The 55,465-nt window shown below is 69.0% G+C and carries 60 protein-coding genes (2 of these 60 running past the window's edge); 32 read left to right on the plus strand and 28 right to left on the minus strand.

All coding sequences use genetic code 11. The features are described 5' to 3' along the window. The 12 genes from ACWD3I_RS25510 to ACWD3I_RS25565 form a co-directional block, all read right to left on the minus strand. Positions 1–71 carry the 5' portion of an aminoglycoside phosphotransferase family protein gene (locus ACWD3I_RS25510; protein ID WP_365394984.1) on the minus strand. 826 nt of this gene lie to the left of the window's left edge, so 71 of the gene's 897 nt are visible here — the first part of the coding sequence; it begins with the start codon at positions 69–71; its stop codon lies beyond the left edge, outside the window. After that, positions 68–622: an AAA family ATPase gene (locus tag ACWD3I_RS25515; RefSeq protein ID WP_365394982.1), complete on the minus strand. Its 555-nt coding sequence runs from the start codon at positions 620–622 to the stop codon at positions 68–70. The genes ACWD3I_RS25510 and ACWD3I_RS25515 overlap by 4 nt, the downstream gene beginning before the upstream one ends. 57 nt (positions 623–679) lie before the next feature. Next, on the minus strand, positions 680–2,578 hold the full coding sequence (locus ACWD3I_RS25520; protein WP_365394980.1) for a hypothetical protein: 1,899 nt from the start codon (positions 2,576–2,578) through the stop codon (positions 680–682). Beyond that, positions 2,578–4,749 carry an HAD-IA family hydrolase gene (locus ACWD3I_RS25525; RefSeq protein ID WP_365394978.1) on the minus strand — a complete coding sequence of 724 codons (2,172 nt, stop codon included), beginning with the start codon at positions 4,747–4,749 and terminating at the stop codon, positions 2,578–2,580. The genes ACWD3I_RS25520 and ACWD3I_RS25525 overlap by 1 nt, the downstream gene beginning before the upstream one ends. Further along, positions 4,746–6,488, minus strand: a complete 1,743-nt coding sequence (locus ACWD3I_RS25530) for a non-ribosomal peptide synthetase (protein ID WP_365394976.1) — start codon at positions 6,486–6,488, stop codon at positions 4,746–4,748. The genes ACWD3I_RS25525 and ACWD3I_RS25530 overlap by 4 nt, the downstream gene beginning before the upstream one ends. Then, entirely contained in the window at positions 6,489–7,820 is a 1,332-nt protein-coding gene (locus tag ACWD3I_RS25535; protein ID WP_365394974.1) for a PLP-dependent aminotransferase family protein, read from the minus strand. After that, positions 7,817–9,139, minus strand: a complete 1,323-nt coding sequence (locus ACWD3I_RS25540) for a PLP-dependent aminotransferase family protein (protein ID WP_365394972.1) — start codon at positions 9,137–9,139, stop codon at positions 7,817–7,819. Before ACWD3I_RS25540 ends, ACWD3I_RS25535 begins: the two co-directional genes overlap by 4 nt. A gap of 44 nt (positions 9,140–9,183) precedes the next feature. Then, positions 9,184–10,041 carry a TauD/TfdA family dioxygenase gene (locus ACWD3I_RS25545; protein WP_365394970.1) on the minus strand — a complete coding sequence of 286 codons (858 nt, stop codon included), beginning with the start codon at positions 10,039–10,041 and terminating at the stop codon, positions 9,184–9,186. 18 nt (positions 10,042–10,059) lie between these two features. After that, entirely contained in the window at positions 10,060–11,292 is a 1,233-nt protein-coding gene (locus tag ACWD3I_RS25550; protein WP_365394968.1) for a hypothetical protein, read from the minus strand. Further along, on the minus strand, positions 11,289–12,032 hold the full coding sequence (locus tag ACWD3I_RS25555) for a hypothetical protein (protein ID WP_365394966.1): 744 nt from the start codon (positions 12,030–12,032) through the stop codon (positions 11,289–11,291). Before ACWD3I_RS25555 ends, ACWD3I_RS25550 begins: the two co-directional genes overlap by 4 nt. Further along, the gene (locus tag ACWD3I_RS25560; protein ID WP_365394964.1) at positions 12,029–13,426 is read right to left on the minus strand and encodes an aminotransferase family protein; all 1,398 of its coding nucleotides are present in this window, start codon (positions 13,424–13,426) and stop codon (positions 12,029–12,031) included. The genes ACWD3I_RS25555 and ACWD3I_RS25560 overlap by 4 nt, the downstream gene beginning before the upstream one ends. A gap of 91 nt (positions 13,427–13,517) precedes the next feature. Then, positions 13,518–13,685, minus strand: coding sequence for a hypothetical protein (locus ACWD3I_RS25565; RefSeq protein ID WP_365394962.1), 168 nt, complete (start codon positions 13,683–13,685; stop codon positions 13,518–13,520). Between the two features lie 303 nt (positions 13,686–13,988). Between ACWD3I_RS25565 and ACWD3I_RS25570 the strand changes: the two genes are divergently transcribed. Beyond that, on the plus strand, positions 13,989–15,413 hold the full coding sequence (locus ACWD3I_RS25570) for a Twin-arginine translocation pathway signal (protein ID WP_365394960.1): 1,425 nt from the start codon (positions 13,989–13,991) through the stop codon (positions 15,411–15,413). 471 nt (positions 15,414–15,884) lie between these two features. Here the strand turns inward: ACWD3I_RS25570 and ACWD3I_RS25575 are convergent, their stop codons facing one another. From ACWD3I_RS25575 to ACWD3I_RS25600, 6 genes are all read right to left on the minus strand, one after another. Next, a complete protein-coding gene (locus tag ACWD3I_RS25575; RefSeq protein WP_365394958.1) occupies positions 15,885–16,034 on the minus strand; it encodes a hypothetical protein in 150 nt (49 codons plus the stop codon). Next, positions 16,031–16,630: an AAA family ATPase gene (locus ACWD3I_RS25580; protein WP_365394956.1), complete on the minus strand. Its 600-nt coding sequence runs from the start codon at positions 16,628–16,630 to the stop codon at positions 16,031–16,033. The genes ACWD3I_RS25575 and ACWD3I_RS25580 overlap by 4 nt, the downstream gene beginning before the upstream one ends. Positions 16,631–16,788: 158 nt before the next feature. After that, positions 16,789–17,499 (minus strand): hypothetical protein, encoded by a 711-nt coding sequence (locus ACWD3I_RS25585; protein ID WP_365394954.1) that lies wholly within the window; start codon positions 17,497–17,499, stop codon positions 16,789–16,791. Beyond that, positions 17,496–17,846, minus strand: a complete 351-nt coding sequence (locus tag ACWD3I_RS25590; protein ID WP_365394952.1) for a hypothetical protein — start codon at positions 17,844–17,846, stop codon at positions 17,496–17,498. Before ACWD3I_RS25590 ends, ACWD3I_RS25585 begins: the two co-directional genes overlap by 4 nt. Further along, positions 17,843–18,322 (minus strand): ATP-binding protein, encoded by a 480-nt coding sequence (locus ACWD3I_RS25595; RefSeq protein ID WP_365394950.1) that lies wholly within the window; start codon positions 18,320–18,322, stop codon positions 17,843–17,845. The genes ACWD3I_RS25590 and ACWD3I_RS25595 overlap by 4 nt, the downstream gene beginning before the upstream one ends. Further along, positions 18,322–18,903, minus strand: coding sequence for a hypothetical protein (locus tag ACWD3I_RS25600; RefSeq protein ID WP_365394948.1), 582 nt, complete (start codon positions 18,901–18,903; stop codon positions 18,322–18,324). Before ACWD3I_RS25600 ends, ACWD3I_RS25595 begins: the two co-directional genes overlap by 1 nt. 235 nt (positions 18,904–19,138) lie before the next feature. Here ACWD3I_RS25600 and ACWD3I_RS25605 point away from each other — a divergent pair, with 235 nt between their 5' ends. From ACWD3I_RS25605 to ACWD3I_RS25615, 3 genes are all read left to right on the plus strand, one after another. Beyond that, positions 19,139–20,458: a hypothetical protein gene (locus ACWD3I_RS25605; protein WP_365394946.1), complete on the plus strand. Its 1,320-nt coding sequence runs from the start codon at positions 19,139–19,141 to the stop codon at positions 20,456–20,458. 12 nt (positions 20,459–20,470) lie between these two features. Next, positions 20,471–21,025, plus strand: a complete 555-nt coding sequence (locus ACWD3I_RS25610; protein WP_365394944.1) for a GNAT family N-acetyltransferase — start codon at positions 20,471–20,473, stop codon at positions 21,023–21,025. 91 nt (positions 21,026–21,116) lie between these two features. Then, complete coding sequence (locus tag ACWD3I_RS25615; RefSeq protein ID WP_365394942.1) at positions 21,117–21,533, plus strand: gamma-glutamylcyclotransferase family protein; 417 nt, start codon at positions 21,117–21,119, stop codon at positions 21,531–21,533. A 72-nt stretch (positions 21,534–21,605) separates the two neighbouring features. Here the strand turns inward: ACWD3I_RS25615 and ACWD3I_RS25620 are convergent, their stop codons facing one another. The 6 genes from ACWD3I_RS25620 to ACWD3I_RS25645 form a co-directional block, all read right to left on the minus strand. Continuing rightward, complete coding sequence (locus ACWD3I_RS25620; RefSeq protein ID WP_365394940.1) at positions 21,606–21,992, minus strand: toxin Doc; 387 nt, start codon at positions 21,990–21,992, stop codon at positions 21,606–21,608. Positions 21,993–21,995: 3 nt separating this feature from the next. Beyond that, positions 21,996–22,244: an antitoxin MazE7 gene (locus tag ACWD3I_RS25625; protein ID WP_365394938.1), complete on the minus strand. Its 249-nt coding sequence runs from the start codon at positions 22,242–22,244 to the stop codon at positions 21,996–21,998. 343 nt (positions 22,245–22,587) lie between these two features. Next, positions 22,588–23,517, minus strand: coding sequence for an NAD(P)/FAD-dependent oxidoreductase (locus ACWD3I_RS25630; RefSeq protein WP_365394936.1), 930 nt, complete (start codon positions 23,515–23,517; stop codon positions 22,588–22,590). Next, on the minus strand, positions 23,514–24,080 hold the full coding sequence (locus ACWD3I_RS25635; protein WP_365394934.1) for an isochorismatase family cysteine hydrolase: 567 nt from the start codon (positions 24,078–24,080) through the stop codon (positions 23,514–23,516). The genes ACWD3I_RS25630 and ACWD3I_RS25635 overlap by 4 nt, the downstream gene beginning before the upstream one ends. A 21-nt stretch (positions 24,081–24,101) precedes the next feature. Then, positions 24,102–25,253, minus strand: coding sequence for an XRE family transcriptional regulator (locus tag ACWD3I_RS25640; protein ID WP_365394932.1), 1,152 nt, complete (start codon positions 25,251–25,253; stop codon positions 24,102–24,104). 313 nt (positions 25,254–25,566) lie between these two features. Then, positions 25,567–26,322, minus strand: coding sequence for a GntR family transcriptional regulator (locus ACWD3I_RS25645; protein WP_365394930.1), 756 nt, complete (start codon positions 26,320–26,322; stop codon positions 25,567–25,569). A 779-nt stretch (positions 26,323–27,101) separates the two neighbouring features. Between ACWD3I_RS25645 and ACWD3I_RS25650 the strand changes: the two genes are divergently transcribed. From ACWD3I_RS25650 to ACWD3I_RS25760, 23 genes are all read left to right on the plus strand, one after another. After that, entirely contained in the window at positions 27,102–27,224 is a 123-nt protein-coding gene (locus ACWD3I_RS25650; RefSeq protein ID WP_365394928.1) for a hypothetical protein, read from the plus strand. 29 nt (positions 27,225–27,253) lie between these two features. Continuing rightward, on the plus strand, positions 27,254–27,706 hold the full coding sequence (locus tag ACWD3I_RS25655) for an ATP-binding protein (RefSeq protein ID WP_365394926.1): 453 nt from the start codon (positions 27,254–27,256) through the stop codon (positions 27,704–27,706). A gap of 149 nt (positions 27,707–27,855) precedes the next feature. Further along, positions 27,856–28,119: a WhiB family transcriptional regulator gene (locus tag ACWD3I_RS25660; RefSeq protein WP_365394924.1), complete on the plus strand. Its 264-nt coding sequence runs from the start codon at positions 27,856–27,858 to the stop codon at positions 28,117–28,119. A 48-nt stretch (positions 28,120–28,167) separates the two neighbouring features. Beyond that, the gene (locus ACWD3I_RS25665; protein ID WP_365394922.1) at positions 28,168–28,377 is read left to right on the plus strand and encodes a hypothetical protein; all 210 of its coding nucleotides are present in this window, start codon (positions 28,168–28,170) and stop codon (positions 28,375–28,377) included. Positions 28,378–28,526: 149 nt separating this feature from the next. Next, on the plus strand, positions 28,527–28,799 hold the full coding sequence (locus ACWD3I_RS25670; RefSeq protein WP_365394921.1) for a hypothetical protein: 273 nt from the start codon (positions 28,527–28,529) through the stop codon (positions 28,797–28,799). Then, positions 28,796–30,532, plus strand: coding sequence for a DUF2637 domain-containing protein (locus ACWD3I_RS25675; protein ID WP_365394919.1), 1,737 nt, complete (start codon positions 28,796–28,798; stop codon positions 30,530–30,532). The genes ACWD3I_RS25670 and ACWD3I_RS25675 overlap by 4 nt, the downstream gene beginning before the upstream one ends. Before the next feature lie 1,209 nt (positions 30,533–31,741). Further along, complete coding sequence (locus tag ACWD3I_RS25680) at positions 31,742–32,896, plus strand: hypothetical protein (RefSeq protein ID WP_365394917.1); 1,155 nt, start codon at positions 31,742–31,744, stop codon at positions 32,894–32,896. Positions 32,897–33,017: 121 nt separating this feature from the next. Then, positions 33,018–35,486 carry a DNA translocase FtsK gene (locus tag ACWD3I_RS25685; protein ID WP_365401188.1) on the plus strand — a complete coding sequence of 823 codons (2,469 nt, stop codon included), beginning with the start codon at positions 33,018–33,020 and terminating at the stop codon, positions 35,484–35,486. Between the two features lie 7 nt (positions 35,487–35,493). Continuing rightward, entirely contained in the window at positions 35,494–35,796 is a 303-nt protein-coding gene (locus ACWD3I_RS25690) for a hypothetical protein (RefSeq protein WP_365401191.1), read from the plus strand. A gap of 95 nt (positions 35,797–35,891) precedes the next feature. After that, positions 35,892–36,515 (plus strand): hypothetical protein, encoded by a 624-nt coding sequence (locus ACWD3I_RS25695; RefSeq protein ID WP_365401194.1) that lies wholly within the window; start codon positions 35,892–35,894, stop codon positions 36,513–36,515. A gap of 272 nt (positions 36,516–36,787) precedes the next feature. After that, the gene (locus ACWD3I_RS25700; RefSeq protein WP_365401197.1) at positions 36,788–37,351 is read left to right on the plus strand and encodes a hypothetical protein; all 564 of its coding nucleotides are present in this window, start codon (positions 36,788–36,790) and stop codon (positions 37,349–37,351) included. Between the two features lie 115 nt (positions 37,352–37,466). Beyond that, positions 37,467–38,000, plus strand: coding sequence for a Pycsar system effector family protein (locus ACWD3I_RS25705; protein WP_365401200.1), 534 nt, complete (start codon positions 37,467–37,469; stop codon positions 37,998–38,000). Positions 38,001–38,046: 46 nt separating this feature from the next. After that, positions 38,047–38,415: a hypothetical protein gene (locus tag ACWD3I_RS25710; RefSeq protein ID WP_365401203.1), complete on the plus strand. Its 369-nt coding sequence runs from the start codon at positions 38,047–38,049 to the stop codon at positions 38,413–38,415. A 74-nt stretch (positions 38,416–38,489) separates the two neighbouring features. After that, positions 38,490–38,816, plus strand: a complete 327-nt coding sequence (locus ACWD3I_RS25715; protein WP_365401206.1) for a hypothetical protein — start codon at positions 38,490–38,492, stop codon at positions 38,814–38,816. 63 nt (positions 38,817–38,879) lie between these two features. Then, entirely contained in the window at positions 38,880–39,914 is a 1,035-nt protein-coding gene (locus ACWD3I_RS25720; RefSeq protein ID WP_365401209.1) for a DUF4097 family beta strand repeat-containing protein, read from the plus strand. A 189-nt stretch (positions 39,915–40,103) separates the two neighbouring features. After that, positions 40,104–40,613, plus strand: a complete 510-nt coding sequence (locus tag ACWD3I_RS25725; RefSeq protein ID WP_365401212.1) for an AAA family ATPase — start codon at positions 40,104–40,106, stop codon at positions 40,611–40,613. After that, positions 40,613–41,527 (plus strand): hypothetical protein, encoded by a 915-nt coding sequence (locus ACWD3I_RS25730; RefSeq protein ID WP_365401215.1) that lies wholly within the window; start codon positions 40,613–40,615, stop codon positions 41,525–41,527. The genes ACWD3I_RS25725 and ACWD3I_RS25730 overlap by 1 nt, the downstream gene beginning before the upstream one ends. A 14-nt stretch (positions 41,528–41,541) precedes the next feature. Then, on the plus strand, positions 41,542–42,123 hold the full coding sequence (locus tag ACWD3I_RS25735) for a hypothetical protein (RefSeq protein WP_365401218.1): 582 nt from the start codon (positions 41,542–41,544) through the stop codon (positions 42,121–42,123). Between the two features lie 18 nt (positions 42,124–42,141). Continuing rightward, positions 42,142–42,417, plus strand: a complete 276-nt coding sequence (locus ACWD3I_RS25740; protein ID WP_365401221.1) for a hypothetical protein — start codon at positions 42,142–42,144, stop codon at positions 42,415–42,417. A gap of 2 nt (positions 42,418–42,419) precedes the next feature. After that, on the plus strand, positions 42,420–42,845 hold the full coding sequence (locus tag ACWD3I_RS25745) for a hypothetical protein (RefSeq protein ID WP_365401224.1): 426 nt from the start codon (positions 42,420–42,422) through the stop codon (positions 42,843–42,845). Between the two features lie 90 nt (positions 42,846–42,935). Then, positions 42,936–43,589 (plus strand): hypothetical protein, encoded by a 654-nt coding sequence (locus tag ACWD3I_RS25750; RefSeq protein WP_365401227.1) that lies wholly within the window; start codon positions 42,936–42,938, stop codon positions 43,587–43,589. Continuing rightward, positions 43,586–44,002 carry a hypothetical protein gene (locus tag ACWD3I_RS25755; protein WP_365401230.1) on the plus strand — a complete coding sequence of 139 codons (417 nt, stop codon included), beginning with the start codon at positions 43,586–43,588 and terminating at the stop codon, positions 44,000–44,002. Before ACWD3I_RS25750 ends, ACWD3I_RS25755 begins: the two co-directional genes overlap by 4 nt. After that, entirely contained in the window at positions 43,999–45,009 is a 1,011-nt protein-coding gene (locus ACWD3I_RS25760) for a hypothetical protein (RefSeq protein ID WP_365401233.1), read from the plus strand. The genes ACWD3I_RS25755 and ACWD3I_RS25760 overlap by 4 nt, the downstream gene beginning before the upstream one ends. Positions 45,010–45,255: 246 nt before the next feature. Here the strand turns inward: ACWD3I_RS25760 and ACWD3I_RS25765 are convergent, their stop codons facing one another. The 3 genes from ACWD3I_RS25765 to ACWD3I_RS25775 form a co-directional block, all read right to left on the minus strand. Next, entirely contained in the window at positions 45,256–46,026 is a 771-nt protein-coding gene (locus ACWD3I_RS25765) for an enoyl-CoA hydratase/isomerase family protein (protein ID WP_365401236.1), read from the minus strand. Between the two features lie 34 nt (positions 46,027–46,060). Further along, entirely contained in the window at positions 46,061–46,930 is an 870-nt protein-coding gene (locus tag ACWD3I_RS25770) for a cytochrome P450 (protein WP_365401238.1), read from the minus strand. Between the two features lie 704 nt (positions 46,931–47,634). Then, on the minus strand, positions 47,635–48,336 hold the full coding sequence (locus tag ACWD3I_RS25775) for a TetR/AcrR family transcriptional regulator (RefSeq protein ID WP_365401241.1): 702 nt from the start codon (positions 48,334–48,336) through the stop codon (positions 47,635–47,637). A 1,493-nt stretch (positions 48,337–49,829) separates the two neighbouring features. Between ACWD3I_RS25775 and ACWD3I_RS25780 the strand changes: the two genes are divergently transcribed. From ACWD3I_RS25780 to ACWD3I_RS25790, 3 genes are read left to right on the plus strand one after another with little or no spacing between them, the layout of a single operon-like run. Continuing rightward, positions 49,830–50,312, plus strand: coding sequence for a hypothetical protein (locus ACWD3I_RS25780; protein WP_365401244.1), 483 nt, complete (start codon positions 49,830–49,832; stop codon positions 50,310–50,312). Positions 50,313–50,320: 8 nt separating this feature from the next. Beyond that, complete coding sequence (locus ACWD3I_RS25785; RefSeq protein WP_365401247.1) at positions 50,321–51,607, plus strand: MAB_1171c family putative transporter; 1,287 nt, start codon at positions 50,321–50,323, stop codon at positions 51,605–51,607. 33 nt (positions 51,608–51,640) lie between these two features. Beyond that, entirely contained in the window at positions 51,641–52,165 is a 525-nt protein-coding gene (locus tag ACWD3I_RS25790; protein WP_365401250.1) for an NUDIX hydrolase, read from the plus strand. A 33-nt stretch (positions 52,166–52,198) separates the two neighbouring features. On the opposite strand, the gene ACWD3I_RS25795 is transcribed toward ACWD3I_RS25790, so the two are convergent. Continuing rightward, on the minus strand, positions 52,199–53,068 hold the full coding sequence (locus tag ACWD3I_RS25795) for a helix-turn-helix transcriptional regulator (RefSeq protein WP_365401253.1): 870 nt from the start codon (positions 53,066–53,068) through the stop codon (positions 52,199–52,201). A 916-nt stretch (positions 53,069–53,984) separates the two neighbouring features. Between ACWD3I_RS25795 and ACWD3I_RS25800 the strand changes: the two genes are divergently transcribed. After that, entirely contained in the window at positions 53,985–54,416 is a 432-nt protein-coding gene (locus tag ACWD3I_RS25800; protein ID WP_365401256.1) for a hypothetical protein, read from the plus strand. Positions 54,417–54,520: 104 nt separating this feature from the next. Next, positions 54,521–55,465 carry the 5' portion of a helix-turn-helix domain-containing protein gene (locus ACWD3I_RS25805; RefSeq protein WP_365401259.1) on the plus strand. The gene runs 447 nt beyond the window's last position, so the window shows 945 of its 1,392 coding nt (coding positions 1–945); its start codon is at positions 54,521–54,523; its stop codon lies off the right edge, out of view.

Here is a 55,465-nt window from a genome sequence, read left to right on the forward strand (position 1 = left end):
CAACTGTGGTCTGTGACCACGGTCGCCGGCCCGGCAAGGCGGAGTGCCGCGATCGCCTGGGCACTCTTCATGGCTGTCGCAACAGGTCCAGGGCCCGGTCGGTGACCTGCTCGGGGGCGAGCGCGGAGGTGTCGATCACCTCGGCCCGCGCACCGAGCCAACTCGCATACGCCTTCTCGTAGTCGGAGAGCTTGCGGCGCCGGAAGGCCCGGACCTTCTCGCTCCGCTCCTCGTCGCCGGGGAATTCCATGCTCGTGTCGATGCGAGCTCGGATGATCTCGGGTTCGGCGTGCAGCAGGATGTGGCGTACCTCGGTGCCCGCCTTGCCCAGCCCGTCGAAGATCTCGTCGGCGTATTCGCGACGCAGTAGCGTCATGGGGGCGATGACCGGACCGCCGTCTGTGTGGTGGTCGAGCTCGGCACACACGGCAGCGACCAGGGTGCGCCACATCGGGTAGTCCTGGAAGTCGCGTTGACGGCTGGGGTGGTCGCCGAGGCTGCCGCGCAGCAGGAACCCGACTTCCTCGGGGTCGGTGATGATGCTGCCCGTCAACTGCTGGTGGAGCAGCGCGGCTGTAGTGGTCTTGCCGCCCCCGAAGGGGCCGTTGATCCAGACAAGCATGTGGTTCCTCAGGGGCGTGGTCGTGGTGGTCGGCGAACCGTCAGGCCCGCTCCGGGGTTACGCGTTGGAGTGGTACGAGGCGCTTGGGGGCAGGACGGGAAGGCGCTGCTGGTAGTAGCCGATGTGGAAGCGGTGAGCGTGGACCACCCACAGCCGGTCCAGTTCAGGGATCGAATCCTCGGGCATGGTCAGCGTGACCGTGTACGGGCCGGGACGAACGGCGATGACCTGGTGATCGTAGGAGCCGCGCCGGGTTGAGCGTGGTCGCAAGTGGACCGCGACCAGACCGTCGGCTGCTAGGGGCAGGTACAGCGCGATGTCGGCTGGCCTGCCGGCGTGAAGAGCGTCCGGCGGATTGACCTGGAGCTGGGGGAGAGGGGCGGGCAGGCTCAGGGCGGGCCCGCACTTGGGACAGCGGATGGTGCGGCGATCGCTCAGACCGAGAGGGCTGGCGAGGTGCTCGGTGTCGCGCGGGGTGTGGCAGTACGGGCAGGGGCTGGCGAAGGACCAGCGCACGGTCCGGTGATGGACGCGGGACGCGGCAAGCTGCCGGGCGAAGGCACCACCGCGTGTCCGGTTGAGAATCGAAAGGGCTGCGTGAGCCCACTTGGTGCTCTTGGCGTCGAGGTCAAGCCCCCACACCTCGACGGGGGAGCGGTCGCGTACGGCGGCCAGCAGCAGTTCGCCTGCGGCCGCCCGGTGGGTCGCCATCTCCTCCAGACAGGCGGCGAGGTCCGGGTCGGGGCGGCGCTGCAACGAGTCGTGCAGGCCGCGCTCGAGGGCGTGGGCGTCGGTCAGGCGGTGCTGCCACATGCTGACTAGCTGGTCGTCCGTGATGCGTGGACCGGTCTGGGGACGTGGACGTGGCGAAGGAGTGGCGCCCGGGGCGTGGAGGCGCTGTTCGGGGTCGCCGAGCAGGACCGCGGAGGGACCTCGGATTCCCCGCCGGACACCGTCGGTATTGAGGAGCATGACGCACTCGCCGAGCCGATCGCCGGCGTGCAGGCTCTCGGCGGCAAGGCGGGGTTCGTGTCCGCTGGTGTCCAGATCCCCGCGGATGAGTCCGAAGACGGCCTGGGGAAATCCCTCCAGGGCGTCGAGCGCGAGGCAGAGGTCGGACGGATACTGCTCCGCGGACGCAAGGGTGATGCCGTTGCAGACGAAGACCCCCAGCGCGCGGGTCTTGAGGCGGTGCAGAGCGAAGGGGCGGATCCGGCCGGACGGGTCGGTCTTGCAGGTGGTGGGCGTACACCCACCGGGCAGAACGGCTCCGTCGAGAGTGTGCTCGGACGCGCCGGTGAGTCCGCACAAGGTGAGTGCGCCGAGCGGGGCGTGCGCGGAGGATCCGTCGGCGTCGACGATGAGGCTGGTCCACTGCCGGCCCAGGACGTCGGCAACGGTGGTGCGTTCGTCGGTCTCCCCAGCGGTCAGGACATGGGCGAGGCCGGTGGTGCCGTCGATGAGGCCGCTGCGGGCTGGGCCCGGGGCCGGCGCGGGGGAGGCGAGGAGCTTGGCCAGAGCGAAGGTGACGGCAGCCGCGTCGCGGCCGGTGAGGAATCCGGTCTCGGTGTCCTGTTCGGCGAAGGCGGTCACGATCGCCGTCAGGACGCGAAGCGGCAGCGCGTCGGCCGGGGCGACTACCAGGACACTGCCGCCCCGGTCACCGACGGCGAGCGGCCGGTGAAGGTCGAGAACGTGGTGGGCGCGGCCAAGGGCTTGCGCGACCAGCTGCCCGAGTTGTTCGTGGCCGGGCAGGCTTGCCACTCGCGCGCCGGCTCGGACGGGCGGGCGGCTCTCGGCGGAGGCGTAGCTGTGCAGGACGTCCGCCCACCGCAGGGCGCGGTCCGCCTCGGTGGGATGCAGGATGGGAACTGCGTGGCCCCGCGCCAGCAGTGCGTCGTCCTCGACGGTCTCAACCCACCGGTATCGGCGCGGCAGTTGCGGGAGCGGGGCCATCAGGGCACCTCAGGGCGGTAGGACGAGATGAGCGCCCGCAGGACGTATTCGACCGGGACGGTCTCCGCGGCGTGAGCGGCAGCCGCGCGGGCGGCACTCATGCCGCGCTCGTGTGCGCTGTCGGAAAGCTGGTGCTGATACGGCCAGGCCCGGTCGGCCAGCGCCTCCACGCTCTCCGCGGGCGTGCGGTGGCGGGTGAAGACGACGAGTGTGTGCGTGTCGGTGTCCAGGCCGCGGTCGGCGAGATGGGCAGTGACACGCTGGTCGGTGCCCTTGCCCTGGAAGAGAGGGAGCGGGCCGTCGGCGAAGGCGGCGGTGCCGTAGGCCGCGTCGATGCCGGTGAGCGGGTCGGGACCGGTGGGGTGCAGCAGCAGGCGGATCAGCCGGCCGCCGGGGCGCAGGATCCGCACCGCCTCGTCCGCGGCGAGCAGGGGATCGGCGGTGAACTGCAGGACCTCGTGCTCGATGACGACGTCTGTGCTGTTGACGACGAAGGGGAGCATCAGCGCGTCCGCGGACACTACATCCACGCCCGGCAGGTGGAGCTGAGTCAGGCCGGCGGCCATCGCGGCTGACGGTTCGACGCCGCGGTAGGTCGCCGGGTTCCCGCTGGCGAGGTGTCGGGTGATGCGTCCGGTGCCGGCGCCCAGCTCGACCACATCACGGCCAGCGAGGTGTGCGGCGGCGAAGGACCGCAAGGCCTCGGTCATGGCTTCGTCCAGGGGACGGTGGCGGTCGTACACGTCAGCCAGGGCCGGGGTGTAGAGCGGGTCGTCGGCCGGGTGCGGGCTCAGGTCGGGGGCAGCGCCGAGCAGGTCGGTGAGTGCGGCCGTGGTGTGCTGCCAGGGCCAGGAGCTGTTGGTGTCCAGGACGACTTGGGCGCCGTGGCGCAGCTGGCGCAGCAGGGCGAGCAACGGGGCGAGGCTGTCGATCAGCCCCTCCGGGGTCGTGGCTCCGACGCCGTGTGATGCCGCGAGAGCGCTCCGCGCAGTGGGCGGCAGATACCGGGAGGCCGTCGCACCGGGCCATGGCGCCTGCTGATGGCGTGCCAAGAGGGAGGCCAGTGCGGTGAGTTGGTGACGGGCGAGGTCCAGATGCGTGACGGCCGCCAAGAGGTCGCCCGTGTGTGCGGCGGCGGCAATCTGGTGCAGAGCCCAGCCGATGTCGTGGAGGAGCGCTTCGGCACGCGGCGCGGCCGCAGCGCGGACCTTGGGGAGCCAAGGCGGAAGGTGCTCGGCCTCCACGTCGCACGTCGCGCTCGTCCATGCGGGCAACTGTCCTGCCGCGGCTGCGGTGTCCGCGCCGTGGGGCAGCAGGCGCCAGGTCGTCAGACGGCCGGTCGACGTGATCGACGCGACGGCGTCGGGCCCCAGTGGGACGGCGGTCAGGGTCGTGTCGTGCGCGGTCAGCCGCGCGGCCAGGTCCGCAGAAGTAAGGGACGTACTCAGGTATCGGACGGCTTGGGGGGAGCCAGTATCGGCTTCGGCATGGCCGTCGGGCGGTGCGACGCCGAGGAAGGCCTCGGCTCGCGCCGGGAACACGACGTCCGTGGCGGCGGGGAGGGCGACCCCGAGGCTGACCAGGAACTTCTCGAAGGACTCGGCGCTCGTGTAGTGGGTGGCGCGTAGTCCCACGTGGAGGGCCGCGGCCACGTTGGTTGCGTTGTCGTCTGTGAAGGCCACCATCTCGGCCGGCAGGTCCATGAGCGCGAGGGCCAGGTGGTATGCGGCGGGCGAGGGTTTGGTCACGCCGAGGTCGGCGCTGTTGGCCACATGGTCGAAGAGACCGTTCAGTTCGTGCAGGCACAGGTCCGCGGCGACCGCGGTGGTGTTGTTGGTCAGGACGCCGGTGGCCAGACCTGCGCTGCGGGCGCGTCGGAGCAGCGCAACCATCTGTGCGTCGGGCGCGCCCCGGTCGGCAGCCCACTGATCGGTGGCGCGCCCGCCGTCGGGTCCGAACTGCGTGATCAGGTCGGCGCGTACGGCTGCGACCCATTCCTCGTGCGTCAGGATCCCGTGGTGGGCGAGGTCGAAGGCGCCGCCGTACGCGGCGCGGCGGACGGCCTGTTCAGGGAGACCACAGGCGAGCGCCGCCGTGACGGCGCTGCGATTCCCCCACAGACGTACGACGCCGTCCAGGTCGACGAGTACCCCGCGGATCGGTTGGTTCATGAGGAGCTCCTGGGGGACAGGGCAGCGGACAGGAATGCGGTGGTGGGATCGGCGTGGAAGTCGCTGATGGTGATCTCGGTGCCGTACGTCTCGTTGATCTTCTGCACCAGGAGCAGCGCGGACAGCGAATCACCGCCGCATGTGAAGAAATCGGCGCTGCCGTCAGCTGGCGTACCGGTGGTCTCCTGCCACCACTGGGCGACATCTGCCGGCAGGCTCGCTGACGGCGCCGCCGACGGGGCGGCGTGGTCGGCTTGGCTGTCCGTGGGCACCAGGGCGAGCCGGTCGATCTTGCCGGACACGGTGCGGGGCAGGTGCGCCCGGACGATGACCAGCGCGGGTACCGCTGACGGAGGCAGGACGCTCGCCAGATGCCGGCGCAGGCGCGGTGCCAGGTCGACATCATCCGCCTCCACATGCAGGACGAGACGCTGCCGGGCAACCCCGTCCTCTTGTTCGGCGTGCAGCACGGCGGCCCGCACGCCCGGCATCCGGCATGCCGCGGTCTCGACCTCTCCGGGTTCGAGTCGGACGCCGCCGATGTTGAGCTGGTCGTCGACGCGGCCGGCGAAGACGTACTGGCCGTCCGTTCTCTGCCGCACGCGGTCGCCCGTCCGGTAGACACGGACACGTCCCACGCCCCCGTCCGCGAGCGGGAGTTCAAGGAGCGGGAAGGCCCGCTGGGTCTCGGCGTCCAGACCGAGGTAACCGTCCGCCAGGCCGGTGCCCCCCAGGTACAGCTCGCCCGTATCCCCGTACGGCACGGGCTCCTGGTCCTCGTCGAGGATCCAGGCGGTGACTCCGGGGAGCGGGTGGCCGATCGACGCGGATGCCTCGTTGCTGCGCACGTGCTCCGCGACCATCGCCTCCACGCACGCCTCGGTCGGGCCGTAGGCGTTGGCGACCTCGTACGCGCGCAACCAGGCGGCCAGAGGCTCGGGATGCAGCGCTTCGCCACCGAGAACGATGCGGCGCAGCGCGGGCAGCTCGGCGAACTCGGCGGCCGCCAACTGCGTGGGCGTGCAGGTGAACGCCGTGATCCGCTGTTCCCGGAGGAAGCGTGTGAGCAACGGCCCGGGCAGCCGCTCGGCAGGGCCGGCGATCTGCAGCCGGGCGCCGGTGGCCAGCGCGCCGAGGACCTCCCACAACACGGCGTCGAAAGTCGGCGACGTCAGCTGGGCAATGCGGTCGGTAGGGGTGAGGCCGTACAGGCCGGGGAGGGCCGTGGCGCGGGCGGCAAGGGCTCGGTGGCTGATGAGGACGGGCTTGGGGCTGCCGCTGCTGCCGCTGGTGTGCCAGATGCAGGCGATGTCGTCGTCCCCGGGCTCGGGCAGACCGGTGTTCGTTGCGAGGGTCTCTCTGCTGGCGCCGTCGGCGGGGGCGAGGGCGGTGAGGTGTCCCGCCCAGGCGGGAGCCTGGGCGGTCGCCGTCAGCACCCCGGATGCCTGGCACGCCGTGGCGATCTGGGCGAGCCGTGCGGGTGGGTGGGTGACGTCGACGGGAACGGCAACGACGCCCGCACGCCACGTGGCGATCAGTGCTGTGATCCATCCGGTTCCCGGAGGAAGAGCCAGGACCACCGCCCGGTGCGTGAGGTCGGCGTCGCGCATGGCCCGCGCCGTGTGCCCGGCGGCCTCCCACAACTGGCCGTACGTGAGGTGGCGGTGCGGGTCGGCGGCGGCGATCGCGGTCGGGTGCTCGCCGACGGCACGGCTCAGCACTCTGGTCAGCGTGCTCATTCAGGCGGCCTCCGTCTGGGGCTGGGGCAGTACAACGCCCCGGTGGGCCTCACGCAGCAGGTCCAGGGTGGTCAGCAGCCCGTCGTGCGGGACCGACAGGTTCACGCGGATGCGCGGTGAGCCGGGGGAGAGGGCGTGCCAGGACTCCTTGGTGCCGCCGAACAGCAGCTGTGGGTTGAGCTTGAGCTGGAACTGGCGGCCGACCGCGTTGACCCAGGCGATTGCCTCGGCAGGGTCGGAGAGGTCGACGCGCAGACGGGGCAGGAGGGAGTACCCGGAGACGGGCCGCAGGTGATCGCCGGTCTCCAGCAGGTCGTCGGCGTGCTTGGTGAGCAGATCGAAGCCGTCGGCGAAGTGACGGCTCATTGCGTCGAGGTGGTCGACGATCGAGCGGCAGACCGCTTCGGAGGGGACGGTGTCGACGTTGTGACGGGCGTACTGCTGGGCGATCCACCGGTACCGGCGGTCGAAGGCGTGTGGGACGGGCTCGTGAGCGGCTTCGGCGAGCAGCAGGACGGTCAGATAGAGGAGGACGAGCTGGCCGGCGAGCGGGCTGGCGGAGGCGGTGCGGTCGAAGATGTCGTCGCGCGCGGCCTCGGCCAGGGACGACGATCCGGTGATCAGCAGGCCGGGGCGGAGGCCGGGGACACACAGGTCCTTGGACGGAGTCATCAGCACCGCCGTGTCCGTGATGCGGCCGTCGAGCGTGGCACGGACCAGGTCGGTGACCTGATGCGGGCGCGGACCGCTGCCGCCGGCGAGGAAGACGATGTCGACCAGGCGGAAGTCCGCCTCGCACGGCGGCGGCGTGTAGAGGGTGCCGGTGACCCCGTTGGGGAAGATCTCCACAAGAGCGGTGCGGGAGGCCGTGTCTGTGGTGGGGTGCAGGGTGCCGTCGTGCCAGTAGCGGCCCACGACGGCCCCGCCCCAGCGGCGCGGGGTCTGCTCGAAGGCGTAGTAGCAGGGCGCGGGCAGCAGGAGTCCGGCGTCGCAGGCGGCCAGCCAGCGGGTGACCAGGCCGATGCCTTCGGTCGCGCCGGCGGTGAAGACGATCTGGGACTCGTCGAGGTCGAGTCCGAGGTATTCGCCTGCCAGGGCCGCGGCCAGGGCACGGTCGTGGGCGTCGTGCGGGGTGCCGTACTCGTGCAGTCGCCCCGTGCGGGCGCTCGTCGCCAGGGCACGGTGGAGAAACCGGTGGACGGCTCCGGCGGCCGGGTACAGGTTGTAGCCGTAGCCGATCTGCGAGCTCGCGCGGGAGACTCCGTCGCGCAGCTCCCGGTAGACCGCGACGCACGGGGCGTCCTCAGTGACCGGTGCCTTCAACCGGGTCATCGCGGCACCTCCCCGAGCACGGAGTGGACGACGGCCGAGACGTCCTGGACCGTGCCCGCGCCGATCGGGGGCGCGTAGGGGTACAGGGTGCGGGGCCGCAACGCGGCCGTCTCGTCGGCGAGTTCGCTCGCCGGACGGCGCCCGGCGACCGCGTCGGTCATGATCTGAGCCAGGCACGGCATATCCCGCGGGGTCAGGCCGAGCCAGGTCGCCTCGGCCAGACCCAGACGCAGAGCCGGCCCATCGAGCGGCAGATCGGTGAGCCAGTTGACGTGAAGCCCCGCCTCATACAGGCGCGCGGCCGCGTCCTTGGCGCTCGTCTTCGAGGGTGCGCTGAGCCACAGCTGGTGGGTGCGGGTGTAGCCGAACTCGGCGCCGACGACGTCCCATCCGGCGTGCGCGAGCTCCTTGCCCAGCGCCTGCGCGTTGGCCACGACGGTGTGCGCGTACGGAGCCGCGTGGTCGGCGAACGCGGCCAGCGACAGGCCGAGCGCGGCGACGGCGGCGAAGTGGTGGTTGGACACCAGCTGGGGCTGGATCCCCTTGATCTGCTGTGCGATGGCGGCGTGCCGGGTGGCGATGATGCCTTTCTGAGGGCCGGGGAAACTCTTGTGAGTGGAAGCGGAGAGGCTGTCCGCGCCGGCCGCGAGCGGGTTGGGGAGGGCGCCGCCCAGGACCAGGCCGAGGGTGTGCGAGATGTCAGCGTGCACCAGCGTGTCCGCGCCGGCCTGCCGGACGGCCTCGACGAGCGGGGTCACGTCCAGGGGATGCAGCGCGTGGCACTGGTCGAGGTAGACCAGGGTCGGACGGTGATCGGACACGAAGCCGGCGAGGGCGCCGCGCTCCAGCGCGTGCACCGACTGGCCGGGCAGGAAGGCGACCTGGTGCCCGAGCCGACGGACCACGTCCGCGGTGGCGTAGTGCCCGCCCTGGGCCGGAGCGAGGCAGGCGATTGTGCTGCCGGGCGGGCCGCCGAGCGCGGAGATGACCATCTCCATGGCGTGCAGCCCCGACAAGGCCCGTACGTTCACGTGGCCAGCACCCGTGAGGCGGGCGAGCAGGGGGACGGTGAGGCCGGTCTCCAGCCACGCCGCGCCCTTCGCCGACGGGAAGCGCCACTCGCCCGCCTGCGGGTCGGGGTCCTCGTCGAACATGTAGCGGGCGTACAGGTCGCTGATCAGGGGCAGCCGGGTGATCGGCGCCATGATGCCCTCGGCGGGGATGAGGCTGAGGGTGCGCGACGCACGGGCCTGGTGGGCCCTGAGCACGCTGAGCCCTTCGGCCAGCAGCGCGGCTCCGCTGGGCACGGATTGCGGCACGTCGGCGTCTCCTAACGAGGGGCGGGAACAGGCGAGGAGGCTGGTCATACGAGCGGCCGGAGGGTGAACAGGCCGCGCAGCAGCAGCCGCGGGCGGGCGGGGTCGTCGCGGTAGGCGGTGCGCCCGTGCCCGAGCCGGTCGTTGGCCAGGACCAGTGCCTGCCCGGCGCGGAGGGTGAAGGAGACGCGGTAGGAGCTGCCCGGCATCGCGGCGGCGTCCATGATGGCCAGCGCCCGATCGAGCGCGGCCTGCTGGCCGGGAAGGGATCGGTAGGTGTCGGTGGCCGTGCGGCTGTACCGGGTGATCCACCTGCCGGACTGTTCCTCGGCGAACGCCGGCGCGGCCACGAACTGGCCGTCGACGAAGGTCGAGGTGCGCACCAGCGATTCGGCGTGGGCGAGTTGGGCGGCTGCCTCGGCGTCGAGGCGGCGCAGTTCGGCGTAGGCGTCGACGAGGTTGACCAGGTACGACAGCCCGCCGTCGGCGGCTTCGGCGGCGCACATCATGACCGTGGTGGGGATCTCGCCGAGCAGCTGGAGGGTGCCGTCGCAGTGGACGTTCTGCCCGGCGGTGTCCTGGAAGGGATGCGCGGCATCGGGTACGGCGGTCAGGCGGCTGACCCCGCCCAAGGTGTGGGCGCTGTCGGCGTACAGCAGCGGGGTGAACGGCTGGCCCAGGCCGAGGGCGTCGGCCAGGGCGGCCAGGTCGTCGTGGGAGGGGGTGGAGCCGGGGACGTGCACGATCGCGTAGCCCCGCTGCCGGTATTCGGCCGCGATACGGCGGCGTATGCCCGCGTTCGGAATTGACCAGCTGCCGGCCTCGACCGGTGCGTGGGGCACGGTGCTGAAGTCGGGCAGCTCGGTGGTCGCAGCCACGGGGGTGTCGATCAACGGGGTGGGCATGGCGTGCCTCCGGAAGTCTCAGATGACGGCGGGGGGTTGCTCGCGCAGGGCCGGGTGCTGGGTGAGCAGGTCCTGGATTGCGCTGCGGTGCGCGCTGTGGCTGCGGTCGGGCGCCGGGCGGCCGGCGTCCAGGAGCTCCAGCAGTGCGGTGAGGTGGTGTTCGAGAGTGAAGCGGTCCTGGACGGCGGCCAGGGCGGTGAGGTACTGCGTGCGGGCGGGGCCGTCGGCGGTGGTCTGGCGCAGGGCGGCGGCGAGCGCCGCGGTGTCGGCCGGGTCGACCACGGGGCCGATGCCGAGGGCGCGGACGAGGTGCCCGGTGGCGCCGTAGCCGTCAGTGACGACGGGCAACCGGTACAGCGCGGCGTCCCGCAGCCGCAGCCGGTGGCAGGTCATGTTCTCCGCGGTGCGCTCCCCGGTGATGACTAGCGCGCGTGCCGCCTTCAGCCAGCCGCCCCGATCGCGGTGCGCGATAGCCGCGGTCGGCCAGAACACCTGCTCGGCGACGCCGAGTTCGTCGGCTCGCTCCTGGAGCGCGGTCCGCCGTGTCGCGTTCGGCGCGTACAACAGCCGCAGTGTCAGGGCGTCGCCCTGGGGGTGGGCGAGCGCGTCCAGGACGGGCAAAGGGTGGCAGTAGTCCCACACGCCGCCGTTCCACAGCAGGTCACAAGCCCCGGACTCAAGCGTCGGCGCCACCACGGCGGCAGCGAGGGAATGCCGGTTGTAGCCGATCGGTACGAGGCTGACCAGGTGCGACAGGCCCGGGTCGGTGTGGTGGTGGGCGGCGGACATGCGGCCGGTGGCGACCAGCGCGCCGAGGGTGGAGGCGCGTTCGGCCTCGGAGCGGACCAGGAGGTGGTCGGCGAGCATCAGTTGCAGGCGCCAGCGGGCGACCGTGTCCTCGTACAGGCGCTGGGCGTCGTCGCCGGCGAGGGCGTCGAAGTGGAGGTGCTCGATAGGGGGCGCGTTCTCGGCCACGATCAACGTGCCCTGCTCGTAGGCCTTCAGCAGCAGGCGCGTGTCGGGCAGGTCCGTGGTGAACAGGACGTCGCAGGCGTCGAGGACCTCGCTCTTCCCGCCGGTGACGATCCGCACTCCGGGGTGGGTGAACTCGGACGAGTGTGGTGCGGTGATGGTGACGCGGTGGCCGGAGTCGGCGAGGACCTGGGCGATCTCCCACAGCCGCAGTCCGATCCCGCCGAGCCGGTCGTCGACGCGGTAGGGGCCGCTGAGGATAACGATGTGGCGGCTCACGGGGCTGCCTTCCAGTAGGCGGTGACCGCGGGCCAGGTGCCCAGGTCACGGAATGGACCGACCTCGACGACGGGAGCCCCCAACAAGGCGGTGAGCGTGTCCGGGGGGTTCGGACGGTGCAATGTGGCGTGGTGCAGGGCGGAAACGAAGGCCGTGGCAGCGGCGCGGGCGACGGCGTAGCCGAACCAGACGGCGTTGAACGCTTCGGCCGCCGGCAGGCCGGGTTTGTCGGCGAATGCGATGACCCGGGGGCCGTCGACGGTGTCGTCCAGGAGGAGGGCACCGTCGACGGCGAGCCGCTCGGCATCGGACTCACGGGCGGCAAGGAACGCCGAGGGGTGACCGGCATGGATGAGGTCGAGAACGTCGCCGACCGCGGTCGGCTTCGGCACGTCAAGGACCTGGTCGGGTAGTAGGACCAGGGTCGCCGGGCCGAACCACGCCTCGGCGCTCAGCACGGCGCCGGTCGACTCAGGCAGGCTCGGGTCCTGGAAGGCGAGGACGAGCGGCAGGCCCAGCACCAGGCAGCGGGAGCGGAGATGGCGGACGGTCGGCTCGCGTCCCTCCCCGATGACCGCCACCAGGCGGATCCGGGAGGCAAGCGGTGCGAGAAGGTCGAGGGTGGCATCGAGCGCCACACGCCCTTCGCCGATCGGCAACAGTTCCTTCGACGTGGGCAGCCCAAGCCGCGCGCCGACGCCGGCCAGGGGAAGGACGACCGTGTCCCGCTCGGCGCTCAAGATGCCACCACCGCGGTGGTCGTGGCCCGGACCGCCTCGGTGAGAACCTCCGCACCCATCCGGGCCTCATCCGCGCTGATCGTCAGCGGCGGGGCGACGGTGAGCACGGGGCCGAAACTGCGCACCAGCACTCCGTCGTCCTGCGCGGCCCGCGCGACCTGCGCTGCCAACTCGATGGAGGCCATCTCCACACCGATCATCAGGCCGCGGCCACGCACGCCCCGGACACCGGCGTACTCGGACAACGCCTGAAGCGAGGTGAGCAGTTGAGTACCTCGCTCGGCAGCAGCTGCGACGAGGCAGTCCCTCTCGATCACGTCCAGGACGGCGAGGGCGGCGGCACAAGCGGTCGCATGCCCGCCGGTCGTGTGCCCGTGGCGCAGCCCTCCGAGCAGCGGATCGCGGGCGAAGCCGGAGTAGATGTCCTCGCGCACGGTCACAGCCGCCAGAGGCGCGTACCCGCCCGTGAGCCCCTTGGACGTGGTGACGATGTCGGGAGCGGCCTGGCCGTCGAGGTCGTGCTCGAAGCCGAAGAGCTTCCCGGTCCGGCCGAAGCCGGTGGCGACCTCGTCGACGATGAGGAGCATGCCGTACCGGTCGCACAGCGCCCGCAGGTCGCGTAACCGGCCGGGCGGCGGCACGATCACGCCTCCGACGCTGAGCACCGGCTCGACCAGGACGGCGGCGATGTTCTCCGGACCGACGGTCAGGATCTGCTCCTCCCATTCCGCAGTGCCGGGCACCTGGCAGGCCGCGTGCCCCACCGCGGACGCACACGCTGAGCAGCGCGGCGTAACGAGGTGGGCGTAGCCGCTGGGGAGAGGCCCGCTGCCTTCACGGCGGAATTCCGACGCCGTGGCGGCGATAGCCGCAGCCGTTGCCCCGTGGTAGCCGTCGGCGTACGACAGCACGATCTTCCGCTCCGCGCACCCTTCGATGCGGTGCCACATGCGGGCGATCTTGAGTGCCGCCTCGGTCGCCTCGGATCCGGAGTTGCAGAACAAGGTGCGCCCAAGCGGCGGGGGCAACAGTGACGCGATCCGTCGAGCCAGCCATGCCGCCGGCGGCGTCGTGACCTCGGCCAGGTCCCAGGTCATCAGGCGGCCGGCCTGCTCGTGCAGGGCCTGGACGACGTCGGGGTGGCTGTAGCCGACGGTCGCGTTCAGCGTGCCGGCCCGCAAGTCGAGGAACGTACGGCCGCGGGTGTCGCGCACCTGGCACCCGTACCCGTCCGTGAGCACAAGCCGCTCCTGGCCGGCGTCGAGTGGGCTCCAGGGGTGCCAGAGGTGGTGGAGATCCGCTTCCCGTACAGCAGCTGCCTCGTTCATGATCGTCGTCACTCTCTCGGAGACGGTGCCGGCCTGCTGGAGCACGACCGGCTGTGTGCGGTTCACGGCTGCTCGGGCCCCGACTCGGGGCACGGACTGAGTAGTTGATCGGCGATCTCCTTGGCCATTGCGGCGGGAGAGCGGTCGCTGCTGTCGATCACCAACAGGCGGCTGTGCCTGCGTCCCACAGCAACGTGGTCTTGCCGGCCAGGTCGACGCCGTCGACCAGGACGCCGCGCACGGCCGGGCTACGTCGCCCGGCGGGCCGTGACCTTCGCAGCACTGTGGCGAGTCCGGCCCAGGCGAGCTGGAGGTGTCTCGTCATCGGGCTCCTCTTCCGATTCCGATCGCTGGTTCGGGGTACACAGATGCGGTTCCGATGCGAACGGGAGTGCCTGGAGATCCGGCCCGTGTACGACCGCTGACCCCGAGCGGCAGGGCCAGACGGCACGGTCGCGGGGTTCAGATCCATCGTCACCGTCGGACGACGCACCGTCATTGCCGGTGTGACGTCGCCGAATTGCCGCCAAGTGGCAATGCCGGCACGTGGCTGAGCGGCCTCTCTGCCTCCCCGCGCACGCCTCGGATACCGTGCTGGACAGCAGTTCCTATTACGGGGGGTGCGCGCATGATCACGATCAGTCGCTCGCGGCGTGAGGTCATCCGAAAGAAGGCCGCTCAGATTCGCGAGCACTGTCTTTCCACCGGGCAAGCCGCGCACAGCACCGCCTGCGCGATCACTGAGGAGCTCCCGGAAGTGAGCCGACTCGAGGCGTGGCGCCTCGCTCTGGGCTGGTCCCGCGCCGAGACCATCACCCAGGTAGGCGAGCTCTACCTCTCCCGTGGCTTGCGGCCACCGGGAATGACCCAGGCGATGTTGTGCCGGTGGGAACACGGAGGGGTCAGGTGGCCCAGCGACGAGTACGCGGAGGCCCTGTGCGTGGTGTATCGGGCCAGCGCCGTCCAGCTCGGCCTGGATCGGTGGCGGTTCGGCTCGGACGAGGCGCCCGGCCGATACAGTGCCGTTGCCGTTGAGGCGTGCGATACCCGCGCATGGGAAGGGTGCAGTATGACCACAGCCGCCGGCCTTCCGGCCGTCCGTGAATCCCTCAGCCTCGCCTTGCTGGTCGACCCCGTCGGCAGCCGCACCGTGGTGGACGCCGCCGACGCCGCGATTGAGTTCTACGCTCTCGGCTACAGCAAGCACCCGCCCGCCACGTTGTTCGACGAGGTCCACCGCACCCGGGGGCTGCTCACCCAGGCGCTTGCCTCCGAACGCACCGACGAGGCGGTCGCCGCCGACCTGCGCCGCAGCGTCGGCTGGCTGAGTGCCCTGCTGGGCAATCTGGCTCATCACGTGGCGGACCACACGGGCGCGCGTGTCCACTTGGCGACCGCCGTCTCCCTCGGTGAACGCCGAGGTGATACCCGACTGGTGGCCTGGGCGTGTGGGGCGCTCGCCATGGTGGCCCGCGCGTCGGGCCAGCTCACCGTCTCTCTGGAGCATGCCGAACGTGGACTTGCGTGCGTTCCTGGAGGCCTGCCGCGAGCTCAGCTGCACGGGTGGGCCGAGCTGCCTACCCTGGCTGCTCGCGGCCAGGTGCAGGACGCCGAGCGGGCCCTGGCCGACGCGACCCGCGCGCTTGAGGACGATCCGGTGGGATACGCCTCCGGCCGTTTCGGCTACGACGAAGCCGAACACCGCCTCCACGAGGCCGAGGCCTACCGCGTACTCGGCCGTGGGGACCAGGCAGTCGTTGCCGCGGAAGCCTCCTTGGACGCGTGCGTCACAGGGACGCCGTCCTGGACCGCGGCCTCGTTGACTCTCGCCCAGGCCGAGGCGCCCAACCGTCCTTCCGACGCGGCACAGCGAGCGTTGGACGTGCTGCAGCAGGTCCCGATCGCGCGACTGCGTTCCACTGCCCGCGCCCGGTTGGAACAACTTGACGGGGCGCTCGCGTCGGTAACGGCCGCCGGCGTCACGGACCTTCACGAGCGGGTACGAACGCTGAAGCCCGTCATCAACGCTCATGGCATCGCAGAGAGCGCCTGAGTGCTGTTCAGCAACCTGGGCTCCGGCTGGAACGATGCCCCTGATGATGGCTTGCCTCGCGAGCACCAGTGAACCGGATCTCCCCAGTGCGATCACACGAGACCGACATCCGCCGCGGCTGCTGCTCGGACGTGCCGAGGGTGGGATGGGGAGGCATGAAAAGCACTCACTCACGGCCATGCTGAACTCCGGAATCCTCAACACGTCCGAGCGGCGTCCGAGAAACGGAGCGTGCAGCAGAGCGCGACCGGGTTCCATGCGCCCACGCATATGCAGAGGCGCATACAGCCGGTCGAACCCCGTTCTCTGCTCTGCGACGGGCGCAGGAACTGCAGCCCGCCGGAGGGGCGGCAAGCACCCGGTAGTCGCCTTCCTCCGGTGTTTGCCCGTCGTGCACGCCGCCCACGGGAAGCATCACCATGCCGTGGAGGTCGATGACGGCTCCTACCGGGCCGAGCAGCGAGACACTGATCACCGGCGACCGCCAGTTCTTTCAGTGTGCGTGCAGTCGTCCGGGGTGCCCCGCGTGCCGGAGCCGGTCAGGCGCATGGTGTCGAAACCGAGGAGGGAGACGGTCTTTCCGGCGACGGCGATGCTGCCGGCGCGCGGCGTGGGCGTCATACGAGTGCCTCCTTCAGGCAGCGCTGGACGGCGACGTCTACGGCGTGGTCCTGGCTGGCGGGGTCGCTGGTCACCCGCTGGTGGGGGATCACGTCGTTGGCCAGGAGACGGTGCACGCGGTCGTCGACGAGGCGCCGGAAGGCGGCGTCGTAGTCGTGGCTGGTGTCGACGGGCACGCTTTCGTCGAGCACGGTCGTGAACAGCAGGTCGTACTTGGGGAGCTGCGTGGAGGCGAGGGTCAGCAGCCGATCACGTTCGAGCCGGGGCGGGGTCTCGGCCCGGAACGCCATCGCGGCCTCGAAATAGGCGATGGCGTTGTGGGCGGCATGGTTGATGAGGACGACGTCGGCGCCTTGAGTGGCGGCGTTGGTCTCGTCAAGAATGCCCTGGGCGATGATCCGCTCGGTGGACTGGACGGTGTGGTGCTGCATCTTGGGCAGGCCGGCCGCGGCGGCGCGCTTGCCGAGCTGCCCGGTGCGCACCACGTTGATGCCGCGGCCGCGGAGCTCCATCTCTATGCGCTTCAGGAGCGTCGTCTTGCCCGTTGAGTGGGTGCCGAGCATGGCGATCCGAAGGGGCTGGGAGGAGGAAGTCACCACAGGGTGGGGTCCTTTTCTGGTTCGGGGGCGCTGGGCAGGCCGGGCGGCACGGCCGCGGCGACCAACTGGTCCCAGATGCCACAGTGGGAGGGGCGTGGGCTGCTGCCTGCCCGATGGCCGCAGAGCCAACGTCGTGCGGCGGCCGGGCAGAGGGTCTAGGCGGCGGGCGTGGCCAGGTCCTCGAGTAGTTCGAGCAGGCCGACGACGCGGAACGACTGGAGGCGGCGAACGAGCTGCGAGGCCAGAAACGTTCCGATGTTCGGGTGACTGTAGGGCAGCGGTGCGTCTGGCTGCGCGACGACCTTCACGCCGCCCCGTCCGTCCCGCCCGTACACGGTGCCGTGAACGCCGTGAAGGGGTGCGCTCCTGGCCAGGAACACCATGGGGTTGTCCTCTAGATGCGGGCATAGACTCGCGGCGGCACGGGCGTGCTTGCGGCACACGGGCGGCTGATTCGTGAGAATGCTCGTCTGGGTTGGATCTTGGTCCCGTGGACCGGAGAGGAAGATATACCCGAGCGGCGTGCGTGCGGGCCGTGTGCAGACCTGACAGAGCATCGTCTGCATGCACACCATCTGCCGGTGGGGGTGCATCAGCTTCCACTGCGGCTCACCAGTGATCCGGCCCTGGGCATCTACGGGGTTCCAGCCGCACCGGGCCCACAGGGCGCCGCGAGGGTCACGGTCCCGCGGGTCCTCGTCCGCGTAGTACAGCCGCAGGCCGGCCGGGCGCCGGATGAGGATGAGGTTGTCTCGGGCTGCGTCCTCCCCTGCCCTCTGTGTGATGTACGGGACCAGGGAGAGGGCCTTATCTGTCGGCTCGATGGCTCGCGGGTTGTACGCGAGTCTGAGGGACGGGAAGGTCACGGCTCCTCCGTAGGGCACTGGTTGGCCACCAGCAGCTCGAGGAGTTCGTTGAGCGTCCACGCCATCTTTCGGACGTGCCCGACGGCCCGGCGGTGATCGCTGGGTACTTCCTCGGATCGGATTGCGCGTCCCTGCGCGACGAGGCCGGCTACGTGCTCGTCGATCTCGTTCTCGGTGGGCGAGTAGAGGTCGAGCACGGCTGCGATGTCGTCGAGTAAGGAACCCTCGACGTAGGAGGCCCAGCACTGCATCTTCTCCAGGGCCCATTTCGGTCCGGTCTCGGTGAACGGCGGCATGGCCGCACGCACGGGATGGGCCCAGCCGAGGGAGAGGGCGGCGGCGGTCATTCTTCCGCCCCCTCTGGCACGGCGAGGCGACACCAGGTCGTCGCGCCGGCGTCCCTGGTTCCCCAGTTCCCGCCGCGCTCCTTCACCACCATCTGCACCAAGGCGAGGCCCCGCCCCGACTCCTCATCCTCGTCGGCCTCCTTGGGCGTCGCGACGCCTGGCATGCCGTCGATGACGGCGATGTTCAGGAAGCCGTCCTTCACGGCCATCTCCAGGCCGATCTTCCGGGTTCCGCTGTGCAGGACCGCGTTGGTCACCAGCTCGGAGACGAGGAGCATCACCTCATCGGTCAGCGCGCCAAGACCGGCGTACCGGACTTGGGCGGCGGCGATGCGGCGCAGGACGCCCACGTAGTGCGCACTTGCCCTTCCGGCCGTGCCGTCAGCGGGACGGGGGGCGATGTCGACCCACAGGTTCATCACGTCTTGGTCGCGGCGGGGGACCGCGCGGGACGGTCGTACGGCTGTCGTCGTCATCACGTCCTCTTGGGGGATGGCAGGACCGACCTCACTGCTGACACAGCCCTGCTAAGGGGGGTTCGCTCCGGCGACGCGAGGAGAACGCCCGCCTCGGAGAGGCAGCGTGCAAGCGGGGCGGGACTGGTGAGCAGTGGTGTACCGCCGACGGACTGCTCGCCGTCGGGGGGCACCAGCCAACGCACGATTCCCGACGTCGGCCGCGGAGCGAGCGCGGGTACGAGGATCGCGTGCCCTTCGCCGAGGCAGGCTGGTCGGGGGAGCCGGTCGGGCCACTGTGATGCCGCCATGAGGCTGTACCAGCACGCCCCGGTGCCGCGCGGTACCAGCACGGCCGCGGAGCGCAAGTTGGTGAAGACCACGGCGGGCCCCAGCGGCTGCTCGTACTGGTTGAGGAGCCGGTACGCCGCGTGGATCAAGGACCGATCGGCCAACACGATGTCGAAGGTCATGCCGCCCCTGAGGCGCCGTGGCAGGTGGGGGTTCTCGTGCCACAGTGCGGTGGCTGCCTCCGGGTGGCTCGTTGCCGCGGAGAGCCACGCGGACACGATCTCGTGCTCGGCGATCTCGCGGGTTTGCATGAGCCCTCCCGGCGTCGATGGCACACGCGGTGTGTGCGGCGTAACTCAGTGCAGCGAAGACGCCGATCGGTGAACAGGTCTTTTCGCCGGAACTCTGCCCGTCTCCTACCCGCCCTTTACCCGCCCTTTCAGTCGCCCTTTATGCCTGACCAGGGCCTTCCGTTGACGAACCCTCACGTACCGCCACCGAAGTCGCTACCGTGAGGCGAAACCGGACGGCAAGGGGGCGGTGGATGTGCGTGAACTCAAGCGGTTACGCATCAGCGCGAACCGCACGCAAGAGGCGATGGTCAAGGAACTCACCGACCTTGCCGCACGCCTCCACGCCGAGGGCCGAATCAGCGGGCTCCCCACATTCACTGTCCGTCAGCTCTCGAAGTGGGAGACCAAGAACCCGCCACCGTGGCCGCACCCGGACAGCCGCGCAGTGCTAGCCGCCTACTGGCGGCGGCCCGTCGAGGAGCTAGGACTGCGACCATCGGCCAAGGCCGACAGCGGTCCGGTGGTCCTCACACCCGTTCCACTGATCACCCAGGAACCCGCCTCCGGCCCCATGATGGTCGCCGTGGGCGCAGGACCCCTCTCCGATGAGGTGCCTCCTCCATGGCTGGCCGAGACCACCGCCGGCACCAGCCGATCCAGTGAGTGGCGGATCGTCCCGGAGGAGGTGGCGTTCCTGTCAGCCGCAGCCGACGACAACTACGCGATCGACCAACAGTTCGGCGCGAACCGGCTATGGCGGCCGACCCGGGCGCACCTGCTCTGGACGCACCACATGATCGACCGGGGCACCTACGACGAGCCCTTGGGCCAACAGCTTCACGCGCTGGCGGGCAAGCTCACTACCTCGCTCGGGTGGTTCTGCTACGACGCCGGCCTGCAGGAGCAGGCACGGCAGCACTTCTCCGAAGCGCTGAACGCGGCCAACTACACCGGCGACGACGTGCTGGCCAGCCGCACTTTGAGCAACATGGCTCGACAGGCCATCGACGTGAACAAGGGGCGCGAAGCCGTCCGCTTCGCCAAGCTCGGGCAGCGGCACGCAGAGCTGTGGAACGCGCCCCGCCGGGTGATAGCCCTCCTGGCAATCCGGGAGGCTCAGGGGTACGCGCGTCTCGGAGACGTCTTCAACGCGGAGGCCGCCATCAAACGGGCCTGGCAGGAGTGGGAGAGCGGCGAGGACGAACGGGACCCGGATTGGGCCTTGTTCCTCAATCTCGCGGAGCTGACGTGCCTTGAGGGCATGTGCCGTCTCGATCTCGGCCAGACGGATCGCGCGCAGAAGCTGTTGGCTCGATCCGAAGCCCTACAGGATGTCGCCCACTCCAGAAACCGGGGGATGTGCCTGGGCCGGCTGTCGGTTGCAGCGGTCGCGAACGGCGACGTCGACCACGGCCTGACCGCCGCGATGGAAGCTCTCCGGCTCGTCGAGCACGGCATGTCTTCCACACGGACGGCCGCACAGTTGAAGATCGTTCACAACGGAATGCTCCCCCATCAACGCGCCCGCGGAGTGGGGGACCTACTCGAACAGATCCGCGCTCACGTCGCGTGATCAGCAAAGGAGATGCACACCGTGGACCCGGAGTTCCAGCGGCACACCGCTCAGTCGGCGAAGGCCATCACTTCCGAACTGGTCGACGTCTACGCCAAGGTGTACGGAGTACCGCCGTACACCGGTGACCCGTTCTTCTCCGCCGACTCCTTCCAGGAACGATTGGAGGCCGCGTACGACACCGAAGGGTTCGAGACCGTCACCGCCCACCAGGACGGCCGGATCGTCGGGTATGTGCACGGAGCGACCCTGCCCGCGGACAAGCCATGGTGGACTTCACTGGGCGACCGTCGGCCAGCCGACCTTGTCGAAACGGCGGCCGGAGGCGGCGTGTTCTGGCTGCGGGAACTGATGGTGCTCCCCGAGCTGCAGAACAAGGGGCTCGGCCGCCTGATCCACGACACGGTCATTGCGGGTCGCTCCGAGACCGTCACGGCCCTTACCTGCATCGTCGACAATCAGCCCGCCCACGATGCATACCTGCGGTGGGGGTACACGATTCTGGGACAGATCAAGCACGCCCCAGAGTCGCCCGTCTACGACGCGATGTACCTGCCCTCACGCTGAAACCGGAACACCCATGACTCAAGCAATATCCCGGCCCGCCGCGGTCCCGGAGACCTCTGGTCGCCGGGACCGACTCTCGCAAGGCCCCAACGTGCTGTTCTGCTACGGCACTCTCCAGTTCGATGCCGTCCTCAAGGCCCTGTTGGGACGGATACCCGAGCAGGTCCCGGCAGCCGCGCCCGGATACCGAGCCGCCGCGCTCGTGGATCGGGTCTACCCCGGGCTCGTCGTCTCTGCAATCGGGGGCTCGGCATCCGGTGTGGTTCTTACCGACCTGAGGAACGCAGAGTGGCGCATTCTCGACGCGTTCGAAGACGAGAAGTACGACCTGCGCGAAGTGACCTTGTCCACCGGAGCAAAAGGGTGGGCGTACATCTGGCCGGGGCACGACGTCTGCTCGGAAGACTGGGACTCCGGGGCGTTCGAGGCCCGGCACCTGTCGGCCTACGTCGAACGCTGCACTCGGCTCGCCCCTAGGCTGGCCGCGGGAAAGCCTAAGGGGAAGTAGGGACGTAGCCCCAGCGAAGTACGGCACTGTCGGTTCAATCTCCGGTCGGTTGCGGGCGCCGCCCGGAGATGATCAGACTGCTGGGAGACGCAAGGAGCGCAGCTGCTCGGCGATAGTGAACGAGTCGAGTCGCAGGGCGCGGATGTCGTTGATCAGGTCGCGCCACAGTTCGAACTTCTGATCTACCTGCTCGCCTGAGGCTTCCAGATAGGCGATGGCCACGCCGTACGCGAAGACCTCGTTGCGAGCGGGCAACGGCCGGAGGAGCACAATCTCCTCAAGGAAGGTGGCGGCCCGCCAAAATGCGTCTGGGTCCGCCTGGTCCAGCCGCGGCGTGTTCACACGGTGGCGTTGAGCCATCCCCACCAGGATGGAGAGATCATTCACGGTGAGGTCACGCCGCAGGATCTCTTCCTGGCGTTCAAGGAACCACCGATAGTCGACAAAGAGCTCAGGCACCGGTCAGGCCGCCTGGGAGGTGCCGTGGGCGACTGACGGGAGTCCGCCGAACTCGGCATCGAAGGCCTCCATGATGCCGGGCTCGGCGATTGCGCGTCGGAAGACGGCAGTGGCCGTAGCCAGAGCCCGTTCCTGCTCTTTCTCGCCGGCCACCTTGGCCAGGTAGGCCTTGACGGTCAGCCCTTCAGCCGAGGCCAAGGACTGGAGTGTGTCCCGCGTGCTCGTATCGATCTTGACGCTCGTATCTGCCATGACTCCGAGTATGCCGTACGGCATACTCGGCTGACTACTCTCTGGGGCAAGGGGCGCTGGCCTGCATCTTTTCGTCGAACCGGGGCTGCATTCCCCCGCGAGCGCTGGCCTTACGAATGTAGGTTCTCGCGGCCCGTGTCATCTGCCGGGTCTCTGAACTGCTGGTTTGGCGGGCGTCTCACGCCGTGTCGTCCCCTAGATTCTCAGCTCCGTGTCGTTTCCTCGCCGCTGCGGGCGGGTCCGCCGGAAGCGGCGGGTCTCTGACCTGCGCTGTCTCACGGAGATGTCATAAATGCCATCCAGATGACACGGCGGCTGAGAAAATGACACGGGATTTGAGAACCTACAACGAATCTGCCGCCGCCCCAGTGGGCAGTAAAACCCTCTCGTAGTACGGAATGAGGGCACAGCGCTGTCCGTCACCCATTGCGATAGCAATGCGCTGCATTCTGCTGCTCTTCAGGTCCCCGGCGATCAGGACCCGCCGATCTTGGGCGTCCACGGGGCAGTAACCGTCCGCGTCGGTCGCCAGGCCTGTAAGGGCGGCGGGCTTCGAGCCGGCGTTCATGAGCAGCACGTCGGCGGCGAAGGTATGGACTCCTCCCTCGGGTCGCTGAGTTGTAACCCGAACACCTCCTGGAATCGGCACGATCAGTGCATGTTTCGTCCTTTCGAGATGGACACGGGGGTCACCGGCCAGCTCGTCGGTCTTGTATCGATCGCTCTCGGGGTGAAGGACGTGGAGGGACACGTCGGCTTCCGAGTGAGCGCGTAGCCATGTGCCGAGCGGCCGGTCCGCGCCCACCACCACGATGTGACCGCACTCCTGTAGCGCCTCAGGCATGGTGCGCCAGAGTGGCTGTGGTGAGGAAAGGCCAGAGGCTTCGACCCATTCGACGTCGTGGAGTCCAAGGGCCGATACTCCGGTCGCGACTACGACGGCTGTAGCACGGAGGTCGCGTCCGTCTTCCAGCACGACATGCGCCCCTTCTTCGTCGGCGCCGACCGAGACTGCTCGTCCGTGAATGGCCGTGCAGGTGCCGGCGGCTGCGAGGCGTTCCACATCGGTCGCGAGCGCCTTGGCCAGTTGCGGGCCGTTCGTCCAGCCGCCGGCGAGGTTGTCCAGCGCGCCGATCGCGTAGAGCTTGGAGCCGATCCGGTCGGCTTCGACCAGGGTGGTGCGCATTCCGAGACTTGCTGCGGTCAGTGCGGCCGAGACGCCGGCGGGGCCGCCGCCGACGACGAGCAGGTCGGTAGTGCTGGCGACGCTCATGCGTGCCCTCCTTGCAGGGGGCCGCCTTCGCCCGACAGCAGCGACTTGGTCGTCAGGAGGTGCCTTCGGCTGATGTTCCGGCCTGCGAGCAGCAGGGCGGCGTCGTGGTATTCGGGTCCGCCGCCTGAGGCACAGGCATCGGTGATGATCCAGGGACGGATGCTGGCGTGGTACGCGGCGATTGCCGTGCCGTAGACGCAGGCGTCGGTGTCGAGTCCGGCGAGCACGATGTCCGTCCAGCCGGCCTTCTTGACCAGGGCGGTGAACTCGTCGGTGAAGGCGCTGTAGCCGGGCTTGTCGATGACGGCGGCCGCGGCCGCCGTGAACGGGGCGAGCTCGTCGACGATGCGCTGCTCCTCCGGGTCCCGAAGCCCGGTCCAGTTCGTGATGTGCTCGAAAGGGGAATCCGGTGGATTGAAGAAGCGGGTGAAGACCAGCGGCTGACCGAGCCCGACCCACGCCTCGACTAGGCGGACGACGGAGGGGACGACTCCTCGACTGTGCTCGTTGATGAAGCCGGCCTGCACGTCGATGACCACGAGCACGGGCCTACGGGAGTTCACTGGGCCTCCTGGATTCGAAGATCAGATGTCGCTGTCACGCAGGACTTCTTGCGCGGTACGAAGCCGGTCCGGCAGCTGGCTGGTGGTGAGAACGGCCTCACGCATGAGCTGATGCTGGGCCGTCTCCTGCGGTCGGGCCGCGGTCAGCCGGGTGAGGGCGCCTCGCAGGAACCGCCACCCGTAATCCTTCGGCATGACCGGGTCACGCCCCTCCTCGATCTCGTCCAAGACGTACGAGCTCAGGCACCACAGGGCCTGGACGTCCAGCTCCAGGGCGACGATCGCGTCCATGGACAGGGCCCGCTCCGGGGAGAGCGGGTGATAGGCGACCCCCGACCAGCCGGCGAAGCCGACGGCGATGGCCTGGCTGCTGAAGCCCACGACGTCGGAGTGCTCGAAACCCTGGGAGAACAGAGCCTGCTCCACGTCGTCGCCCAGGCGCACCGTGTCCTTGGGCCGCTGGCGGTCGACCAGGACTGACGGGGTGGTCAGCAGCTGCATCGCCGTTTCCAGATTCGCCCCCTGCCACGACGAATCCTCCAGCAGATAGGCCGACAGGACGTAGGCCGGCGGCTTCAACTCCCAGCTCTGGTCGGCTACTTCCGCCAGGAGAGCGTGGATGCGCTTGTCGGCCCATTCCAGGTCTTCGAGGTATGAGCGATACCGCCAGACCGCCAAGTCGCCCAGAGTTTCCACGGTCCGGCGCTGCACCAGGTGGAAGATCGCTACACCGCAGTCGTAGAGGTGCAACCGGGACGTGGCCTCGGCATCCGGGTGGAGTGCCGGCCTCGCACGGTGGCTGAGTCGCGCCGGCCCGTGCTCGCGCGGATCGCCGCTGATCTGAGAGACGGCGTCCCCGATGTACACCGGCAAGAACTTGTGGCTGACCACGGTCGCCGGCCCAAGCGCCGGTGCCGAACCCGTCTCCCCGGCCACGCCGTTGTTCAGCGACGCGTAGAAGACCTCCAACACCGCTGGCGGGCATGTCTCCTTAAAGCGATCCAGGATCTCCGCCGTCTCCGGCACGACCTCGGTGTCGCTTCCAAGCTTCCGCCACCTGGAAACCGTCTTCGGATCCACACCGAGTATCTGCGCGTACGCACGGATCGACAGACGATGGGCCTCACCCAAGAGAGCCGCTTCCCGGCCCGTCCACTGCACCACGGCTGCCATTTGACACTCCCTCTGCCAGCGCAGACTGCAGATTACGGCCTCACGCCCACACGGCGCCCACACCGAGCCCACGCGGCGACCTCTCGCGCAACCGCCGCGATCTAGATGCTGATTGAGACATTCCGCATGACCTAGATCACCGCGACGGAGGGGCGACGTGACGACCTGCCGCCTGCGCCCCTGTGCACAGCACGAGACAGCACCCGGCACCTGCCCGACGACACACGACGGCGACGGAGCCCGCCGCCTCTCACGCCCGGAGTCGGCGTGCGTAGCTGGCCCGCGGGCGCGGATTCCACACGTCCTTCGCGATTCAGGGCGAGACGGCGTAGTCCAATACGTACGACGCGGAGTCCATGACCGTCTCCTCGACCACGACCACCTGTCCTGCCGCGTCGTAGAGGGTGCGGTATGCGGCGAGCACGGCGCGAGTCGGGAGGATGGACAGCTGCGCGGCCTCTTCGGTGTTCGGCATCCGGCTGCTGACCTCCTCATGGCCGTCAACCGGCGCGTGCCCAACCGCGGACAGCGCAACGTGGATGCTCTCGTGCGCGCTCTCGGCGTGCACGAGCGGCGACTCCTCGACCAGTTCGCGCGGAACGTAGGTCCGAACGAGTTTCACCGGCCGGCCGGCCGACAGGTAGCGGACGGTGCGAAGAAACGATCGGCCGCCTTCGTCGAGCCCCAGCACCCGAGCGATACCCGGCGGCACGCTGGCGTCCAGCGTGAAGGTCAGGGTGTCGGTGTCCAGGACCTGTGTGTCGTCGGACTCAAGGACGGTCGGCCGCTCCGGCTGCGCCCCGAGGGATTGCCGTCGGGTCGCGACGCGTCTGATCGGCTTCTGCCCGCGTACGTAGTTGCCGGAGCCTTTCCGGCTGTCGATCATGCCGTTCGCCTTCAGGACGTCGAGGCCCTTGCGGAGGGTCACGATCGAGACGTCGAGCTCCTTGGCGAGGTCCGGTTCAGCAGGGAGCCGCGCGCCGGCGGGGTAGTGCCCTGCCTCGATCAACCGAGCGAGGTTGGTCGCAACGGTCAGGTACTTGGGCAGGCCGCCCGGCGCCTCAGTCATCTGTCTCCCCTGGCTTCTCCTTGGCGACCTGATCGTACGGGGGCCGCAGCCCGAGCCCGGCGTCCCCGCCTTTTAGGGGCAGTCTAGCCAGCCCGAAGGCAATGCAAGCTAGTTTGCCTCTTGATCTATATAGCTTGATTTGATTCACTGGGTCTGTCGCCGACGGGCTGCCCCGCCGACGACGCCCTGGCTCTCCCTAGTCCTCACGACCGCGCCGGACTCCGTCCGGACCCGGACGTGACGGCCAGGGACCGGCCAGAAGCCCCTCGCCTCCTGGGCCGCACGCACCACCGGGCACCTCGCCCAGGCCCTCGATGCACCGCCCACCGGAACCGCCTCGATGTGAAGCAACTCCGGAAATGGCCGGTCCCGCACAACAACTCCACAGAGCGATCCACCGCTGACGAAGGCCGTGACCACACCGGCCGAGGCGAGTGGAGACCAGCCGGCCGAGAAGGGGCGCAAGCCCACGACGTATCGCGCAACCGGCTTCAGAGAAGGTGCGGCAGACATTCGCTGCGAAGACCGCCTGGGACTGATCTCCCCGGGCGCGAGCGGTCCGCATCCACTGAGATCAACGCGCGCTGGAAACGCGCAGCCACTCGGTTACCAGTAACCGCGGCCGCCGACGCCCGTCACCGCGACGAGCGCCGACGGCCGCGGCCACTCGTGACACAGACAGACCGTCAGACCCATCCAGGCCGAAAACGGCGACGGCCCCGGGGTGCCTCCCGGGGCCGCTGTCGGTCGTACATCCATCGTGAGAGAGGACCACGACCGTGACCCCCATCATGGCATCCGCGCAGATCACCGCCGCACAGGGCGAGGACCAGCCGCGCGACCCGACCATCGAAGAGGCACTGCGCCGTGTGCAGGCCGGCAAGAGCGGAGGATGCCGGTGACGGGCGAGGCCTCCTGCGGAGCCGGAACCATGGTCCACGAGAGCCCTGCCGATCCGGATCGGCTCGCCGCGATGTACCTGCGAGAGCACGACGGCGTGCTGCTCGGCCACTTGATCCCCAGCCAGGCCACCCTGAGTGAACTGCGGGCCCGTATCGGCGCGTTCCTCACGTCCGCCGGCATCAACCCTGGCGTCGCCGAGATCGCCGTACTGGCTGCCTCCGAGCTCGTCGGCAACGCCGTGCGTGCCTGCGGCGAGGGCGTCCCGGTCATCGCGGACGTCCACGTGGGCAACGAGGGCGTCGTCGTCGCTATCACCGACCCCGAGCCCTCACGGCTGCCGTCGCCGTCCGACGTTCCCCCGGACAACGCGGAAGTTGACTCGGGCCGGGGCCTGGCCATGCTCGAACTCCTCGGCATGGACATCGCCGTCGAGCCCACGCCCTTCAGCAAGCGGGTCCTCTGCACCATCCCCCTCCCGTAGTCCTGTCCGCTTCTGCAAGGGGCGGGAGGGAGCAGGTCAACCGCAGCCAACGGTAGGGATCACTGACCCCCGCCCCTTGCCCAGCACCGTGGGAGAACCAACCGGGGCCTCCCTGAACTGACTTCACCAACGAACGAGAGGCACTTCCCTTGAACGATTTCCGGTTCCAGGCCGCGTGCAAGGACGAGGACCCTGAGCTCTTCTTCCCCATCGGCACCATGGGCCCGGCACTCCTCCAGATCGAAGAGGCCAAGGCCGTCTGCAACGGCCGCTGCCCCGTGCGGGAGGAGTGCCTGCAGTGGGCCCTCAACACCGGGCAGGACTCGGGTGTCTGGGGTGGGCTCAGCGAGGACGAGCGCCGTGCGATGAAGCGCCGTGCCGCCCGCAACCGGGCCCGGCTGGCCACCGCCTGACGGCATCTCTCCTTCTCCTCAGTCCATCAACCCCGGAGGAACACCCGGATGAAGCTCCTCGCCGGCCTCGCCCGGCTGACGTCGCCCCTGCGCCACATCGACGCGAAGCCCGACGACCTGGTCGCCGATGCCTACCACCTGCTCACCGTGCACCTCCCGCAGCACAAGGGGTCCTGGGATGCAGAGAACGCGCTGGCCAGCCGGGCCACCGCCCAGATTCTGCTCGCCGGCTACCTGCGGGAGCACCGCGACGGATAGGCAGACGGCCTGTCCGACCGCTCGTCCGCGCCGCTGACGGCGCCCACACAAAAGAAAGAGGCCCCATGCCGGGGGCCTCTTCTTGTTCTTGTACGCGACCGCTGCGAAGGAGCGAATCGCATGCTCAACCGTATCAGCGGAGGCGCCCAGTGAGTAGCGCCGCCGCCTCTCCCGACCTGAGCAAGTCGACGCCCGAGACCTACCCCCCGCGCGGTTCGCTCGCACCGCTTATCGCCACGCTCATCGCGCTCGCCGCGGCGGCACTCGCCCTGTTCGACCTCTTCGAAAACGGTCTTGGAGAAACCTTCACGCATCTGGCCGTCGGCCTCGCCGTCTTCGGCGCCGTCCGGATGTGCGTGGGCTTCGCTCTCGACCCCTACCGACCTCCCCTGCCCGACGACGTCCCGGAGACCCGCACATGAGTACCCCCGTCGAGACCCTCGAGCCGGAGGTCGTCGCGCAGCCGTCCCACACCGCCGCACCAGCCTCGACCGCCCAGCACGCGGCCGAGCACGACGTCCCCGAGCAGCCGCCGGCAGCAGTCACACCGGCGCAGCAGCCGGTGCAGACGTACGCCAAGTGGGAGATCGCTCTGGCGTTCTTCGGCATCCTCCTCGGCACCGGCGTCGCCACCATCGGCCTCTACTCCAGCTTCGGGGCCCTCTACAACAAGGCCGCGCTGCCGGCGTCCAAGGGCGGCTGGGAGTGGACGGACCCCTGGATGCTCCCGGTGGGCATCGACTCCTCGATCCTCGCCTTCGGCATCGTCAACCTGCTGCTGATCCGGGTGCGCCGACAGCTGTGGTGGGTCAAGTGGGTGCCGCGCGCCGGCACCATCGTCACGATCTACCTCAACTGGGAGGCGGCCAACACCGTCCCGGCCCAGATCGGGCACGCTGCCCTGGCGGCGTTGTGGGTCGTGTTCTCCGAGATCGCCGCCCACCTGTACGCGGCGCACATCGGCGAGGCCGACGGCGTACGCCGCATGGGCAAGATCCGGCTCACGCGGTGGCTGGTCAATCCGGTCACCAGCTTCCGGATCTGGAAGCTCATGCGGCGGGACGAGGTCACCGACTTCGAGCAGGCCCGCGCGCACCACCAGGAGTGGATGGTCTACTCGCAGCGGCTCGCCTCGAAGTACCAGACCCGGTGGTGGCGTGGGAAGGCCACTCAGGAGGAGCTCGCTCCTTTTCAGCTGGCCAAGGTGGGGCTTTCAGTCGATGAGGCCCTGGCCGTGCCGCTCATGGAGGAAGTGCGCGAGCAGCAGCGTCTGGGCGCGGCGGCCTTTCAGCGGGCCGAGGCGGAGATTCAGAAGGTCGAGGCTGACGTTCAGACGCTCCACGCGAAGATTCAGGCGGAGGTCCGCCGGATCCAGGCGGAGGGCGAACTGAAGATCGCGAAGGCCACCGCCGAGCGTGAGGCCCGCGCCGAGATTCAGAAGGCCGAGGCGGCCTTTCAGCTGGCCGAGGTCGAGCGTCAGGCCGAGATCGACCTCGTTCAGGAGCGCTCCCGCGCACGTACGGCCGAGTTGGTCCAGGAGGCCGAGCGGCGCCAGGCCGTGGCCCGGATCGAGACGGAGAAGGACCAGGCCGCGTGGGCCGTGGAGCACCAGCGCCTGCTCAACGCGGCTCGTGAGGAGGAGCGCAGGGCCGAGGTTGAAAACCGGCTCCGCGCGGCGAAGGAGGCGGCCGACCTCAAGGAGGCGACCGCCGAGCAGGAGCGCCAGGCGGCCGAGCACGAAACCGCCCGCCTGAAAGCGGAAGAGGAAGGTGCTGAACGCGCCGCCCGAGCAGCTGAGCGACACGCCGAGCAGCTGAACGCCGATCTCAAAGCCCAGCACGCCCTGGAGGAGATCGCCGCGTCGGAACTCCGCACGGCGAAGGCGTCCGAGGAAGCGGCTGAACGCAAAATCCGAGCCGCTGAATACGAAGCCCGAGCGTCTGAAGCTCTGTCCTACGCCAAGCTGTCGGTGCCTGAATGGCAGGCCTTGCGGGTCGCGTCGATGATCCGAGCCCGTGGCGAGGACGAGGTCAAGGTCGAGGTGGTGAAGACCGAGCTCGACGTGTCCACCGGCACGGCCCAGGACCGGATCCAGCGGGCACGGAGGATCCTCGGCGACCCCCAGGCCAGGGAGCTCCTGCCCGCTCTCGCGTAAGCGGAATGGCCTTGCTGCCGTGCAGAAGGCCCTGATCCGAGCCGGTCGGAGCCGTCCCGCCCGGGGCTGCTCCGACCGGCCGTCCCCGGACTGACCGCGCTCGCCTCCCAAGGCCCCGGCCGGAGCGTCCCACACCGCCGCCGACCCTCTCGAGCACACCCAAAACAGCCCCTGACCCCTGCTACGGAAAGTAGCGGCGAGGCGAGGAGAGGCGAGGTGAGGTGAGCGGAAGACCCCCGCTCACACCCCCCAGAAGGCCCCTACGAGGGGGTTTTCCGGGGGCGCGCCTGCCTCCTCGCTTCTCCTCGCCTCTCCTCTCCGCTACTGAAAGTGAGGATTCTCGTCGTGGCGGACACTGACACCGCTGAACGTGAAACCATCCCCATCACCAACGACAGCGCGGACACCGAGCGCGGTGAATACGTCGTCCACACGGCCCAGGACGAGGCTGCTGAACCGGCCTCCGAGCCCCGCTCTGAGCGCCGTGGACGCCCGCGCGCGGTGCCGCTGCTCATCCACGGCGTGAACGTAACCGGAATCGGGGTGGGCGCCCTGTACACGGCGGTCGGCATGCCCGGGCTTGCTATTGCAGGCCTTGCCGGGACCGCCGTCGCCGCCGCCTGCCTGGTCGGTCGCCGACGGACCGCGGCATCCGCCGCACGCCGGGCGTCTGCCGGCGGGGCGAACCGGTCGGCGGGCGGCGACACCCGGCGCACCGGTGGCCGAGGCCTTGGTGGCAGCCGCGGTGGAGGCCGCGGCCCGACCGGCCGCGGAGGGCGAGGCCGCCGTGGTAACCGGAACGGTGCAGGGGGCGGCCCCTCCCTCAACGGTCGCCCGTCCTCCGCCAGCGGGGGAGGAGCGGGACGGCGCCGAAAGGACGGCAAGCCGTCCGCGCCCGGAGGCACCGGGTCCGCCAACCGGGGCCCGGGCCGCGGTACTTCCGGCGCCGGGTCCGGTTCCCGACGAGGCTCCGGCGGCGCGTCCGGCGGTGCCGGCCCCGGTGCCTCGAACGGCCCGGCAGGATCTCGGTCGGGACGCGCATGGCAGACCCTCCGGGGCTGGGCGAACAGGGCCCGCCGCCGGAATGCCGGAGGCGGTACCCCGGGCTCAGGCTCCGGGAACTCCGGCTCGGGGACCTCCGGCGGCGGCAGTGCCGGTGGTGGCACCCCGACCCCGACGCCGAGGGCGCCGGGACGCGGCCGCCGGGGGTTGCAGCGCCTGCGTGGTGCCGCCACACAGCTGCGCCGGCGACTCGCCCGCACCGGACAGGGCAACGGAACCCCCGCCAACCAGCCCGGCGGCCGGCTCTACCTGCTGCGCCGGCGTCTGGCCCGCAAGATCGCCCACTGGGCCCGCTGCGCCGGCGCGGGCACCCTCGCCGCCCTCGGAGGCCTGGCCACGCTGCCAATCGGAATCCTCTGGGGAGTCCTGCGCCGCCTGACCAACCACCGCGACCCGCTGGGCGGGTTCGCCTTCCCGGTCCGGATCGCCGGCCGCATCTGGCGCTTCTTCTTCCGCCGCTCCCGCGCTCGTCACGACAACGACGCCCAGGCGGACGCCCTGAACCTGAACGTAAACGACCCCCGAAAGGACTCCGAGCTCGTGAGCGGAACTTCCATCGCCTCCGGCGCCACCGTGCTCGACGGCCAGAACAGCAAGTTCGCCCTGTCGATGAAGGCGGCCGCCGACGGCTACCTCGGCTTCAAGCCGACCAGCATGATGCACGTCGCCGCCGAGTACGCCGGACTGCCCAACGGCATCCGCGCGGTCGCGGCAACCATCCAGAGCACCGCCATCACCGGCGATCAGACCCTGCCCCTGTCCAAGCGCGTCGTCCACAAGCTCCTGGAGGCCTACCAGGAAGCGCTGCTCGCCGCCACGACCGCGGACACAATGGTCACCCTCTTCCAGACGCTCCACCGCTTCGACATCCAGCGGATCCTCAACCCCCGCACGAACGAGTGGATGTGGAACGTCACCCCGACGGGCGGCGAAGGCGCGGAGACCGCCATGTTCCAGCCCGGCCGGATCGAGGCCGGCTGCGTGCTCACCGCTGTCCTGTACCGCTCCTACCAGCCGGTGCACATGATGCAGCGGGGCAGTGAGATCGAGGGCATGGGCTACGGCCTGAAGTTCCTCGCCGACGCGGTCGATGCTCTGTGGAAGCGCACCATCGCCTTCTACGCGGTCGATGACCGGGTCACCGACGACATCGGCCGCGTCACGATGCGCCTGCAGACGGCGGCCCAGCACGCGGAGTTGGCCGGAAAGCTGTTCCTGGCTGATCACAGCCAGGAGATCAGCCACAACGTCAACCCGCGCAAGGGCCCGGCCGCCGAGGGCATGTGGAACGCCCCGCGCTGAGCAACCCGCGCACCCCCGCACCCGTGGAGGCGCCCCCAGGACCTGGGGGCGCCTCCACCGCGTGCTCGTCACCTACGCGCCCCGCAGCCCCTGCCCCGCGCGGAACTGGATGGAGAACTTCATGTCGATACGTCACTGGGACTGGTCCGTGCCCAGCGGCGGACACCCCGCGATCCTCGGCTACGCCACCGAGACCGCGGCGTCGATGGTCATGCTCGCTCCGCTCACAGGCCTGCCCTGGTACGCGTCCGCCATCAGCCTGTCCGGCGCCGCCCTCGCCGGCGTCGCGTACGACGCGCGTCAGGGAACGACCACCACCACCCTCGTCACCCGGGCCGCCTCATGGTTCACCGCGACGATGTGGTCCTCCTGGGCGCTGGCGTCCGCGCCGCTCGGCACGACCGGCTGGGCCTTCGGCGCCGGCCTGGGCGCGATCGGCCTCGCGCTGAACGCCGGCGCGAGCCGCAGCGAGCCCACCCGAAAGGAGCGCAAGACGCTCCTGAAGCTGCGCCGTGAATCGGTGGGCATTCTCCGCGCGTGGGAGGACCGCCTCAACCGGGTCGCCCGGATCGAGGGCTGCGAGGGCGTCGACATCAGCTGGTGGCCCGCCAAGGTCGGCTACACCGTCGAGATCAATCTGCCCGCCGGTGGGACCACCGTCGACGACCTCAACGGATACGGGCCGAAACTGGCCTCCGACATGCGCCTGCCCGACGGTTGTGGTGTCGACATCTACCCCGGCGCCAACCGCGGGACGATCCTCGTCGAGGTCACCCTCGAGGACGTCATGTCCAAGGACATCCCGTACCCGGAGGACTTCAGCGAACTCACCATCACCGAGCGGTTCCCGATCGGCCTGCACCGCAACGGCCAGTACGCCCTCGGCGCGCTGTGCAACGACTGCGGGGTGCTGATCGGGGAGACGGACGCCGGCAAGACGAACCAGCTGCGCGTCGTCACCGCCCAGCTCGCCCGGATGCCCGATGTCCTGATCTGGGCGATCGACACCACCGGCGGCGGTGTCGCCCTCCCGTGGCTCACCCCCTGGGCCACCGAGGGCACCGCGGTCGCCCCGATCGTCGACTGGATCGCCAAGGACGACGACGAAGCCCGCCTGATGACCACCCTGGCCATCGAGGGCATCGCCGCCCGCAAGGCCGGCTACCAGCAGCTGATGCGGGAGAAGAAGACCGACAACAAGCTCCCCGTCAGCCACGAGATCCCCGCCGTCGTCATCCTCGTCGACGAGACCGCCTCCCTCCCGCAGGACGTCAAGGAGAACCTCGACCGCATCGTCAACGAAGGCCGCGCCATGCGCGTCCGTACCTTGATCTGCGGGCTGCGCGCCACGCAGGACGTCATCACGGCCGCCATGAAGCTCCAGGCCAAGTGGCGCATCGGCATGACCGTCAGCGACCCGGAGGAACTGGCCTACCTCTTCCCCGGCTACATCAAGATCGACCCCAAGGACGCCCCGGTCGCCGGGTCGGGCTGGAACATGCACACCCGCCTCGGCCCGAAGAAGCCGTCGCCGTTCAAGGGCTGGCACATCCACGACGAACTCACCGACAAGGTGTGCGCGGCGACCGCGGGCCGGCGCCCGACGCTCGACGCGATCACCCTGGACGTCCCCGCCGGCGCGGCTTACCCGGGCCGCTGGGCACGCACGCTTCCCGTTCTGTACAAGGGGCAGCAGCTCACCGAGGCGGCACAGCGGGCCATCGACGAGGCCGGAGAGATCGTTGAGGCGGCGGCCGCTCTGCTCGCCGACCTTCCCGTGCCGGCCACCACGGGCGCCCCCGCCGCTGCCGGCTCGGCTGCGGGGATGCCGTCGGGCTACGAGGCGTTCGGCGGCGGAAGCGCCGAGCTGTTCGCCGCCGTCGAGGCGAACATCAACGGGACGGCCGGCGGAACGCATCAGGCCGCCGCTCCGGTCCAGCCGACGCCGGCCGCGGCCGCCGCGACGGCCGTTCCGACTCCCGCACCCCGGATCAACCCCCGGGAACTGGGCTGGGAACTTCTCGTCGCTGCCGGCTCCGACGGCTACGAGCCCAAGCAACTGCACGACGTGCTGACCGAGATGATGGACAAGATGCTCGGCGACGGAGCGAACGTCCCCGCGTCCCGGACCGTCGGCGGATGGCTGACCAAGTGGGCTGAGGAGGGCAAGGCTCTCGCGGACAGCAGCGGCCGCCAGTACACCCGCTACATCGCCCGCACGTCCCCCGCGGCACCTCAGGGCGCGGGGGAGAGCGGCGCCGGGGAGAACGTCTCGGAACTGCCCGCCGGGTTGGACGGACCGCTCGTGCTCACCGCGGCCGAGCTCGTGGTGTCCACTCAGTTCGGCTCGACGTCCATGCTCCAGCGCAAGCTGAGGACCACCCTCGCCGAATCCAGCGCGCTGATGGAGGTCCTGCACAAGCTCGGCGTGGTCGGCCCGAGCGAGGGCACCGTGGCCCGCAACGTGCTGGTAGCGCCCGCAGACTGGCCGGATGAGCTCAGTAGGCTCTCTGGCGAACTCGGCGTCGGACAGGCCGATTTGGAGTCCATGGGGCTGGCCGTCGCCGCCTCGGGAGCGGCAGGGGAGTGATGCGAAGGTGGAGACACCGGAGGAAGAGATCGCCCGGCTGGAGGGCGAACGGCACACCTACAGCGCAACGTTCGCCAACACCTCGGAGTCCGATTCGGTGACCCGGGCCCACCTCCAGCTCGAGATGGACCGGCGCACGAATCGCATCGTCGAACTGCAGCAGCTCCAGCCCCTCGGGTTCCTCGCCCGATGGGGCCTGCGCGCTGCCGCACTCCTCAGCGCGTGGGGCGCGCTCGAGGTCGGTCCGTGGTGGGTGAAGGCACTCCTCTGTCTGCTCACCGCATTCCTCACCTTTCTCAGCCTCGGATAACCCCCAGTCGCCTCCCCGGCGACCATCCCTCCCGACCCGTCCGGCCACTTCGGCCGGTCGGGTCTTTCATTTGCCTGCACCTCGCAAGGAGCCCTGTGGAGATCCACCACCTGCCCCCCGACCAGCAGCAGCCGGCCGTCGCCGAGGCTCCGACAAGGGCTCACAGCGACCTCGACGCACTGCCGTACGAGGAACTGGAGCGCATCCTGCGGGTGTTCGCCGCCCCCCAGGGACCGCATCCGGCGTCCCGGATGCCAGTTCCGTACCCACAGCTGACTCCGGACGTCCAGCGTCTCCTGTCGGACGAGACGTACCTGGCACGGGTCCGCGACCTGACGGTGCTGGAGGAAGCGCGCCTGCGGTGCCAGCGCGGCCAGCTCACGGCGGCACCGCAGTACCTCGCACTGCCCGCCTCCACCGCCATGCCGCAGAGGGCGCCGGCACCGGTCGTGCCGGCCTTCGTGTGGAAGTACAGCGCGATCGCCCTGTCGACCGGCGGCGGAATCGCCCTCGCCGGGTACGGAATCGGCGCAGCCGCACCCGGCCTGGCCGTCGTCGTCGACATCCTCACCGCCGCCGGCCAGTTCGTCATGTGGCTCGCCGCCCTGGCCGTCGCCCTCGGACTGGTCGTGCTCGGGCGCGGCAGCGGCAAGACCACCGGCGGCTCGGTGATCAACATCCGCAAGGCGGTCTTCAAGCGGAACCGCTTCAAGGGCTGAGGCCCGGGTGACCTGCCTCGCACCCGGACCCGCACTGCGGGACCTCGGGGGCGGGACAGGCCATCCGGGCCCGAACCACCACCACTCGAACCGATGGGACAACACCCGTGCCGACCCGAGAGCTCGAACTGCAGAAGACCCCGACGTCCGGGACCCGCGAAAGCCGCCGAGCAGCGTTACACCAGTCGTGGACCGCAGCATGGTCCACCGGCGGCGCCCTGCATCGACGGTGGGAGGACCTGCGTGCCGCACCGGAAGCGGGATGGCACGGCATGGCCGACTGGATCAAGACCGTCCTCGCCGCGACCGCGACCGCGGCCTTCGTCCTGCTGGTGTCCGGGGCCGGGACTGCCGTTTTCACCGTGGCGCAGCAGATGCACGACGCCGTCCCGGCCGTCGACGGCCCCGGCCACGTCGGCACCGCCATCCACGCCACCCTCACCGACCCGGTCCACTCCTACCTGGCCGCATCCAGTGAGTCCCTGCCCCTGACCGAGCCGGTCGCGTACGCGATGTGGCGGGCAACCGGCCTGATCGCGCTCGCCGGAGGATTCCTCACCCGCAACAACGCACTGCGCCTGACCTGGGTCGGGTGGGGTGCTGTGACCGTCGCGATGATCTGGTCGGCGACCCCGGACAGCGGGCGCCTGGTCGCGGCCGGCGCCGCCGCGCTGGCCTGGTGCCTGGCCTCCACCCTCGCCCTCCGCGGCCTCCACGGGCGCCGCACCTCCACGCCCCACGGTGCTGGCACCGTCGCCGTCTACCAGCCCCACTTCACGGTGCACCTGCCGCCGGCCACGGCCTCCACCGAAGCCCGCAGCCACCCGAGCACCTGAGCGCCGGCGCCGCCCACCGACGAGTTCCAGCACGCGGGACCGGCCTCAACAGGCCGGTCCCGCCTCGCAAATCTGTCCACAGCCCCGCCGTCGTAGCGTCAGGCAGGAGAGCACATTGCGCACCCGACCCACCCCACCACGTCGCCCCTTACGCATCCGGCGCCCCAGGCTGTCCGCCCGCAGGGCCCGGGTCGCGAAGGACCGCACCACGCGCCTGGACCAGCGATTGGACGCCACCATCACCAGCCTTGAAGGTCAGCTGAGCCGCTGCGACGGCAAAGCGAACCTCCTGCTCGCCTTCAACGGCGCAGTCCTCCTCATCGGTGGAACGCCCACCGGAGGCAAGGGGCGTCTGGTGCTCGCCCTCCAGGCGCTGAGCGCCTGCGGACTGCTGGCGGCGATCAATTTCGTGCTGCTGGCCATCTGGGCGCGGACGCGCCCCTCCGGCCATACGGCATGGCCCTTCTGGGCCCTCCTGCACGCCGGCCAGATCCGCGACTGCCTCGCCGACGACCAGCGTGCCGAGGACGTCGGCGCCCTCTCCCGCCTGCTGCGCACCAAGTACCGGCGCATCAACGCCTCGATCGCCTTCACGCTCGCCGGCCTGGCCCTCGCCCTCACGGCCAGCTGGACCAAAGCCCTGCTGTGACCGTCCGCCTGACGCGGCGCCACAGCTCCAACCCAAGGACCCCCTCATGTGCCTCCTCTGCCGCGCCCTCGGCGCGCTAGCCGCGTCCGGCTTCGTCCTGCGCACCGCCCAACTCGCCCTCTTCGCCGCCTTCCTGGCGATCGTGATCGCGCCGGCGCGCGCGATCCTGATCACCGTCGAGGACACGTTCGGCGCCTCCGGCCTTGGTGTCGCCCTCCTGGCCGTGGCCGCGGCCACCGTCCTGCTCGCGTGGACCGGAACGCCCTCCTGGCGTCTGGTCACCGCTGGAATCGCGACGATCGCCGCCACCGCCCTCGTCCTGTACGCCGTCTCGGACGCCGGGCCGGCTGCGGCGCAGCCCGTACCCCACGCGACCTCCAGCCCGGAGGGCCGTTCCCTCCTCCTCTCGCACTGACTGCTGTCTGTCCCGCCCTCCGGCGATGCCGCGGGACGGGGCGGAGAACGGTCGGCACGGAAAGGACCCCGATGATGAACTCGCCCGACGGACGGCAGCCGGCGATCCCGCCGGTCTGCTACTGGGTTGAGGAGGAGGGCGGCGCGCGCTGGCTCGTTCCGGGCTGCATGTCCCGCATGCACGACCCCGACATCGAGCGATGCGACTGTCCGGTGCTCGCGGAAGAGCTGGCCGCCGCGCGGCGGGCAAGGGATAGGGCGCGGCGCGACTACCGCGGGCTGAGGTGGTGGACGGACAGCATCCTTGCTGCGGTACACGCGCACCCCGACGGCATCAAGATCATGAAGAGTGCGGCCGAGCGGGCGGTCCAAGCCGACCAGTATCCACCAATCGACTCTTAAGACTTGCGGTGCTCGATATCGGAATGTAGAGTCTTAAGAGTCGCATCGGAACGAGGGAGACACGTGAACACCGCCACCGAGCTCAGCCGCCAGTACGTCAGCCTCCTCGGGGTGTCCGAGCACACCGCGTCGATGGCCGCCAACCTCTACCTGGCCATCAAGGCCACGAAGGACCACGTCGAGGCACAGCAGGAGTTCACTCACGCGCTCCAGCAGATCGCCCACAACGAGCCGTGGGCCGCGGAGATGCTCCGCAAGATCGCCGACCTTCGCTCGTTCGCATCGAGTCACCCCTCCGCTGCCACGGACAGCACTAACGCCGAGGACGACCAGCGCCACACGCCCTTCCTCGCAGACATCACCTGCCCCAACGGCCGCGTGACCGTGACCGTCGACCCCTCCGCGACCGTCGCGCGCGCCACGGTGTGCAGCACGGAAAGCACCGGCCGCTGGGCTGACGCCGCCCGCAACGCCACCGTCCGCCTGGTCGGCAACCGCGTCACCGTCGTCGTCCCGGAGCCGGAACCTCTCATCAACCACGGCGCGACCTTCCGCTCCGCGCAGGGCAGCTCGGACTACTTCGGCGACCGTGTGACCGTCGCTGGGGATTTCCACGTCGGCGACCACGTCACGAACGCCGGCCGCATGAACACGCGGGAGGCCGGAGACCGCCGGATCGAAGTCGAGGTGACCCTCCCCTTGGGCTCGGTCGTCACCATGACGACCCGCAACGCGGACCTGATCGTCCACGGTGCGCTCGCCGAGCTCTACCTGACCACCCACAACGGCAGCCTGACCGCCGGTGTCATCGGCTATGTCAAGATCCGTGGCCACAACGGCCCCCTCACCATCTCCGCCGTCCAGGAGTCGGCCGACATCGAGACGCACAACGGCCCGACGACCATCACGACCTACAGCGGCACCAACGCCAGGATCATCAGCCACAACGGCAGCATCGCTCTCACCGTCGCCCGCACGGCCAAGGGCCGTATCGAAGCGCGCACCTACAACGGCACCGTCACTCTCCGCGGCGTGCGTGGCCGCCACGACCTCGACGTCGATGCCCGCAACCGCCGCGGCGCCGTGCCCACGGACTGACTCCGCCCGGCTTCTGCGGCAGCGCCACACCACACCTTCGCCGCGCTGAACGCTCGCGCCCAGACGTTCACGACATCCTCAATCCATTGGGAGACCAACCGTGTTCGGAGGCTTCAGCCCCGTCACCCTGTTCCTGGCCGTAACCACTATCGCGGCCGCTGTCGCCGCGATCCGGATGGCGGTGAAGCGGTGACCCCCGACCTTGCCTCCTTCGCCGCTGGAACACTCGTCTGCGGTGTTGGAGCAGCCGGTTCCGGCAAGTCCACGCTCTTTTCGGCGATGCCGAAGAGCGCGGTCGTCTGCCTCGACGAACTCAGACTGCTTCTGGCTGACGACGCGGGCAACCAGCGCGTGACCCCCCAGGCCGTGCGGATGCAGAACCTCATCCTGCGTACGCGAATGGAACTCGGGCTGACCACGGGCATCGACTCCACCAACGTGGAGGAGCGTGTGCGGGCCTCCGTGCTCAAGCCCGCCCTGTCCCACGGCCGGCGTGCGGTAGCCGTCGTCTTCCTCACGCCCCTGGAAACCTGCCTCTCGCGCAATGCGCTGCGCCCCGCGAACACGCGTGTGCCCGACGACCGTGTCGTTTGGCAGCACCGCCAGACGCCTCGATCAGCCGCGCGTCTGCGCCGGGAAGGGTTCGCCGAGGTCTACTTCGTCGGCGCTGCGGACGCTGCACCCGGAAGGGAGGGCTGATGCGACGGCGCGTCGTCACCGGCCTGCTGCCCGAGCTCGACGCAGAGCCTGCGTACCTCGAGTTCGAGGAGGTACGTGAGCAGGCACGGCGCAGCAGCCGTGGGCCTATCGGCTCGGAGACCATCGGCCGCATGGAGGAGGTCGCCGCACGCCGGGGCGGCGACTGGTGCACAGCAGTCCTGGGCCGCCGCTTCCCCGGCATCCGGCACGTCTCCACTGTGGACGGATGGATGCTGATCGTCGCGGACACGAAGAGCCTTGAGCCGCCCCTTCCGCCCCGGATCGTCGAGGAGCGCCAGGCGGCGGAGGAGCGGCGCGTCGGGCGCGAGCGGGCGGCCGCGGTCGAACTGACCATGGCCAAAGAGGTATGGCGCCAGCACGCCGTGAAAGCCCCGGTTCCGCTCACCGTCCGGGAAAACACCCGCCACACCGGAGTCAGCGGGTCGCTGCGGCACGTCGTGGCCGCGGTTGACCTCGTCTCCGGCCGTAGCCGAAGACACAACGCGGGCATGGGGTTGTGCGAGACGCCGGAGCGGGCCAACCCCCTTCAGCTGGGCGGAGCCGTAGACCTCCCGCCCACCTGCACGCGCTGCCAGCAGTTCGTCGCCAAGGTACGCACCCTCGATGAGCCCGCCCCACCCACAGCAGCTGAAGCAGGGCTGCTCAAGCTCATCGACTCGGGCGTCGTGCTCACCCTGCGGCCGACGCGTGGCCAGCCGACGATCCGCGACACCAGCCAGCGCAGCCACGGAGTGACCTGGGGGCACCTCGGCCGGAAGGTCGACACCGCCGTCACGAAGCTCCAGGCCAAGGGGTGGGTCCAGAAAGACGAGCAGCCCAGCAAGGCGGACACCGGTCAGCACGGGCAGCGCTGGCGGCTGACGGACACCGGCACCGCTGCCCTGGAGGCCTGAACATGGTTGCCCGCATGACCGTTGCCCAGTACCAGGAGCTGATTGAGAGCCGCCGCGGTACCCAGGCCGTCCAGCCGGCAGCCGCGGCGGTGCCACGGAAGAAGCCTCCCGTGCACCCGGGACCGCCCTCCCTCCCCGAACCGCCCGCGGTTGCCCCGTTGCTCGCCGGGCTCTCTGGAGTCGGCTACGTCGAAACACTTCTCATGCCGTACTCCGAGGAACTGCTGACCAGCAACCAGCGGCTCCACCACATGGCCTATCACCGGCTCCGGAAGCAACTTCGCGCGGACGCCGCCAGCGTGGCGGTGGCCAAGCGCCTGCCCCAGCTCCAGCGTGCGGCGATCTTCTACGTGTTGCACCCCCGGCCGATCACTCGGAAGCGCGACCCGGGCAACTGGGCGCCAACGGCCAAGGCGTACGTCGACGGCCTGGTCTCCGACGGAGGACTCCTGCCGGATGACAACCACGAACATCTGCTGGGCCCCAACCCCGTGATGGGATCCCCCGTCACGACCGGATTCGCACGCCTATCGCTCGTCATCGTGGAACTCACGGAGCCCATGACCAGCCAGAACGCGGAATCCGTTGCGACGTAGAGCTCCGCGCACAGCCACGTGCCCGAGTCCCGCCGCTCCGTCACCAGTCCGTGCCCAATCGGCATCGCCGGGCTGCTGCCCATCCGCTCCCCGCCCACCGAAAACAAGGACCCGATGCTCACCAACCCGTCCATCAGCTGCTCCCGCCGCCAGCGCGCAGACCTGATGGGAATGTTCACTCCCGGCCCCGACTCGTCGTCGCGTCTGCGCGGTGAGAGATTCACCGCGGTTCACGTCATCGACGGCGCGCACCACGTCCAGGTCGGACACGTCGGAAAGGGCAGCACGACGTGACCATGACTGCCACGTACGAGACCCACCAGCGCCGCGCGGTCGAGCCGGACGGCACCGTCCACGCCGCCCGGTACGCCGGCGACCAGGATCACTTCACCACGGCCTGCGCCTGCTACCCGGCCCCCGAGATCGAGCGGTTGGAGGCCGAGTCCATCCGGTCGGTCACCTGCACCGGGTGCCTGACCGCCCTCGCCGTCGTCATCACCTGCCCGATCTGCGGGACCCGCGGCGCCGAGGAGTACGCCCACCCGATCCTCGGCACCGACGACTTCGCCGACTGCGCCCGCTGCGCCGCATGCGGACACACCTGGTCCCTCGACCCCGGCGCGAACACCGGGTGCGCCTCGTGCGGCGGCTCCGGCCGCCCCGGCAACGGCCCCCTCACCGGACCGCGCTGCCCCTGCCACGAGGACAGCCGTCACACCTGACCGAACACCCGCCGTCGCTGACCGGTCCAACAGAGCCGCGCAGACAGCACCTACCACCAACTTGCCGACCGCCACGAAGAAACGGATCCCATGCCCCATTCCCCGTCCATCCGCTGCCCGCGCTGCCAGGGCACCGACCTCGTCCCCAACCTCATCGACTACCCCTGCGGCGCCACGGACGTGGGCACGCTGACGTGCACCCGCTGCGCCACCACCTGGGACGCATTCGCGACGCCCACCCAGCCGGGCCCCAACTACACCGAGGCCTACGAGGACGTCCCCGAGCTGTTCGACGAGGAGTACGCACTGCTCGTCCTGACCGAAAACATCAAGGAACGCGCCCAAGCCACCCTGACCGGGGCCGGAGGGGGCGTGGAGAGCTGGGAGCACCGGGAGATGCTCCTGCGCAAGGCCGCATGGCTGGACCGAGCGGCTCACAGAACCGAACTCGACTGGTACCGCCGGGCGTTCAACGACGACGCGGTCGACAAGGCCAACACGTATGCAGAGTCGGCCGCGAAGGAACTCCTGGCGTTCGACGCCGGCCCCGGCGGACACCGCGCGCCCAGCGGCTTCAGCACCGACAGCCCCGTGTGGAAGGCCCTGGGCGGAGCCCGGGCCTACGTCCGGCAGGAGTACCTCACCTGGCACAAGGCCGTCGAAGCGGAGGCCGACCGGGCGGAGTTCGAGCCGCGACACGGATCCGACGGCGAGCTGTACGACCCCGACGGACGAGCGCTGTGAGAGGCCACCGGACGAAGAAGCGCGATGAGAGTGCCGCGTGGAAGGCCGTGGCCCGGGAGACCCTCCGGGCCTTCGACCTGATCATGACGCCCGCTCTGCACGGCCACACCCAACAGACCGGCGCCCGGGCGGCCATGCCCCATCTGGAGCGCGGCCGCCTCCTGCTGCAGCCGATCATCGACCGGCACGTTGCAGACGCCCGTACCCCGATGGGTCGCGCAGGGCGCAAACGCCGGATCGCCCGTGGTGCGTACGTCCAGGCCTTCGCCCAGGCAATCGCTCACGCGTCGGCCCGCACGGCCGGCGAGCCCGAGCCCGGCTGGCCGATCCTCTACACCCGCGGCGCGCTGCCGCTGATCGACCGATACACCGGCGACCGCCGGATCCTGAACGAGGCGGAGGACCAGCGATGAGCGATGCGACGCCGGCACACCAGGTCGGCCATGTCTTCGAGCCCAGCTGGGACAACAACCCGACCTGGAGGGGTAGCAGACCGTACACCGACCTCGACACGGCCCGGGAGGTCACCGCGGAGATGTACCGCGAGGACCTCGACCAGTTCGACGACTCCGATCCGGCGCGCGTCCTGAAATGGCGGAACAGGTTCGACGGCCTGTGGGAGCTGACCGATGACGGTCACCCGACGTCCGTGGCGATCCGGGCGCGTGCGCTGTACGGGCCCGTCGGCGAACCCTCCGCCGAGGAACAGCTCAAGCTCGCCACGGAGTTCCGCATCCCGCTGCCCCTCGGCTCGGCCGGCGGGTACGCCGAGGTGGTGGTCCATCCAGACAGTCTCAGCGACCGCTGGGCCGTGACCAACGGTGCACCCACGGGACTTCAGGCATGGGTGGCAGGACAGGGCTGGTGCCGTATCAGCGACGTCGGCCGGGACGCCGTCTACGTCTTTGCCCGCAAAGAGGCGATCGTTCTTGGCTGCCAGGTCGCCGAACTTGAGGCGGCAGTGCACCAAGCATCCGTCGCAGCAACGCGACCGTCCGGTCCGCCTGCGGTCACCGCTGAGACGGTCCTGGAAGCAGAGGTAGCGGCGGCGCTTGAGGCCGCGGTGACGACATTTGACACCGTCACCGGCTGCGCGGCGTACGACAGTGACCTGTGCTGGGATGTGCTCGCAAAAGTCCTGGCCACGGTGCCAACGGCGGAGCTTAAGGACTACCCCCAGCGTCTGAAGGAGTTTGCCGGCAGGAGCAGCGAGCGGCTTGACGAGGTGTATCGCGAGTACGGCCCTGACAGTGCGATGTCTGCCCGAGGACGCTATGAGTTGGTGGGGCAACCCGTCAGCATGGTTCTGTTTGAACGGCTTGAGGCTGCTCCACAGGTCCTGCTTGGAACGCTGCAAGGTGAGCTTCCCGACATGTGGCTCTCCGACGTGACCCGCGCCTGGAATCCGCGTTTTTCCTGACTCCGATCGCTGCGCCGGTGCACTCGGATCACGAACGCTCGCCCTCGTGCATGCGCGGGCGAGCGGCCGTGACGAGGAAGCCCGAACCGCGCAGCTACGAGTGCCTGCATGCACGGGTGGCGGCCGTTTGAAGCGCCTGACGAGGACTGTCCGGGAGAGGCCCACCGACTTCAGCACGAATGCGGTCCCGCTTCGTCGCTCGGGCCAATACGAGGCGCCAGACTGCAGCGCCTCGTCGGCTGTCTCTCAACCTCTGCGGCTGAAAGCCCGCCTGGTCACCGCCGAGGTCAGCAGTTCCGCGTCGTAGTAGGACGAAAGGGCAAGCTGCGAGGTATTCGCAGTGGCGTTCAGCATCGTCTTCAAGATCCTGATCGTGGTCGGGTCTTTGCGAACAAGCTGCTTGACCCACCTCTCCACGGCTTCATCCAGGTGGACTGCAGGCACAACCTCCTGCAAAATCGCGAGCCTTTCGGCTGTGACGGCGTCGAAACTTTCCGCCGTCAGCAGCAGGCGACGGATCCATGCCTGTCCTGCCTCTGCTTGAAGGCGGGGCAGGACGCCGCCCCAGGCCGGCGGCACACCGAGCACGGTCTCCGGCATGACGAAGCGGCAGTTGTCCGCTCCGACGCGCACGTCGCAGAAGATTGCGAGCCCGAGTCCTGCACCGATGACGTCGCCTTGTATGCGTGCCACGGTAGCCACCTGAAGTTTCGAGAGGCTCTCGCAGACACGCTGGGCCTTGTTACCCAGGGCCCGCAGCGCGGTGCCGGAAGGATCCTCATCAAGGAGGGGCGCAAACTCGGTGCGTTCCCCACCCTTTGAGAAGTCAGTGCCTGCCCCGGAGAGCACCAGGACGCGTACGCTCCGGTCGTCCTCCAGCCAGTCGAGAACTGTTTGGAGTTCGTTGAGGACCTGGCGGGTGATCGTGTTGCCCTCGTCCGGCCTGTTCAGTTGCACCCGCAGAACGCGTCCTTCGGAGCTGGATTCCACACGGAGGGTTTTGAAGTCGTTCAGCATGCGATCCTCGTTCGTTGCCGGAGTGTGTGGTGGATCACGTAAGGGCCAGCGGCAGGGTCACCATGCGCCGGAAGGCGACCCGGGGTTCCCATAGAGGAGGCGCGCTCATGCGCAGACGTCCAGGAAGCCGCAGCAGCCCTTCGAGGAGGACGCAGGCCTCCATGCGGGCCAGGGCGTTCCCGAGGCAGTAGTGGGCACCAGTGCCGAACGCAAGATGCTGAGCACCGCGGCGAGGGTCGAACTTCTGGGGGTCTAGGTAATGGTCTGGGTCGTGATGGGACGCGCCGATCATCAGCTGGACCATCTGCCCCTGCGAGATGAACTCGCCACCAAGCCATCTATCTGTCGAGGCGACTCGGCTGATCATGTGGATCGGTGCGTCGTACCGCAGCGCCTCCTCAACAGCACCGGGCACAGAGTCAGGGTGGCTGCGTAGCCAGGCGAACCGGTCGGCGTCCTCCAGCAGCAGATAGACGACGGTGGAGAGAAGATGAGACGTCGTCTCCAAGGCCGCGAGAACCATGAAGATTGCCAGTGCATGCACGATCTGGTCGGCGCTTGCCTGGTCTGCTTCAACACTGTCCCAGGCTTCCAGCCACGAGCTGATGGGGTCATCGCCAGGGCTTCGCCGGCGTTCCCGGATGAGGGCGTCGAAGTAATCTCGCAGTTGAGCTGTCGCTTGGTCAGACAGAGCGAGTTGGCTTGAGCTGGGGAAAAGCTCCTGGATGTGCACTTGGTCGTGCGTAAGCGAGCGGAGGAGATCGTAGTCCTTCGGAGGGATGTGCATCCACTCGCCGATAGTGATAACAGGAAGTTCTTCGGCGACCAGTGAGCAGAAGTCTGCCGGACCCTGACGAAGTTCCTCGTAGAATCGATCGAGAAGCCGTTGGGTCGCTGTGGCCACGGAAGGGTGTAAGGCATTGAGCGTGGCGCGTCCGAAAGTACTGCTCAGTGCTCTGCGTATTCGGCTGTGAGCAGGGGCGTTAAGCATCGGTAGCGAGTCGGCCATCTGTCTGGATGCGGGTCTATGCCAGCGCGCGGTATTCGTTTGCCTGTTTCGCCACTCAATGTCGGGGACCTCCCATGACCTATCCCTCAAGATGCTGCGGCATAGGTCGTGAGAGGTAACGATATAGCCGCCCCAGGGTGCGGGCAGCACCCTACCCATCGCTCTTAGCTCTGCGTAGTAAGGGAGGGGATTTGATTGGCCCTTTTTGGTTCGAAGACGGGAAAAGAGTGATGCTATGGCACGTCTGTCGGCAATAGGTGTAGCCTCAATGGACTCCACTTTCACTCCTTCAGGGATCACGCGCAATTTGCCAGCCGTGCATACCCTTGCGTTTGCAGGTGTATGCAGGTCCCAGGTATGCCGTTAGCTAGATCACGTTCTGCAGGGCCACGAGCCGTGTGGCCTCCCGGCAGGACGGCTTCACACAGCTCCGCGGTCCCCTCGAATCCACGTGCTGGACGGTTGGATGACAGGTCCGAGGCGCAGGTCCGCGCATTGGCGCAGGTCGCGTGAAGGCCTCGGCCTGGCGGGGGCGCTCGGCGAGATGGCCAGTGTGCTCGGCTGGATCGGCTGGCGATGCCGTGAGGAGAGGAGGCGCTTCAGGGGGTCTGGTTCTCCTGGGCTTCCTCTGCTGCAGAGGCTTGCGTCTCCAGGAAGGCGGTGTAGAGGCGGCACCCACGGTCGAGGGACAGGTCCAGGTCCAGGAGCGTCTCTCGCTCAGCCACCACCAGCATGAGATTTCTATACATCACCGAGACTCGTTGCTCGAGGTTTTTGAGATCACTATCCAGCGCCTCCGAAATGAACACCAGCCCGGACCAGGCGCCCGCAATTTGGTAGGCCTGATCGGCTGGCTTGATGTTAGATCGGACCTCCCCGTTCTCCTGGGCCTCTGTCAACTGGATGGTGTTGATCTCAATCCACGCCTCCCACGGCGTACCGTACGGCGCATTCTTTTGGAATGAAAGACGCAAAGCAGCGCGAAGAGCGGGCTCCCTGACGATTCTGTATGCCAGAACCATGCCCGTGTCGATTACCACTTGTAGCTTAGTCTCAGTCGGCAGAACGCCATCCATGGTCAGCGTGTTCTGCATGATGGCTTTTGCTACGTCAAGCTTCCCGTCCGGGAAGTAATTGTAGAAGACCCAGTTGCTCTTGCCGGCTGCCCTAAGCAGCTCTTTGACTCCGGTTCCCTCATACCCCTTCTCTTCGAAGAGGAGGCCGGCTGCGCTAATGATCGCTTCCCGTGTTTCCACCGCGCGCTGCTGCTTAGGCTTGGGCAGGTTCTGAGGGTTAGTCATAAAATTTCACCTTCGGGGTACCCGCGCTGCTTGCAGCGGCCGGGCCAAACTCGGAAATGTAGCAGTAGTGCACCTAGCGGCACGCTTTAGCGGATTTTCCACTTGTGCCCGCTGCACTCCTGCTCATGTTAGGACGAGAACAGCACGCAATGTGACTCGTTCTAGGTCCATCCCGCACTCCGGGCAGCACTGTTGAGCAGCCAGCTCAGCCGCGGTCCGTCGTTCGAGAATATTGAAGGTGTCGCAGTCGAACGGACACGTCTCGTATGCCGTGTAGAGCGCGTCGATGACCGGAGCGCTGCCGCGCCTTGGGGTATTGGGCTCGGAAGGACTTGAATGAATGTGCATGCGTGAGCTTCCACGTTCGGGTGCAGGGCTGGCGTGCTGTCGCAACTGGCCGCAGTGCATGCGGTTTGTCTACGACGTCAACGGCTCCAAGGCCTGGCCGGCGATGACGCTGGCATGAGCGGGTGACACACAAGACCGATTGGTCTGGTTCTGCAGTACGGCGAGGTCGAGGCCTGGGGATCGGGTCGGAAAGACCATTCCGCCGGCAAGTGTCCTCCACTCGTGCGTGGGCATGTCCGAACTTAGTCCTACGTTGAACAAGTGCCCTCCCGATCTGCGGTCTGTGCGTGGATCTGTCGCGTGGCGCCCCTCTCTAGTGGCGCTTTGCAGAGTGTTCGCTTGACGTCACGCGAACAAGCGTCCCACACTTGGCGCCACGAGAACAGACCGACTGGTCGTGGTGGTCGAAGGGGAGATCTGTGCAGACGAGGTTGGAAGTACGGAGCTTCGCTGCAGCTCAGAGCGTTGCGCCTCGATTACTGCACCGCCTCGCCGCATCGAGTAGTCACGCACTGACCTGAGGTGCCCGCAGTGATCTCGGTTTGGGCTTTGAAAGCACGGTTTGCAGAACGATTGGTCTTGCTGCGGTGTGGCACGAGCGTGCGGGGCATGACTAGATCGCATGTTCGGTTCACGTGTGTGGAGCAGTAGGGCCATCACCATGGCGGTAGCACGGGGGAACGCATGGACTTGTCGTCGGGCTTCGTGAAAGCCGCGCTACGGCTCGACGTCACTTCGCCGTACGTGTCCCTAGCATCGCCGGATACGCCACGGTTCGTGGATGGACAAACCCCGCAGGGCGAATGCATCTCCGCCCGCTCTCCTGTACTTGGGCTTACGGGCTTGCACCCTGGAATCGTGTCCGATGGCGGCGCAGAGCGGATCCGATACGCCAGCCCCACCTCCCTCAACGTCCCGTTGTCGCAGTTCCCTTCGGCCTTTGCCCCTGAGCCGCAGCCGCGCCATTCGGGGACGTCCGGTTTGGCGACTACCTCAGTCTTCTCTAGGGACGGGCGAGCGTGATGCGCCGAACCGGCCTACACCGTCAGAGCGGACCCCGGATCCTCGCCCCCGCTCTGCGGTCAGCAAGTGCGTGGCACGCCCGGCGAGCGTTGCGACGGGAGACGGAAAGCCTCATCAGGTCGATGCCGCTCCCGGACCCTTTCGACGTGAAGCAACTTATCGCCAACATCGAAAACGTTCGGGGGCGCCGCATCGTAATCAAGATGCTGCCCGACCACATCGCCTGCGCCACGGGCATCTGTGGCCTCTGGGTACGACACGACTCTCGCCCCGTCGACCTGCTCCTCCACATGAGAGGCGGTTCTCCCTGGCACGAACGCCAGATCTGGCTGCACGAGCTCGTGCACCTCTGGGCAGACGACGCCACCGGCGTGGTGGGCACCGACGCCCTGCTCAGTGACTTCTCCCCCGAGCGCATCGAAGAACTCGTGGCCAGCGGCCAAGTCGCCGCGCGAAGGCGGTACGAGACCGGGATCGAGAAACGCACCGAGGACGCCGCTGCCATGCTCAACCGCCTGGCTGACTCCCCTTATCTCATCAAGGACCCCACCACTCGCCGTCTCGCCGACGACTTCTGCTCGTTCGGCGGCCCTACGCACCTGTGAGACTGCACATGTCCGACGCGATCGCATACGTCATCGCGGGCCTGCTACTCATCCAGGCCTTCTTCAGAGCCAGAGCCGCCCTCAAGGGGTGGAAGCGCGACCGGTCTCTCTGGGGGGCCTTCGTCGCCTTCGCGGCGGCGTGGTTGAGCCGGACCACCCACGTCCGAGACCTGTTGAACCACCTCGGCATCACCGACCTCGCCTATTTCGTCAAACACAGCTTGACGATTGTCGGGATCTGCGTACTTCTGCGCTATGTCACCGCGGTCTACCGGAGAGACGGATCCACCCGTGACCTGCCCCGCAGCGTCCGAATCTCCGCCACGGTCCACCGCGTCGCCACCCAAGCCTCCGTGGCCACGATCGTCGTCATGGGCCTAGTCTTCGGCCTCCTGCTCAACAACCCCGACACCAGCACCCCCTTCTTCCTGGACCGACATCGCGGAGAAGTCGGGCTCCTCGTCTACATGGGCCTCTTCTACCTCTACGCCGGGGCCGCCGCGGCCGTTTGCGCTGTCCAGTGGGGCGGTGCTGTCAGGCAAGCCCCGATACGGTCACTGCGCATCGGGCTGCGCATGATGGCCGCCGGCATGGTCTTGGCAGTCCTGTACGCGATTCTGCGGACCGCCTACCTGCCCGTGATCACCTTCTCCAGCGTCTCCGAGAGCGCCAACCTCGCCCAGGAGAAGCTGACCGACACCCTGCTGTACCTGACGTTCCTCCTGTGGGGATTCGGCACCATCGCGCCGGCCGCGCGCGCCGGCCGCGCGCGCATCTCCGCCGTGCGCGGCCTGCTTGAGCTGTACCCGCTGTGGCGCTCGCTCGCGCTGTGGGCGCCTGAGGTCGTACGGCATCGCGCGAGCACGCTCTTCTCGCGCCGAGCGGCCAAGGCCGGACGCCTCAACACCGTACGTGACCTCTTCTTCAGCCCCGATCCGTCCCCGCCCGCCCACCTGGCTCGGTGGGCGATGGACATCCGCGACGTCATCGCCGAACTGCGCCGCCAGGTCCCGGCGGACCTTGCCGAACGCGCACTCGTCCAGGCGGGAACCGAGCTCAAGCCTGAGCACGCCACCGATGTCCAGGCCGAGGCGCTGTGGCTCCGGGCCGCCGTCTCGGCCGAGCGCCACAGGACCGTCGGAGTGGCCCGGCCCAGCGCTCCCTACCCCTTCGACCCCGGACAAGGGCTGCGCGCAGAGCTCGAACACCTGCGCGCGGTCGCGTCCGCCTTCCGGCTCACCGACCTGTCCGACGGACGCGCCCTCCTCACCGGCCAGCCTGCCGGCCACGCCTGACCCCCACACCCGAGTACCAGAGAAGGTCTGAACATGGCACCGACCCCCGCCCTCCCGACGCAGTCCGCCGCAGCCGTTTGCCGCGATGGAGAAGGCCGCTTCCTCATCGTCAAGCCGGGCTACAAGGACGGCTGGAACCTGCCCGGCGGAGGCGTCGAGATTGGGGAGCCGCCCTCCGAGGCGGCCCGCAGGGAGCTGCTCGAAGAGCTCAACGTCGAGCAGGAGATCGGCAGGCTCCTGGTCTGCGCCTACGTCTACCCCCAGGACAACCAGCCCGAGGACAAGCAGCCCGTGGACAACCAGCCCGGGGACGATGAGCCGACAGACAGTCAGGCCCGGGGTGACGCGCACATCTACTGGGTGTTCGACGGCGGCGTGATCAGCGACGAACAGCGAGCCGGCATCCGGCTGCAGGAGAGCGAACTGAAGGACTACCGGTTCAGCGCTGCCGGCGACATCGGCCCCGACGAGATCCCCCCTGCCGTGCGTTCGGTGTGGGAGCGGGCTCTCGCCTCGCTGGCCGACGGGGGAACCCGCTACGACGAGGTGCCGAGGTAGCCGATGAGCGCCGCGATACGCAGGCGGGGCCGACTACTTCAGCCCGGCGCCCGGCTCGGGGCCGAGGATCTCGGCCATCGTGTCGGAGATGAAGTCCACGAGCTGTGTGCGGGTCGCTTCCGGAATGCCGCCCTCGCCACCGCGGGCGGCCCTGATCGTGAAGTTCGTGCGCACTGCCGAGGCCGAGACCACCAGACGGACGATCTGCGCATCGGGTGTGTGGAAAAGGACCGGCGGCAGGTTGAGCGCGAGAGCCAGGGCGTCCAGCACCTCGTCCGGCACCTGCGTCTGCGTGCACTCACGAAGGCCCCGGACCATGTCCTCGGTCAGCAGCGGCCGGCCCGACTTGAGGTTCCCGGCCGAGGCGATCTCCGCATCCGAGGGGAGACGTCCGCCGTAGACCTCGTCACGTACCACGGCGAGCCTGTCAGCGATGACGCGGTCCGCCACCGGCGCTTCCTGAGCCGGCGGCACCATGGGCACGACGTGCCCGAACGATCTCTTCTGCGCCGCGCGCAGTTCGGCGATGGTGACCCCGTAGGCCGTGGAGAGTGCGAGCTCGTGCTCCTGCGAGAGAGGCCGCTTGCCGTCCTCGGCGGAGCGGACCGCCATCGACGACCGCGTCCCCGTGAACTTGATGGTGTCGGCCCGCGTCATGCCGGCGTCGCACCTCAGGTCCATGAGGTTGGGGGGCTCGAGCCGCGGGAACAGCTCGTTCAGCTCGGCCTCCACGGTGCGGGCGATCGCGGGAAGCCGCTCCTGCGGCGGCGTGGCCTGGCCGTTCTCCCACTTCGATACCTGGTTGGCCGTCACGCCGAGCGTTTCCCCGACACTGGCCTGCGACTTGCGCTTGACCACGCGGCGCTCGCGCAGCTTGCTGCCGTCGAAGAGGCGCTCGGGCATGCAGGTACTCCATCAGGTTGGCGGCGCAGACACTCTAGCCACTTGATCAGATCACGAGAAGAGGATAGTTTCAGCTTCTGGTGATCGTGAGGGTGGTGTCGCCAGCTCAACTGCCCTTTGCTTCACCGTAGAACATCCCCCTCCCATCAGGGAGGCGGGGGCGGACCCGGCCATTCAGGTTTGCGAGGCCATGCGATGGCCGGGTCCGAACGTGTTCCCCGAAAAACGGAGACCGATCTGGATGAGTGTGGCATCACCAGCGCCTCGAGCGCACCACGTGAAGGAAAAAAGTCGCCTTTTCGCGCCTGCCCCGCAGGTCGCGAGGGGTATGGGCTGCCCGCTGGTGACGGGTGTGAGCACGCAAAACACCCCGCTCCTGATGTCGGCGAGCCCCCAGCGGCACTTGTAGACGATCACCAGCCTGTCCAAAACCAGGTCCTGATCGTTTCATTCCCCGGTCTCCGGGGCCGGGCGTACCTGCACGCGCCCGGCCCCGGCCTTCGCCTTGCCACTCCGCCCCGAAAGCCCCCACGGTGATCGACTTGTCCCTCCGCACGCGGCACCCCGTCCGCCCGGCACGGGCATGCCCGGGAGCAGCAACCGCCCCCGGCCGCTGCCCTGCCGTGCGGCGGCCGCGTACCGGACAGAGCCTCGGCGATAGTGCCGCGTCGCCGGCCGCACCCGTCGATCACCACCGTGCAACCGCCAAGATCCTCGCGCACAGCCGCCCTCGGCCCGACCTCCTGCTCGCCGGCGGGCGGCACCTGCTCGCCGGTGCCTGCGCTCCCTCGCACGTACCGGACCTCAACTCCCCACTCACGACGGCCACGATGACGCCCTGGCCCACCGGCCGGCGGCCCACTCCGGCGAGCGCGTCCTCGAAGGCCGACTCCACCACCTCAAGGGGCGGTGCCACATGACGACCGAAGACACACCGACGACCGACGAGACGCCCACGACAGTCCAGCCGGCTGCCGCGTGGCCCAACTACGAAACGGACCACGCCCGCAAGGAGCTCGCCGCGATGAAGATGCTCTGCGCCGGGGCATCGCTGCGCACCGTACGACTGCGTACCCAGCTGAGCTGGGCCCAGGTACGCGCGCTCGCCGAGGTGGTCGCGGAGGACGCCACGACGCCTCCGCCGCGCAACGTGCTCCGCGACCCGCGCCCGCACCGGGCGGCACGAATCCGCGTAGTGCCCCGCCCGCCCGTGCAGGAGCCCGCGGACGACCCGCCGCCGACCGACACCACGGAGCAGCTGAGCCTCCTCCCCGAGGAAAAGGCCCCCAGGGAGGAGGCCTACGTGACGGCGTCCGAGCCGGAGCAGCTCTCCCTGATGTGTCTCTGACGCCTCCCTAGCCGCCGGCCAGCGGCACCTCCCCAGGCCCTTGAAGGCCCGCCGCGCGCATGCGCGCCACGGGTCTATTTCGCGCTACCCGGAAACGGACCCACGTGCTCCCCGCCCAGACCCTGCAAGTTCCATGTGCGCCCACCGCTGCCGTCCTCGAGCGGCTCCGCGTCGCCCCCGCCGACCAGTGGGTCTCCACGACCTCCGGCCGGTTCGCTCCCGACGGCTTCTCCTGGATGCAGGCCGTCTGCTGGTCCCACCTCGAGGACACCTACCGCCGCACCCGCGGCCACGGTCCCCGGAAGGTCGGGGTGACCACTCTTCGTGTCGCCGCCGAACTCGCCCGCCTTGCTCCCTGCCGGCCCGGCGTCGACTTCCTCGCACGCGTCCTGAAGCTGAGCGAGCGCACCATCCAGTACCACCTCGCCATCCTGCGGGAGAGCGGTCTGCTCGCCTACCGGTCCAAGGGGACACGTGTGTCCGGAGAGGGCGGCCAGGCCTCGGAGTTCGTGTGGATCATCCCCCAGGCCTTCGACGCTGCCCTGCACCTCGTCACCCGGGCCTGCGAGCGCCTTGTCCGCGCCCTGAAGGGCATCGGCGACGAGGGACGTGCGCTCATGAAGCGACTGGCGAAGATGGCGCAGAAGCTCCTGAGCCGCCCCCGCCGTTCCGGCCGCACGCGGACCCGTCCGGTTAGGTCATCGCGTTGCACCCCAATGGGGGGTAGTTCAGATGGTTCTTCATCTGCGGGTAGTACTTCTCTCCCCCCTGAGAGCAAGCTCGAATTCGGGAAGCGCACGTCCCCCACCCAGAAGAAGCCCAAGGCGAAGGCCCGCCGAACTCTCAACCAGACCGGCCGCCGATTCCAACTGGCACGCGAGCTCATCGAGCAGGTCGACTGGCTGCGCGGCTGCTCGCTGCCCCGCATCGCATGGGTGATCCGCGACGTCGCCGACGCCGGCTTCAGCTCGGAGGAAGTCCGCGGCTGGCTGCACTTCCGGGGCGAGACCAACCGGGTCCGCCGCGCCTCGGGTCTGCTGGCCGTGCTG

It is taken from the genome of Streptomyces sp. NPDC002817 (assembly GCF_053592055.1).

What these genes read in the sequence shown, in the direction of transcription:
- ACWD3I_RS25685 (WP_365401188.1), top strand. Translation starts at nt 33,018, where the DNA reads ATGTCGATACGTCACTGGGACTGGTCCGTGCCCAGCGGCGGACACCCC.
- ACWD3I_RS25575 (WP_365394958.1), bottom strand. Translation starts at nt 16,034, where the DNA reads ATGACGCCCACGCCGCGCGCCGGCAGCATCGCCGTCGCCGGAAAGACC.
- ACWD3I_RS25595 (WP_365394950.1), bottom strand. Translation starts at nt 18,322, where the DNA reads ATGACGACGACAGCCGTACGACCGTCCCGCGCGGTCCCCCGCCGCGAC.
- ACWD3I_RS25645 (WP_365394930.1), bottom strand. Translation starts at nt 26,322, where the DNA reads ATGACTGAGGCGCCGGGCGGCCTGCCCAAGTACCTGACCGTTGCGACC.
- ACWD3I_RS25530 (WP_365394976.1), bottom strand. Translation starts at nt 6,488, where the DNA reads ATGAGCACGCTGACCAGAGTGCTGAGCCGTGCCGTCGGCGAGCACCCG.
- ACWD3I_RS25600 (WP_365394948.1), bottom strand. Translation starts at nt 18,903, where the DNA reads ATGCAAACCCGCGAGATCGCCGAGCACGAGATCGTGTCCGCGTGGCTC.
- ACWD3I_RS25630 (WP_365394936.1), bottom strand. Translation starts at nt 23,517, where the DNA reads ATGAGCGTCGCCAGCACTACCGACCTGCTCGTCGTCGGCGGCGGCCCC.
- ACWD3I_RS25700 (WP_365401197.1), top strand. Translation starts at nt 36,788, where the DNA reads ATGGCCGACTGGATCAAGACCGTCCTCGCCGCGACCGCGACCGCGGCC.
- ACWD3I_RS25790 (WP_365401250.1), top strand. Translation starts at nt 51,641, where the DNA reads ATGGCACCGACCCCCGCCCTCCCGACGCAGTCCGCCGCAGCCGTTTGC.
- ACWD3I_RS25735 (WP_365401218.1), top strand. Translation starts at nt 41,542, where the DNA reads ATGACCGTTGCCCAGTACCAGGAGCTGATTGAGAGCCGCCGCGGTACC.
- ACWD3I_RS25545 (WP_365394970.1), bottom strand. Translation starts at nt 10,041, where the DNA reads ATGCCCACCCCGTTGATCGACACCCCCGTGGCTGCGACCACCGAGCTG.
- ACWD3I_RS25775 (WP_365401241.1), bottom strand. Translation starts at nt 48,336, where the DNA reads ATGACTAACCCTCAGAACCTGCCCAAGCCTAAGCAGCAGCGCGCGGTG.
- ACWD3I_RS25665 (WP_365394922.1), top strand. Translation starts at nt 28,168, where the DNA reads ATGAAGCTCCTCGCCGGCCTCGCCCGGCTGACGTCGCCCCTGCGCCAC.
- ACWD3I_RS25625 (WP_365394938.1), bottom strand. Translation starts at nt 22,244, where the DNA reads ATGGCAGATACGAGCGTCAAGATCGATACGAGCACGCGGGACACACTC.
- ACWD3I_RS25640 (WP_365394932.1), bottom strand. Translation starts at nt 25,253, where the DNA reads ATGGCAGCCGTGGTGCAGTGGACGGGCCGGGAAGCGGCTCTCTTGGGT.
- ACWD3I_RS25795 (WP_365401253.1), bottom strand. Translation starts at nt 53,068, where the DNA reads ATGCCCGAGCGCCTCTTCGACGGCAGCAAGCTGCGCGAGCGCCGCGTG.
- ACWD3I_RS25675 (WP_365394919.1), top strand. Translation starts at nt 28,796, where the DNA reads ATGAGTACCCCCGTCGAGACCCTCGAGCCGGAGGTCGTCGCGCAGCCG.
- ACWD3I_RS25745 (WP_365401224.1), top strand. Translation starts at nt 42,420, where the DNA reads ATGACTGCCACGTACGAGACCCACCAGCGCCGCGCGGTCGAGCCGGAC.
- ACWD3I_RS25590 (WP_365394952.1), bottom strand. Translation starts at nt 17,846, where the DNA reads ATGACCGCCGCCGCCCTCTCCCTCGGCTGGGCCCATCCCGTGCGTGCG.
- ACWD3I_RS25710 (WP_365401203.1), top strand. Translation starts at nt 38,047, where the DNA reads ATGTGCCTCCTCTGCCGCGCCCTCGGCGCGCTAGCCGCGTCCGGCTTC.
- ACWD3I_RS25525 (WP_365394978.1), bottom strand. Translation starts at nt 4,749, where the DNA reads ATGAACCAACCGATCCGCGGGGTACTCGTCGACCTGGACGGCGTCGTA.
- ACWD3I_RS25715 (WP_365401206.1), top strand. Translation starts at nt 38,490, where the DNA reads ATGAACTCGCCCGACGGACGGCAGCCGGCGATCCCGCCGGTCTGCTAC.
- ACWD3I_RS25780 (WP_365401244.1), top strand. Translation starts at nt 49,830, where the DNA reads ATGCCGCTCCCGGACCCTTTCGACGTGAAGCAACTTATCGCCAACATC.
- ACWD3I_RS25535 (WP_365394974.1), bottom strand. Translation starts at nt 7,820, where the DNA reads ATGACCCGGTTGAAGGCACCGGTCACTGAGGACGCCCCGTGCGTCGCG.
- ACWD3I_RS25515 (WP_365394982.1), bottom strand. Translation starts at nt 622, where the DNA reads ATGCTTGTCTGGATCAACGGCCCCTTCGGGGGCGGCAAGACCACTACA.
- ACWD3I_RS25565 (WP_365394962.1), bottom strand. Translation starts at nt 13,685, where the DNA reads ATGACGAGACACCTCCAGCTCGCCTGGGCCGGACTCGCCACAGTGCTG.
- ACWD3I_RS25655 (WP_365394926.1), top strand. Translation starts at nt 27,254, where the DNA reads ATGGTCCACGAGAGCCCTGCCGATCCGGATCGGCTCGCCGCGATGTAC.
- ACWD3I_RS25765 (WP_365401236.1), bottom strand. Translation starts at nt 46,026, where the DNA reads ATGCTGAACGACTTCAAAACCCTCCGTGTGGAATCCAGCTCCGAAGGA.
- ACWD3I_RS25750 (WP_365401227.1), top strand. Translation starts at nt 42,936, where the DNA reads ATGCCCCATTCCCCGTCCATCCGCTGCCCGCGCTGCCAGGGCACCGAC.
- ACWD3I_RS25785 (WP_365401247.1), top strand. Translation starts at nt 50,321, where the DNA reads ATGTCCGACGCGATCGCATACGTCATCGCGGGCCTGCTACTCATCCAG.
- ACWD3I_RS25760 (WP_365401233.1), top strand. Translation starts at nt 43,999, where the DNA reads ATGAGCGATGCGACGCCGGCACACCAGGTCGGCCATGTCTTCGAGCCC.
- ACWD3I_RS25570 (WP_365394960.1), top strand. Translation starts at nt 13,989, where the DNA reads ATGATCACGATCAGTCGCTCGCGGCGTGAGGTCATCCGAAAGAAGGCC.
- ACWD3I_RS25800 (WP_365401256.1), top strand. Translation starts at nt 53,985, where the DNA reads ATGACGACCGAAGACACACCGACGACCGACGAGACGCCCACGACAGTC.
- ACWD3I_RS25730 (WP_365401215.1), top strand. Translation starts at nt 40,613, where the DNA reads ATGCGACGGCGCGTCGTCACCGGCCTGCTGCCCGAGCTCGACGCAGAG.
- ACWD3I_RS25520 (WP_365394980.1), bottom strand. Translation starts at nt 2,578, where the DNA reads ATGGCCCCGCTCCCGCAACTGCCGCGCCGATACCGGTGGGTTGAGACC.
- ACWD3I_RS25610 (WP_365394944.1), top strand. Translation starts at nt 20,471, where the DNA reads ATGCACACCGTGGACCCGGAGTTCCAGCGGCACACCGCTCAGTCGGCG.